At 64.2% G+C, this 57,671-nt stretch carries 42 protein-coding genes and 1 tRNA gene (2 of these 43 cut by a window edge); 19 read left to right on the top strand and 24 right to left on the bottom strand.

Annotated elements, in window-relative coordinates; all coding sequences use genetic code 11:
- Both QA635_RS06055 and QA635_RS06060 read left to right on the top strand, forming a co-directional pair.
- Positions 1 to 98: the end of a hypothetical protein gene (locus QA635_RS06055; RefSeq protein WP_283067795.1), read on the top strand. It extends 235 nt beyond the left edge of the window; only the last 98 of its 333 coding nucleotides appear in the window; the start codon falls outside the window, past its left edge; its stop codon occupies positions 96 to 98.
- Positions 99 to 347: 249 nt separating this feature from the next.
- Positions 348 to 983: a hypothetical protein gene (locus QA635_RS06060; RefSeq protein WP_057017853.1), complete on the top strand. Its 636-nt coding sequence runs from the start codon at positions 348 to 350 to the stop codon at positions 981 to 983.
- A gap of 220 nt (positions 984 to 1,203) precedes the next feature.
- Here the strand turns inward: QA635_RS06060 and QA635_RS06065 are convergent, their stop codons facing one another.
- Positions 1,204 to 2,292, bottom strand: a complete 1,089-nt coding sequence (locus tag QA635_RS06065) for a TRAP transporter substrate-binding protein (protein WP_283067799.1) — start codon at positions 2,290 to 2,292, stop codon at positions 1,204 to 1,206.
- A 308-nt stretch (positions 2,293 to 2,600) separates the two neighbouring features.
- Here QA635_RS06065 and QA635_RS06070 point away from each other — a divergent pair, with 308 nt between their 5' ends.
- Positions 2,601 to 3,686: an NAD-dependent epimerase/dehydratase family protein gene (locus tag QA635_RS06070; protein WP_283067801.1), complete on the top strand. Its 1,086-nt coding sequence runs from the start codon at positions 2,601 to 2,603 to the stop codon at positions 3,684 to 3,686.
- Positions 3,687 to 3,905: 219 nt separating this feature from the next.
- Here QA635_RS06070 and QA635_RS06075 read toward each other — a convergent pair whose 3' ends face one another.
- The 5 genes from QA635_RS06075 to QA635_RS06095 all read right to left on the bottom strand — a co-directional run bounded on the left by QA635_RS06075 (position 3,906) and on the right by QA635_RS06095 (position 9,447).
- Positions 3,906 to 5,213: an NAD(P)H-dependent oxidoreductase gene (locus QA635_RS06075; RefSeq protein ID WP_283067803.1), complete on the bottom strand. Its 1,308-nt coding sequence runs from the start codon at positions 5,211 to 5,213 to the stop codon at positions 3,906 to 3,908.
- 188 nt (positions 5,214 to 5,401) lie between these two features.
- Entirely contained in the window at positions 5,402 to 6,202 is an 801-nt protein-coding gene (locus QA635_RS06080) for a phytanoyl-CoA dioxygenase family protein (protein WP_050425629.1), read from the bottom strand.
- Between the two features lie 136 nt (positions 6,203 to 6,338).
- The gene (locus QA635_RS06085) at positions 6,339 to 7,013 is read right to left on the bottom strand and encodes a GntR family transcriptional regulator (protein WP_283067807.1); all 675 of its coding nucleotides are present in this window, start codon (positions 7,011 to 7,013) and stop codon (positions 6,339 to 6,341) included.
- Between the two features lie 252 nt (positions 7,014 to 7,265).
- Positions 7,266 to 8,516 (bottom strand): M20/M25/M40 family metallo-hydrolase, encoded by a 1,251-nt coding sequence (locus QA635_RS06090; RefSeq protein ID WP_283067809.1) that lies wholly within the window; start codon positions 8,514 to 8,516, stop codon positions 7,266 to 7,268.
- Between the two features lie 64 nt (positions 8,517 to 8,580).
- The gene (locus QA635_RS06095) at positions 8,581 to 9,447 is read right to left on the bottom strand and encodes a sigma-70 family RNA polymerase sigma factor (RefSeq protein WP_283067811.1); all 867 of its coding nucleotides are present in this window, start codon (positions 9,445 to 9,447) and stop codon (positions 8,581 to 8,583) included.
- Positions 9,448 to 9,557: 110 nt separating this feature from the next.
- Between QA635_RS06095 and QA635_RS06100 the strand changes: the two genes are divergently transcribed.
- A complete protein-coding gene (locus QA635_RS06100; protein ID WP_028341912.1) occupies positions 9,558 to 10,013 on the top strand; it encodes a carboxymuconolactone decarboxylase family protein in 456 nt (151 codons plus the stop codon).
- A gap of 190 nt (positions 10,014 to 10,203) precedes the next feature.
- Here the strand turns inward: QA635_RS06100 and QA635_RS06105 are convergent, their stop codons facing one another.
- The gene (locus QA635_RS06105) at positions 10,204 to 11,013 is read right to left on the bottom strand and encodes an alpha/beta fold hydrolase (protein ID WP_283067813.1); all 810 of its coding nucleotides are present in this window, start codon (positions 11,011 to 11,013) and stop codon (positions 10,204 to 10,206) included.
- Between the two features lie 144 nt (positions 11,014 to 11,157).
- Between QA635_RS06105 and QA635_RS06110 the strand changes: the two genes are divergently transcribed.
- Positions 11,158 to 11,700 (top strand): methylated-DNA--[protein]-cysteine S-methyltransferase, encoded by a 543-nt coding sequence (locus tag QA635_RS06110; protein WP_253606717.1) that lies wholly within the window; start codon positions 11,158 to 11,160, stop codon positions 11,698 to 11,700.
- 413 nt (positions 11,701 to 12,113) lie between these two features.
- Here the strand turns inward: QA635_RS06110 and QA635_RS06115 are convergent, their stop codons facing one another.
- From QA635_RS06115 to QA635_RS06130, 4 genes are all read right to left on the bottom strand, one after another.
- A complete protein-coding gene (locus tag QA635_RS06115; protein ID WP_283067816.1) occupies positions 12,114 to 12,983 on the bottom strand; it encodes an MBL fold metallo-hydrolase in 870 nt (289 codons plus the stop codon).
- 301 nt (positions 12,984 to 13,284) lie between these two features.
- Complete coding sequence (locus QA635_RS06120) at positions 13,285 to 13,899, bottom strand: glutathione S-transferase family protein (RefSeq protein ID WP_283067818.1); 615 nt, start codon at positions 13,897 to 13,899, stop codon at positions 13,285 to 13,287.
- Positions 13,900 to 14,151: 252 nt separating this feature from the next.
- Positions 14,152 to 14,994 carry a fumarylacetoacetate hydrolase family protein gene (locus QA635_RS06125; RefSeq protein WP_026191869.1) on the bottom strand — a complete coding sequence of 281 codons (843 nt, stop codon included), beginning with the start codon at positions 14,992 to 14,994 and terminating at the stop codon, positions 14,152 to 14,154.
- Between the two features lie 140 nt (positions 14,995 to 15,134).
- Positions 15,135 to 15,983 carry an MBL fold metallo-hydrolase gene (locus QA635_RS06130; protein WP_283067821.1) on the bottom strand — a complete coding sequence of 283 codons (849 nt, stop codon included), beginning with the start codon at positions 15,981 to 15,983 and terminating at the stop codon, positions 15,135 to 15,137.
- A gap of 119 nt (positions 15,984 to 16,102) precedes the next feature.
- Between QA635_RS06130 and QA635_RS06135 the strand changes: the two genes are divergently transcribed.
- On the top strand, positions 16,103 to 16,516 hold the full coding sequence (locus tag QA635_RS06135) for a DUF3775 domain-containing protein (protein WP_225645345.1): 414 nt from the start codon (positions 16,103 to 16,105) through the stop codon (positions 16,514 to 16,516).
- A gap of 237 nt (positions 16,517 to 16,753) precedes the next feature.
- On the opposite strand, the gene QA635_RS06140 is transcribed toward QA635_RS06135, so the two are convergent.
- The 3 genes from QA635_RS06140 to QA635_RS06150 all read right to left on the bottom strand — a co-directional run bounded on the left by QA635_RS06140 (position 16,754) and on the right by QA635_RS06150 (position 19,341).
- Positions 16,754 to 17,743 carry an NADPH:quinone reductase gene (locus QA635_RS06140; protein ID WP_283067824.1) on the bottom strand — a complete coding sequence of 330 codons (990 nt, stop codon included), beginning with the start codon at positions 17,741 to 17,743 and terminating at the stop codon, positions 16,754 to 16,756.
- Between the two features lie 166 nt (positions 17,744 to 17,909).
- Positions 17,910 to 18,692 (bottom strand): SDR family oxidoreductase, encoded by a 783-nt coding sequence (locus tag QA635_RS06145; RefSeq protein WP_050385630.1) that lies wholly within the window; start codon positions 18,690 to 18,692, stop codon positions 17,910 to 17,912.
- 133 nt (positions 18,693 to 18,825) lie between these two features.
- Positions 18,826 to 19,341: a CvpA family protein gene (locus QA635_RS06150; protein ID WP_283067829.1), complete on the bottom strand. Its 516-nt coding sequence runs from the start codon at positions 19,339 to 19,341 to the stop codon at positions 18,826 to 18,828.
- 110 nt (positions 19,342 to 19,451) lie between these two features.
- Here QA635_RS06150 and QA635_RS06155 point away from each other — a divergent pair, with 110 nt between their 5' ends.
- Complete coding sequence (locus QA635_RS06155) at positions 19,452 to 20,213, top strand: SDR family NAD(P)-dependent oxidoreductase (RefSeq protein WP_283067831.1); 762 nt, start codon at positions 19,452 to 19,454, stop codon at positions 20,211 to 20,213.
- A 363-nt stretch (positions 20,214 to 20,576) separates the two neighbouring features.
- Here QA635_RS06155 and QA635_RS06160 read toward each other — a convergent pair whose 3' ends face one another.
- Positions 20,577 to 22,187 carry a GMC family oxidoreductase gene (locus QA635_RS06160; RefSeq protein ID WP_283067833.1) on the bottom strand — a complete coding sequence of 537 codons (1,611 nt, stop codon included), beginning with the start codon at positions 22,185 to 22,187 and terminating at the stop codon, positions 20,577 to 20,579.
- 113 nt (positions 22,188 to 22,300) lie between these two features.
- Complete coding sequence (locus tag QA635_RS06165) at positions 22,301 to 23,734, bottom strand: coniferyl aldehyde dehydrogenase (RefSeq protein WP_283067835.1); 1,434 nt, start codon at positions 23,732 to 23,734, stop codon at positions 22,301 to 22,303.
- A gap of 318 nt (positions 23,735 to 24,052) precedes the next feature.
- Between QA635_RS06165 and QA635_RS06170 the strand changes: the two genes are divergently transcribed.
- A tRNA-Met gene (locus QA635_RS06170) sits at positions 24,053 to 24,129 on the top strand.
- A gap of 132 nt (positions 24,130 to 24,261) precedes the next feature.
- Here QA635_RS06170 and QA635_RS06175 read toward each other — a convergent pair.
- Positions 24,262 to 27,912 carry a hypothetical protein gene (locus QA635_RS06175; protein ID WP_283067837.1) on the bottom strand — a complete coding sequence of 1,217 codons (3,651 nt, stop codon included), beginning with the start codon at positions 27,910 to 27,912 and terminating at the stop codon, positions 24,262 to 24,264.
- A gap of 406 nt (positions 27,913 to 28,318) precedes the next feature.
- Here QA635_RS06175 and QA635_RS06180 point away from each other — a divergent pair, with 406 nt between their 5' ends.
- Both QA635_RS06180 and QA635_RS06185 read left to right on the top strand, forming a co-directional pair.
- Positions 28,319 to 30,460: a type I secretion system permease/ATPase gene (locus QA635_RS06180; protein WP_283067839.1), complete on the top strand. Its 2,142-nt coding sequence runs from the start codon at positions 28,319 to 28,321 to the stop codon at positions 30,458 to 30,460.
- A complete protein-coding gene (locus QA635_RS06185) occupies positions 30,444 to 31,856 on the top strand; it encodes an HlyD family type I secretion periplasmic adaptor subunit (protein WP_057017786.1) in 1,413 nt (470 codons plus the stop codon). Before QA635_RS06180 ends, QA635_RS06185 begins: the two co-directional genes overlap by 17 nt.
- 19 nt (positions 31,857 to 31,875) lie before the next feature.
- Here the strand turns inward: QA635_RS06185 and QA635_RS06190 are convergent, their stop codons facing one another.
- On the bottom strand, positions 31,876 to 32,679 hold the full coding sequence (locus tag QA635_RS06190; RefSeq protein WP_283067841.1) for an FkbM family methyltransferase: 804 nt from the start codon (positions 32,677 to 32,679) through the stop codon (positions 31,876 to 31,878).
- A 145-nt stretch (positions 32,680 to 32,824) separates the two neighbouring features.
- Here QA635_RS06190 and QA635_RS06195 point away from each other — a divergent pair, with 145 nt between their 5' ends.
- Both QA635_RS06195 and QA635_RS06200 read left to right on the top strand, forming a co-directional pair.
- Positions 32,825 to 34,135 carry an autotransporter strand-loop-strand O-heptosyltransferase gene (locus tag QA635_RS06195; protein ID WP_283067843.1) on the top strand — a complete coding sequence of 437 codons (1,311 nt, stop codon included), beginning with the start codon at positions 32,825 to 32,827 and terminating at the stop codon, positions 34,133 to 34,135.
- Positions 34,136 to 34,172: 37 nt separating this feature from the next.
- Positions 34,173 to 41,516 (top strand): beta strand repeat-containing protein, encoded by a 7,344-nt coding sequence (locus QA635_RS06200; protein ID WP_283067846.1) that lies wholly within the window; start codon positions 34,173 to 34,175, stop codon positions 41,514 to 41,516.
- 164 nt (positions 41,517 to 41,680) lie between these two features.
- Here the strand turns inward: QA635_RS06200 and QA635_RS06205 are convergent, their stop codons facing one another.
- Both QA635_RS06205 and QA635_RS06210 read right to left on the bottom strand, forming a co-directional pair.
- Positions 41,681 to 43,195: a helicase HerA domain-containing protein gene (locus tag QA635_RS06205; protein ID WP_283067848.1), complete on the bottom strand. Its 1,515-nt coding sequence runs from the start codon at positions 43,193 to 43,195 to the stop codon at positions 41,681 to 41,683.
- 272 nt (positions 43,196 to 43,467) lie between these two features.
- Complete coding sequence (locus QA635_RS06210) at positions 43,468 to 43,785, bottom strand: hypothetical protein (RefSeq protein ID WP_283067850.1); 318 nt, start codon at positions 43,783 to 43,785, stop codon at positions 43,468 to 43,470.
- Positions 43,786 to 43,963: 178 nt separating this feature from the next.
- Here QA635_RS06210 and QA635_RS06215 point away from each other — a divergent pair, with 178 nt between their 5' ends.
- The gene (locus tag QA635_RS06215) at positions 43,964 to 45,253 is read left to right on the top strand and encodes an MFS transporter (protein WP_283067852.1); all 1,290 of its coding nucleotides are present in this window, start codon (positions 43,964 to 43,966) and stop codon (positions 45,251 to 45,253) included.
- Between the two features lie 46 nt (positions 45,254 to 45,299).
- Here QA635_RS06215 and QA635_RS06220 read toward each other — a convergent pair whose 3' ends face one another.
- The 3 genes from QA635_RS06220 to QA635_RS06230 form a co-directional block, all read right to left on the bottom strand.
- On the bottom strand, positions 45,300 to 46,490 hold the full coding sequence (locus tag QA635_RS06220; RefSeq protein WP_283067854.1) for an OpgC domain-containing protein: 1,191 nt from the start codon (positions 46,488 to 46,490) through the stop codon (positions 45,300 to 45,302).
- Positions 46,491 to 46,771: 281 nt separating this feature from the next.
- On the bottom strand, positions 46,772 to 47,386 hold the full coding sequence (locus QA635_RS06225; protein WP_283067857.1) for a TetR/AcrR family transcriptional regulator: 615 nt from the start codon (positions 47,384 to 47,386) through the stop codon (positions 46,772 to 46,774).
- A gap of 153 nt (positions 47,387 to 47,539) precedes the next feature.
- A complete protein-coding gene (locus QA635_RS06230) occupies positions 47,540 to 48,712 on the bottom strand; it encodes an acyl-CoA dehydrogenase family protein (RefSeq protein ID WP_283067859.1) in 1,173 nt (390 codons plus the stop codon).
- Between the two features lie 89 nt (positions 48,713 to 48,801).
- On the opposite strand from QA635_RS06230, the gene QA635_RS06235 reads away from it, so the two are divergent.
- The 4 genes from QA635_RS06235 (at position 48,802) to QA635_RS06250 (ending at position 55,518) form a co-directional block, all read left to right on the top strand.
- Positions 48,802 to 50,460 carry a long-chain-fatty-acid--CoA ligase gene (locus tag QA635_RS06235; protein WP_283067861.1) on the top strand — a complete coding sequence of 553 codons (1,659 nt, stop codon included), beginning with the start codon at positions 48,802 to 48,804 and terminating at the stop codon, positions 50,458 to 50,460.
- A gap of 539 nt (positions 50,461 to 50,999) precedes the next feature.
- The gene (gene aspT / locus QA635_RS06240) at positions 51,000 to 52,688 is read left to right on the top strand and encodes an aspartate-alanine antiporter (protein WP_283067863.1); all 1,689 of its coding nucleotides are present in this window, start codon (positions 51,000 to 51,002) and stop codon (positions 52,686 to 52,688) included.
- A gap of 39 nt (positions 52,689 to 52,727) precedes the next feature.
- The gene (locus QA635_RS06245; RefSeq protein WP_283067865.1) at positions 52,728 to 54,323 is read left to right on the top strand and encodes a bifunctional aspartate transaminase/aspartate 4-decarboxylase; all 1,596 of its coding nucleotides are present in this window, start codon (positions 52,728 to 52,730) and stop codon (positions 54,321 to 54,323) included.
- Between the two features lie 97 nt (positions 54,324 to 54,420).
- On the top strand, positions 54,421 to 55,518 hold the full coding sequence (locus QA635_RS06250) for an asparaginase (RefSeq protein ID WP_283067867.1): 1,098 nt from the start codon (positions 54,421 to 54,423) through the stop codon (positions 55,516 to 55,518).
- Here QA635_RS06250 and QA635_RS06255 read toward each other — a convergent pair.
- Positions 55,497 to 56,030 carry a sigma factor-like helix-turn-helix DNA-binding protein gene (locus tag QA635_RS06255; protein ID WP_283067869.1) on the bottom strand — a complete coding sequence of 178 codons (534 nt, stop codon included), beginning with the start codon at positions 56,028 to 56,030 and terminating at the stop codon, positions 55,497 to 55,499. The genes QA635_RS06250 and QA635_RS06255 overlap by 22 nt on opposite strands.
- 185 nt (positions 56,031 to 56,215) lie before the next feature.
- Between QA635_RS06255 and QA635_RS06260 the strand changes: the two genes are divergently transcribed.
- Both QA635_RS06260 and QA635_RS06265 read left to right on the top strand, forming a co-directional pair.
- The gene (locus QA635_RS06260; RefSeq protein WP_283067871.1) at positions 56,216 to 57,196 is read left to right on the top strand and encodes an AraC family transcriptional regulator; all 981 of its coding nucleotides are present in this window, start codon (positions 56,216 to 56,218) and stop codon (positions 57,194 to 57,196) included.
- 60 nt (positions 57,197 to 57,256) lie between these two features.
- Positions 57,257 to 57,671 carry the 5' portion of an MBL fold metallo-hydrolase gene (locus QA635_RS06265; RefSeq protein ID WP_283067874.1) on the top strand. The gene runs 392 nt beyond the window's last position, so 415 of the gene's 807 nt are visible here — the first part of the coding sequence; the start codon lies at positions 57,257 to 57,259; the stop codon falls past the right edge of the window.

Genomic DNA, 57,671 nt, shown 5'->3' on the forward strand with positions numbered 1-57,671 from the left:
ACACATTGACGATCGAGTTTCCCAATGCCTATCGCGACCTGATCGCTGCAAACAAAGACAGGTTCTTCGAGTCATTCAAACTGAAGAAGAACTCCTGAGCGGCGGACCGTCAGCGCTCGCCGTGCACGGGTGCGCATAGACTTCGGCCACGCCGCTGATCGCGATCCCATTGTGCTGCTCGACTGCTGGCTGGGCATTGCGATCAATACTCCTTGAACGCTTTGTGATGATTCGGCCACGATTGACCTTCATCGTCTACGACCAAAGTTCATGGGCCGTTCATTTCGATTTCCGTACCTGTTCCACCCAAGAAGCTCGGCAAAACCTGCCCCAACAAGGAGACTTCCATGCGTGAGATCGTCCGTCCCGTAACTGCTGCGCTGAGCGTCGCGTGTCTTGCGATCGCCATGACCGCGGCGTCGAACAGCGGCGCATTCGCGCAGGCCAAGCAGCAGCAGATGGCGCCGCCGGCCAAGCAGCCCGCGCAAGCCGCGCCACCCGCGCAGGCTGCGGCTCCGGCACAGGACCAGGCCCCGCCGATCAAGCAGATCGCGCTGACCGACAAGCAGGTCGATGGCGCGCTCGCCGCGGCCAAGGAAATGGACCCGATCACCGCGAAGCTTTCCCAGGACGCCAAGCCGGATCCGAAGATCGTCGGCCAGCTCGAGGGCATCGCCAAGAAGAACGGCTTCGCCAGCTATGACGAGTACAACAACGTCGTCGACAACATCTCGCTGGTGCTAGGCGGCTTCGATCCGCAGACCAAGAAGTATATCGGTCCCGAGGCCGTGCTGAAGGCGCAGATCGCCCAGGTCCAGGCCGACAAGAAGATGTCGGCCAAGGACAAGAAGGACGCGCTCGCCGACCTCAACGATGCCCTGAAGTCGCCGCCGCCCGCGGTCGAGAACAAGGGCAACATCGATCTCGTGACCAAGAGCTACGACAAGCTGATGGAAGAGTTCGGCGGCAGCGACGACAATTAATGCGTCGCATCGAATCAGTAAGTGAGCCCCGGAGAAATTCTCCGGGGCTTTTTTATTGTCTCGGAACGCGCCCGGCTCAGGGTGACCGAAATAATACGTGCTGCTCCAGCCCCGTCATTGCGAGCGAAGCGAAGCAATCCATCTCACCGCAAGCGGAGAAATGGATTGCTTCGTCGCTATCGCTCCTCGCAATGACGGCAGTGCAAAGCCATCGTCCGGTTCAGGTGCGCGTGCGCATCCGCATCATGAAGCTGTCGAACGAGAGCTCGGCGACCTGCATCCAGGCCAGCGATTCGTTGCGATAAGCGGCCAGGCTCGAATACATCTTGCCGAAATGCGGGTTGCTCTTGGCGAGATCGGCATAGATCTCGTTGGCCGCGCCGTAGCAGGCTTCCAGCACCTCCTGCGGGAACGGGCGCAACTGCGCGCCGGCCACGATCAGGCGCTTCAGCGCCGGCGGGTTGACCGCGTCATATTTGCCGGTCACCCAGGTGAAGGTGTCTTCGGAGGCGGCCTGGATCGCGGCCTGATAGTGCTTCGGCAGCGCGTTCCACTTGTCCTTGTTCATCACATTGTGGCCCTGACCGGTGCCTTCCCACCAGCCGGGGTAGTAGTAGAACTTCGCGACCTTGACGAAGCCGAGCTTCTCGTCGTCATACGGCCCGACCCATTCGGCGGCGTCGATGGTGCCTTTTTCCAGCGCCGGATAGATATCGCCGCCGGCGATCTGCTGCGGCACGCCGCCGACCTTGGCGATGATGGTGCCGGCGAAGCCGCCGACCCGGAATTTCAAGCCCTGGAAATCCGCCATCGACTTGATCTCCTTCCGGAACCAGCCGCCCATCTGGGCGCCGGTCGAGCCGGTCGGAATGCCGATGCAGTTGAATTCTGCGAGCAAATTGTTGAGCAGGTCGGTGCCGCCGCCCCATTGCAGCCAGGAAATGTGCTGGCGCGTGTTGAGGCCGAACGGCAGCGACGTGCCGAAGGTGAAGGCGGGATTCTTGCCCCAGTAATAATACAGCGCGGTATTGCCCATCTCGACCGTGCCGTTGGAGACGGCGTCCAGCACCTGCAAGCCGGGCACGATCTCGCCGGCGGCGAACGGCTGGATCTGGAAGCGGTTGTCGGTGATCTCGGCGACGCGCTTGCAGAAGAATTCACACCCGCCATAGAGCGTATCGAGCGCCTTCGGCCAGCTCGCCGCGAGCCGCCACCTGACCTCCGGCATCGATTGCGCGACCGCGGGCGCGGCGACCGCCGTCGCAGCCAGCCCGACGCCGCCTGCCTTCAAGAATTCACGACGTTTCATGCGTATCCCTCCTGTGTGCCGATACCTCGACGAGGGGAACGATCTTGATGCCGTCTTTCTTCGCCGATCGATCGACGTTCTGTGATGAATGTGTCCGGTGGCCCTCGACGGGCTCTTGTTGTGGAAATCCGAGTTTCCGGTTCCGCCGGTCAGGATGATCGTTTGCCGGAGGAAATCAAGCGCCTGCCTTCGTTGCAGGTGCGAAGGACAATCGGCGCTGTCGGTCTCATCCGATACCCGCCGCGATGGCTGCCGGCCTTGGCGCGATCTGCTACGCAGGGCGGGTGGGTTGACGGGAGTTCAAGGACATGGCCAACAAGAAAATCGTGGTTGCCGGCGCAACCGGCCTCGTGGGCAACGCAGCCTTGCGACACTTCGGCGCATCCGGCGATTGCGAGCGCATTGCGCTGTCGCGCCGCAAGCCACGCGATCTCTACGGCGCACGGCATGTGCGAATCGATCTCACCAGCGCGGAGGATTGCCGTCGCGCCGCGGCCGAGCTCGGCGGCGCAACGCACCTGATCTACGCCGCGCTCTATGAGGCGCCCAGCCTGGTCGACGGCTGGCGCGATGCCGGGCAGATCGAAACCAACGACCGGATGCTGCGCAATTTGATGGGTGTGCTCGAACCCGTCGCGCCCGATCTCAAGCATGTCGCGCTGCTGCAGGGCACCAAGGCCTATGGCGTGCATGTCCGGCCGCTCACGGTGCCGGCGCGCGAGGGCCGTTCCGAGATGTACGAGCAGCCGAATTTCTATTGGGCGCAGGAGAATTTCCTGCGCGAGCTGCAGCGGGGCAAGAGCTGGCACTGGAGCATCCTGCGCCCGGTCCTGATCATCGGCGAAGCCATGGGCGGCGCGATGGACCTGATCCCGCCGCTCGGCGTCTATGCGGCGGTGCTGCGCGCGCAGGGCAGGCCGCTGGATTATCCCGGCGGCGCGCCGCGCGTCGCGCAGGCGGTCGATGTCGATCTGCTGGCACGCGCGATCGCCTGGTCGGGCGACGCCGAGGCCGCGCGCAATGAAGCGTTCAACGTCACCAATGGCGACGTCTTCACCTGGGAAAATATCTGGCCGGCGGTATCGGATGCGCTCGAGATGACGCCGGGCCGGCACGTGCCGCTGTCGCTGGCGCAGGAGTATCCGAAATGGATCGCGCAGTGGGACGAATTGCGCAGGACGCACGACCTGATCGCGCCCGGGCTGGAGGAGTTCGTCGGCCTGTCCTTCCAATATGCCGACTACAGCATGCGCTACGGGCAGACTGAATCGGGTCCGCCGTCGATCGTCTCGACGGTGAAGATCAACCAGGCCGGTTTCACCGAGATGATGGATACGGAAGCCATGTTCCGGAAGTGGTTCAGGCTGGCGAAGGCGAGCCGGCTGCTGCCGTAAGTCGTTCTGCCCGCGCTCTCTCTCTACTCCCTCTCCCCGTTCTTACGGGGAGAGGGTTGGGGTGAGGGGCTTCTATCCGGCAGGCAGAACAGAACTTGTTGAGCACCGTGCCTCGCCCCTCACCCGGATCGCATCTTCGATGCGATCCGACCTCTCCCGCAAAGCGCGGGGAGAGGTGAAGAGCACAGCTCGCGCTGTGAGTTGGCCGACGAGTTAGCGCTACCGCGAGAACGCTACTTCCATCGCCTTGCGCGTCTTGATCGTATCGTTGCTCTCGTCGACCTCGACATCGCTCCAGCGCACGACAGCGCCATGGGCGACGTCGCTCTTCAGCTTCACCCGATGGGCAAGCCCGATCGGCAATGCGCCGGCGGCGAGGCTGGCGGCGGCCGGCATCAGCTTGCCCCACACGGTGTAGCCGCCTTCGCCGTCGAGCATCTCGCCGGCGCGCAGATTGCGCTTGGCCACCGCTGCGACGTCGCCGCGGAAGCCGCGCGGCTGCCCGGTCGGCTCGTTGCGCAGGGCCGCCGACAGCACGGAAATGTTCAGCTCGAGCCCGATCAGATGATACGGCTTGTACATCGCCGCATAGCGGCCGGAGGCGTCGGTCTTGAGGCCGTACTGCTTGAAGCAATCGGCGGCATAATCGTTGGGCGCCTCCAGCACGACATAGACGCCCCAGCGCAGATCGCGAAACACCGGACGGCCGTCGCGCTCCAGCGACGACACCACTTCGACGATGCCGGATTTCTCCAGCACGCCGCCCTTGTCGCGCGGCCGCATCACATGCGGCAGATCGTCGACGCCGCAGGGCGGAAACAGCAATCCTTCCGACGGCACGTCGAGGGTGCAGGCATTGGCGATCGCCGCCATCTCGATCGCGGATTTGGTGCCGTCGAGGAAGGAGTTGAACATCTGCGGATTCATGCCGGCGGATTGCGCCTCGCCGGCGGTGAGCCCGTAATGCTGCCACACGCCCTCCGGCGTGACGTCGTGATAGGCCGGCAGGTACTTTGTGCCCTTGCCCGCGGCGACGACGCGGAAGCCCGTGGCGCGGGCCCAGTCGACCATCTCGGCCGTCAGCGCCGGCTGGTCGCCATAGGCCAGCGAATAGACCACGCCGGCCTTGCGTGCCTCCTCGGCGAGCAGCGGCCCCGCCAGCACATCGGCCTCGACATTGACCATCACGACATGCTTGCCGGCGGCAATCGCCGCGCGGGCATGGCGGATGCCGACGGCGGGATTGCCGGTCGCTTCCACCACGACATCGAATGCGCCGCCGGCGATCGCACGTGCACCGTCGTCGGTGAAGGTGGTGGCGCTGATCCGCGCGTCTTCCCAGCCGACGGTGCGGCACGCCTCGCGGGCCCGGTCACGGTCGAGATCGACGATCACGGGCACTTCAAGCCCCGGCGTGTGCGGCACCTGCGACAGGAACATCGAGCCGAATTTTCCGGCGCCGATCAGGACGACGCGGACCGGCTTGCCGGCGGCGGCGCGGGTTTTGAGGAGGTGATGCAGGTTCATGATGTGGATCCGATGTTGGTGCGCCGAGGCGAGGACCGTTACCAAAATCGCCATGGCCGGGCATAGCCGTCCGAAGGACGGCGTCGCTTCCGCTCGCCTACGCCCGGCCATCCACGTCTTGGCGAGAGCACTTTTGCTTGTCCGTGGATGCCCGGGTCAAGCCCGGGCATGACGAGTGTGTTCGATCGTTACTCCGCCGCCTGCCGCGGTGCACGAGCGAGCCGCAGCAGCGCGTCGTCGGCGACGGTCTGGATCGGCGTGAAGTCGCGGTGGGCGATGTAGTCGGGCCGCGTCGGGGTGCGGATGTAGTTCGAGACCGCGTTCAGCGTCAGGTAGACGATCTTGCGCGGATAGGGCGTGATGTTGCCGCTCGATCCGTGCACCAGATTGCCGTGGAACATGAGCATGCCGCCGGGCTTGCCGGTCGGCGCGACGATGCCGCCCTGCTTCACCAGGCGGGTCACGGTTTCCTCGTCCAGTGTCCACAGCGGATAGGACGTGGTTTCGAGATCGTGCGAGGCTTTCAGATCGCCCGCGGTCTGGCTCTGCGGCACCAGCATCAGCGGGCCGTTGATCGGCATCACCTCGTCGAGGAAGATCGCGATGTTCATCGCGCGCGGCTCCGGCATGCCGTCATCGCGCTTCCAGGTGCCGTAGTCCTGGTGCCACTGCCAGACGTCGCCGGTGAAGGCCGCCTTCGCGTTGATCTTGAACTGATGCATGTAGACCTTCTCGCCGAACAGCTGCTCGATGGGGTCGATCATGCGCGGATGCGCGCCGAGGGTGCCGAACGCCTCATTGTAGAGATGTGCGGCGAAGGCCGTGCGCGGCGCGCCGCTCTTCTCGCGCCACACCTCGGGGCGGTTGGCGTCATAGATCGAGACCGCCTCGCGCGCGAGGAAATCGACCTCTTCCTGGCTGAACAGCTCGGGCAGGAACAGCCAGCCTTCGCGATGGAAAAATTCGACCTGCTCTTGGGTCAGTTTCATGGTGCTTTCCTCCTGTTGTTGTTGTCATTCCGGGGCGATGCGTGAGCTTCGAACCCGGAATCTCGAGGTTCCCCGATGCGCAATTGCGCATCTGTGGTTCGGTGCTCCGCACCGCCCCGGAACGACGGCGTGAACGTCACGCCGCCACGTCGATTGCCCTCAGTTTCTCCTCGGTCATCCGTCCTGCCGTCTGCGCATGCGCCAGCGCCGCGGCTTCTGCCGCTGCGGCATTGCCGGAAAAAACATGCGCGGCGATGGTCTCGTGTTCGGTCCAGGCGCTGCCGCGGTAATCGAGCTCGGCGAGCACGGTCGCCATCGAGCGGCGCATATGCGGCCATTGCGGCGCGATCATCTCCTCGATCGCGGAATTGCCGGCGAGGCGATAGATCGCGCTGTGGAAATCGACGTCGAGTGCGATCAGGCGCGCCAGCGGCGTGCCGTCGTCGATCGCGCGTCCGGCTTCGAGCGCGGCTTCGAGTTGTGCGCGTGCCGCGGCATCTTCCTTGACACGCGCAGCGGCAAGCCGTGCCGCCAGCGCATCGATGGCGCCGCGGACTTCATAGAGTTCGCGGATGCGCTGCGGATCGAGCTGCGTCACCTCGAAGCCGCGTCTGCCGCTCTCCGCGACAAGCCCCTGGCGGTGCAACAGATGCAGGGCGTGCGAAATCGGCTGGCGCGAGACGCCGAGCCGATCGGCAAGTTCGTTCTGGGTGATGCGCTGGCCAGGCAGCAGCGTGCGGTCGATGATCGCTTCGAGCAATCGCCCGTAAACCTGGTCGATGAGGTTTGGAAGCGGGTCCAACGGGATCATACCGACTGTCCAGATTTGGAATACGGAATTCCGTGTTCGAAAATGAGGCTACTGCGGGTTGCGGGAGCGGTCAAGGCTCCGGTTTGCGACCACGCTAAGCGATTGAGAATGGGCCGGTTCTTGACCGGGCCGCGCTGCGACAGCCGTCCCAACGTCCGTCACGGCCGGCCGTCCGCGTCTTTTTTGATGTGGGACCAGAGGCGTGGATGCCCGGGACGGGACAAGCCCGGGCATGACGAGTTTGCGGAAACGCTACTTCGCCTTGCCCAGCTCCATCAGCGTCCGCGTCATCAGATAGAGCCGCGGCACGATCGAGTTGGTGTCGATGTATTCGTCGCGCGCGTGATAGCCCCAGCCGGCGAGGCCGAAGCTCTCGACCACGACGGCCTTGCCGCTGCGTGCGGCGTAGCCGGCGTCGGTCGCGCCGCCGGTCATTTCCGCGATGTCGAGCGTGCGCCCGAGCTCGGTGTAGATCGCCTGTCCTTGCCTTGCGAGCGCGCGGCCGCGATCGTCAGCCACGAAGGGCGGACGGCCCGCGACGACCTTCACGGTCACCTCGGTGTCCGCGATCAGCCTGTTCTTCACCTTCTCGTCGAGCGCCGCCTGCAGCTTTTGCACGCCGTCGGGAATGGTGAGGCGGATGTCGGCGCCGGCGGTGGCGTGATCGGGGATCTGGTTGCGCACGGTGCCGGCCTTCGCGGTGGTCCAGTTCAGCTGCGTGCCCGGAATCGATTTCGCGACGTCCTGTGTCTGCAGCAATTGATGCGCGAGCTCGATCAGCGCGTTGCGGCCGAGCTGCGGCGCCGCGCCGGCATGCGAGGCCTTGCCCTTGACATCGATCGTGCCGGTGGCGGTGCCGCTGGCGCCGAGCAGCAAGCTCTCATTTTTCGCGACCGGCGGCGCAACCGTCGGCTCGCAGGACAGCACCACGTCGTGCTGGTCGGCGAGCTCTGCGATGATCTCGCCGGAGCCGATCGAGCCGACCTCCTCATCCGGATTGAACGACACCGTGAGCTTGGCGTAGTCGCGCCAGCCCGCATCGTTGAGGATCTTGAGCGCATGCAGGACGACGGCGATGCCGCCCTTGTCGTCGGCAATGCCGGGTCCATAGATCCTGGTGCCGTCGACCTTGTAGGGCTGGGTGTCGAGGATGCCGTGCTCATAGACCGTGTCCATATGCGCGATCAGCATCAGCTTCTTCGTGCCGGTGCCCTCAAAGCTGCCGATCACCATGTCGGCGCCGGCGCCCTTCGTGGTCTTGCGCCGCTCGGTCTTGGCGCCGAGCGCCTTCAGCTGTGCCTCGGTGTAGTCGGCCATCTTCTTCAGGCCTTCGACATCGCTGGAGCCCGATTCGATCAGCACCATGTCGTGCAGGCTCTCGATCACCGCCGGCTGGGCCTGCTCGGCGGCCGCACGCAGTTTTTCGTCTGCGGCGGCAAAGGCGGAGGAGGAGGCGAGGGCGAGCAGGCCGGCCGACGCGAGCAATTTGATGGATAGTTTCATGATCGTCCTCCCTGCGCAGATGCAGAGAGACACTAGCATTGCGACTTGGCTGCCTCCAGCTGTGTCAGCTGCGCTCGAGCACCTCGACATCGAAGGTCTCGATCTCCGAGGCGTCGGCGGTCGCGTCGATCGTTGCGATCCGGTCGCCTGAGATCGTGACCCGCAGCACGATGCGCAGCGCGCCGCCGAAGATGACGGCAACGCCGATCTCGCCGTCGACCAGCGCGGGCTTCGCCGCCTGTGCGCGTCCCTTGAAGCTTTCGGCCACCGCTGCGGCGCCGCGGATCACCGGCAGCGAGCCGAGCCGCTGTGCGGCCTGATCGGCGCGCACCACGACGTCGGGCGCCAGCACGGCCAGCAGCCCCTCGAAATCGCCGTTGCGGGATGCGGCAAGAAAGGCCTCGACGATGCCGCGCTGCCGGATGAGATCGGCATCCGGTGCGGGTGGCGCACCCTGCACGCGACGCCTGGCACGGCTGGCGAGCTGCCGCGCGGCGGCCGGCGTGCGCCCGACGATCGGCGCGATCTCCTCGAACGGCACCGCGAACATGTCGTGCAGCACGAAGGCCAGCCGCTCGGCCGGCGCCAGCGTTTCCAGCACCACGAGCAGCGCGGCGCCGACGGAATCGGCCATCTCGGTCTCGCGCTCGACCGGATTGTCCGCGATCGGTTCCGGCACATGTGGGCCGATCGGCTCCTCGCGGCGCGATTTGCGCGAGCGCAGCATGTCGAGACAGATGCGCGCGATCACCGTGGTCAGCCATCCCCCGAGATTGTCGACCGCAGCAGCGTCGGTGCGGCCGAGCCGCAGCCAGGTTTCCTGCACGGCATCGTCGACTTCGGCGGTCGAGCCCAGCATGCGATAGGCCACCGCCCGCAGGCGCGGCCTGTTGGCCTCGAACTGCTCGGTGAGAGAATCTTTCTCGTCCATCGGTCACATTCCCTTTGTCCGCTCCGTCATGGCCATGACGAACGAAACTGCGCCGATGTGACAACAAATCGACGCGGCGGCGTCAAAGGACAAATCAGGAGAGCGACATGATGAAAGCCCGCATGAACCACCCGGTGATGGTTGTTCCCGAGGCCATGAAGGCGCTGCAGGCGCTGAGCGAGAGCACCAAGCCAGCTCTGCCGGAAAAGCTGCTGGAACTGGTGCATCTGCGCGCCAGCCAGATCAATGGCTGCAGCGTCTGCGTCGATATGCACCCAAAGCTCGCCCGGCGTGCCGGCGAGACCGACGAGCGGCTGTTCGCGGTCGGTGCCTGGCGCGACGCGCCGTATTTCACCGAAGCCGAGCGCGCCGCGCTGGCGCTGACCGAGGCGGTGACCCGGCTCAGCGACCGCGAGGATCCGGTGACGGACGCGGTGTGGGACGAGGCGGCGAAGCACTTTGACGAGCAGCAGCTCGCGTCGCTGGTGCTGGGCATCGCGGCGATCAACGTCTGGAACCGGCTGAACGTCGCGGTGCGCCAGCCGGTTGGTGCGTGGAAGGTGTGAGATGCTGATGTCCCTCTCCCCGCTCTTGCGGGGTCGAGACGAGCGAAGCTCGCTCTTGGAGGGTTGGGGTGAGGGGCTTCTCTCCGCGGATGACGTGGGTGGATGGACCCGTACCCCTCACCCGGATCGCATCTCGCGATGCGATCCGACCTCTCCCCGCAGGCGGGCCGAGGTGAAGAAGGAGCATCGTCTATGTGGAGAGAAACTCCAGCACGATCTCGCAGTAGCGCTGCGGGGCCTGCTCGAACATCGGATGCGTGGTGCCCGGGATCATCTCGATGCGCGAACCCTTCACATTGGCGGCGAGCGCGTGCAGCACCTTCGGCAGCACGCCCTTGGTGTTGGCGCCGCCGATGAACAGTGTCGGTGTCTTGATCGCTTCCGCGTCCGCCTTCGAGAACGGCGGGCGCTGGTCGCGGGTCTGGCCGATCAGCGTGGTCGCATTGTCGCGCAGCAGCTGCTTGGAGGTTGCCGGAATCCGTTTCCACGCGCCGGGGCCTTCGAGCGCGTCCATGAAGATCTGCAAGCCGCCGTCGATATCGCCTTTGGCGATCTCCGCCGCGCATGCCGCGAAGCGTGCTGCCAGCGGCGAGGGGCCCGGCTTGAAATCGGGGTCGAGGGTCTCGTCGAGCTCGCCGCCCGGTTCGGCGAGGATCAGCTTGCGCAACAGGTCCGGCCGCCGCTGCGCGGCGCGGAAGCAGATATGGCCGCCGCGGGAATGCCCCATCAGGTCGACCGGTCTGGTGTCGAATTTTTCGATAAAGGCGATCACGTCGTCGACGTGCTGCGCGATCGAATAGGTGTCGCCGATGCCGTCCCAATGCGCCGGGAAGAAATGCCGCAGGCTGACCGCGATCACGCGGTGCCGCCGCGTCAGCGGGCCGAGCACCGCCGACCAGATCCGGAAGTCGCACAGCGAGCCGTGCACGCAGACCAGCGGCGGGCCCTCTCCGACATCGAGATAGGGCATGTCGAAACCGTTGACGTGGAGGCTGTGCATTTTGGGCTCGCGGAGGGGAGGCAGATGTTGTTGATTTGGCCGAAGTTCCCACGGAATTCGGGTGGATAGCAACATTCTCCAAGCCTAGATTCCGGATCAACAGCAGGCTCACGCGAGAGCTGAAGGGAACATCTGGAGCGAGCCATGACCGGCCAGCATTTTGCAATCTTCGAGACCATGATCGGCGCCTGTGGCGTCGTCTGGGGCGAGCACGGCGTTACCGGCGTGCAGCTGCCGATGGGCACCGAGGAGAAGACCCGCAAGCGGATTGCCCAGCGCAACGGCGAGGTCACCGAGGCGGCGCCTCCGGCCGAGGTGCAGCACGCGATCGACGGCATGATCGAGCTGCTCGCCGGCAAGCCGAACGACCTTGCCGACATCGTGCTCGATCTCGACGGCGTGCCGGAATTCAACCGCGGCGTCTACGACATCGCGCGGAAGATCCCGCCGGGCAAGACCGTGACCTATGGCGACATCGCCAAGCAGCTCGGCGGGGTCGAACTGTCCCGCGATGTCGGCCAGGCGCTCGGCCGCAACCCGTGCCCGATCGTGGTGCCTTGCCACCGCGTGCTTGCGGCGGGCAACAAGCCGGGCGGCTTCTCGGCCAATGGCGGCGTCGTCACCAAGCTGAAGATGCTGCAGATCGAAGGCGCGATCGTGAACCACACGCCGAGTTTGTTTGATTGAGGTGCGCGCGCTCTTATCCTCCCCTGGAGGGGGAGGATCAGTTCGCATGAAATGCGAACCGAGGTGGGGTGAAGGTCTCTCGTAACGGGCGCTGCCCGCGTTGAGAGATCACCCCACCCCGTCTCATATTGCGCTGCGCTTCATGTGAGCCGACCTCCCCCTCCAGGGCAGGGCTATCGCATATGCCCCTTGGCGACCGCGCAAGTGCTTGGCCTCGTGGTTCGAGACGCGCCGCAAGCGGCGCTCCTCACCATGAGGGTCTACTATTGTGCCGCAAAACAAGACCTCATCCTGAGGAGCCCGCCGAAGGCGGGCGTCTCGAAGGATGGCTACGAGGGCACCGCCACGAAATGCGATAGCCCTGCCCTCCAGGGGAGGGTGGCAGAGTGCGACTATCGCGAGTTTGGCTCACGTCACACCGTCTCGCACACGAACCCGTTGCCCTTCCGCCTGATCTTGCCGATCGACGGCGAAGGGAAATGCGCGGGGCAGCACAGCGTGTCGGTGTCGCAATAACGCTCCAGGAAGCCGCGCCGCGTCTTCGCGGCTTGCGCCTGGTCGACATCGAACTTCGCCGACAGCTCCGGATAATGCGTCTGGATCGGCGAGTGCATCAGATCGCCCGAAAAGACCGCAGCGTCCTTGCCGCGGCCGAAGGCGAAGGCGACGTGGCCCGGCGTGTGGCCGGGCGTCGGCAGGATGCGGGCATGGTCGCCGATCGCAAAATCATGGCCGACGATCTCCGCCCGCTTGGCCTCGACGACCGGCAGCACGCTGTCCACGAAAGGCGGAACCTCCGCCTTCGCGTTGCTCTCGGTCCAGTAGTCGAACTCGGCCTTGTCGAACACGTAGCGCGCATTTGGAAAGGTCGGCACCCAGCGGCCGTTCTCCAGCCGCGTGTTCCAGCCGACATGATCGACATGCAGATGCGTGCACATCACATAGTCGATGTCACCGACGGAGAAGCCTGCCGATGCAAGGCCGCGCAGATAGGTCTCGTCGGTCTTCATGTTCCATTTCGGCCGCGCCGGCCGCGGCTTGTCGTTGCCGATGCAGCTGTCGATCAGGATGGTGTGGTGCGGTGTCTTCACGACATAGGACTGGAACGCCAGGATCAAGGTGTCGCTGTCGTCGAGCGCACCGGTGGCCTGCATCCAGCCGCGGTTCTCGGCGAGCATGTCCGGCGTCAGTCCGGGCAGCATGTCGTGCGCGGGCAGGAACGTGGTCTCCTGCTCGACGATGCGATGAATGGTGAGATCGCGGGCGGCAAACTTCAGGCTCATGGTGATTCCTCGGCGTTGGCGTTTTCGAGCGAAGTGGAGTCCGGTTCGCGTGAAGAAAACGCGCAGGAAAATTCTAGTGCGCGTCGCGCACGGCGGGAATGATGATGTTGGCAAGGATATCCATCGCCGCAAGGCCTTCCTTCGGCTGGCCGTACCGGGCTGCCGTCGTCATCATCACAAGGTCGAGATCGCGACAATGACGGCGAGATATCGAGCCCGGCCGGCGATGCACAAGACCTGCGCCGGGAGGTGAGAGGCGGGGAGGCATTCGCGCGTCACATGCTCCCCGCTGTTGCCTTGGTCACGCCGCCGGCGGCGCCGAGATATTCACCGACGGCCGCTCCAGCATTTTCTGGTAGAAGGCGTCGAGCTTGGGATAGGCCTTGCGCCAGCCGCAATCGGCGAAGCGGAAATCGGCATAGCCGAGCACGCACACGAGGCCGATCTGCGCGATATCGAATGACGAGCCGTTCAGCACGTCCGGCCGGTTCTCGAACCGCGCCATGCCGGCCCAGGCCCTGTTCCAGTGATCGTCGTGCCAGGCCTGCCACAGCGAGCCCTGCGGCCGCACCATTTTCTCGTAGCGGCACAGCAGCATGGAATCGAGCATGCCGTTGAGCAGCGAGTGATCGGTCTTCAGCTTCCAGCGCCGCGGGCCGTAGCCCGGGATCAGCCGGCCGCCGCCGAGCTCGTTGAGATATTCGACGATGACGTAGGAATCGAGGATGACGTCGCCATGGTCGAGGATCAGCACCGGCAGCTTCTTCAGCGGTGAGATCCTGGAATATTCGTCATTGGCCGTGCCCGGTGCGACGGTCGCCGGCACCAGCTCGATCTTGTCGATCAGGCCAAGCTCGATCGCCGCGATGCGCACCTTGCGGGCGAACGGGGAGGCGGGAGAGAAGGTGAGTTTCATGGAGATGACCTCTTTACGAACACACAGTCGTCATCCTGAGAGACCGTGAATGTACGACTCTCGATGACGCAACATACTCGATGTCGTCCCGGCCTAGTGCGCAATTGCGCACGGGAGCCGGGACCCATAACCACCGAAGGCCATTGTTGCGCGACGCTGGGGCCACAGCCTTCTAACAACTCAACCCTGTGGTTATGGGTCCCGGCTTTCGCCGGGACGACGAGGGGAGAGATTGCGCTGTATCCCCGTAAACTACGCCCCAACGATTTCCTGGCGCTGCTCGCCGAGGCCTTCGATGCCGAGCGTCACGACGTCGCCGACATTGAGATATTGCGGCGGCTTCATGCCGGTGCCGACGCCGGGCGGGGTGCCGGTCGTGACGATGTCGCCGGGCAGCAGCGTCATGAACTGCGAGACGTAGGAGATGCACTTCGCCATCGTGAAGATCATGGTCGAGGTCGTGCCGGTCTGGCGGCGCTGGCCGTTGACGTCGAGCCACATCGACAGCTTCTGCACGTCGGCGATTTCGTCCTTGGTGGCGAGCCACGGGCCGACCGGGCCGAACGTGTCGTGCGACTTGCCCTTGGTCCACTGGCCGAGGCGTTCGATCTGGAAATTGCGCTCGGAGACGTCGTTGCAGATGCAGTAGCCGGCGACGTGGTTCAGCGCGTCGGCTTCCGACACATACTTGGCGCGGGTGCCGATGATGGCGGCGATCTCGACTTCCCAGTCGAGCTTGGTCGAACCGCGCGGCTTCTCGACCGGATCGTTGGGACCGGACAGCGCGGTGTTGGCCTTCAGGAAGAAGATCGGCTCGGACGGGATCGGGTTGCCGGTTTCCTTGGCGTGGTCGGAATAGTTGAGGCCGATCGCGACGAATTTGGAGATGCCGGTGACGGGGGCGCCGAAGCGCGGCTTGCCGGCGACGGCGGGCAGGGAGGCGGGATCGAGGGCAGCAAGCTTCTTCAGCGATTCCGGCGTGTAGGCATCGCCGGTCAGGTCCTTCAGATGGGCCGAGAGGTCGCGGAGCTGGCCGGATTTGTCGATCAGACCGGGCTTTTCCGCACCCTTTTCGCCATAACGAACAAGCTTCATGTTGATCACTCCCTACGATTTCCTGAGGATTGTTACTGGTATACCTCGACACGCTTCATGGAACAGCGCGCCGGGAAATTCAACCGCCCTGAGCGCGCTGCATTGCTGCCAAGCCTTATTTCAAGGCCATTTCGGTCCAATCAGCCCAGCGCGATAAACCTGAACGCGTCGCCGTCGCGCTTGATGTGGCCGGCGTTGAAATGCCCGCCGATCACCAGCGTCGGGGTATCGGCAAAGCGCGAGAACAATTCGCGCCGCGTCGCGGCCGATTGCTTCTGGTCGGAGTCCGCGGTCGATGACCAGTCGAGGTGGTACATCTGGCAGGGATGATGCGCGACGTCGCCGGTTAGCAGCCCTTCCTCGCCGCCGGACCTGATGTGGATGCTCATATGGCCGGGGCTGTGTCCCGGCGTCGGGATCAGCGTGATCTCCTCGGTCAGCCGATGGTCGCTCGGCACCAGCTCGGCCTTGCCGGCATCCGCGATCGGCTTCACGGAATCGGCGAACACAGCGGCATGCGCGGGATCGTCGCTATGGTCGCGCCAGTGCTCGTATTCGGTCTTGCCGAAGACGTAGCGCGCATTGGCGAAGGTCGGCACCCATTTGCCGCCGACGAGTTTGGTGTTCCAGCCGACATGGTCGACATGCAGGTGGGTGCACAGCACGGTGTCGATGCTGTCAGGGGTAAATCCGGCCGCGGTCAGCTTCTCCAGGAACGGATCGCTGCGGTTGTTCCAGGTCGGCACGTTGCGGCCCTGCTTGTCGTTGCCGAGCCCGGTGTCGACGATGATGCGCTGCTCCGGCGTCTCCACCAGCAGCGAATGGATCGACATTTTCAGCCGGCCCTCCTCGTTGGCGAAATGCGGGATCAGCCAGGGCAGGCTCTGGATCTCCTCCCGGCCGGCCAGCGGCAGGATGAAGCGGGTGCTGCCGACGGTCTCGAGCTCGACGACTTTGGTGATCCTGACCTTGCCAACGGTCCAGTGCATGCGGCGTGTCCTCTATTTTTTTGTTGCTCTTGCCGGACCATGCGGGTTTCCGCACGCCGACGCAATGGATCAAGTCGGCGCCTCCTGCGTTACCGCCTCGTTGGACGAAGGAGTGTGCAATGCCGGAACTCGCAATCTCCCCTGAAAAGGTCGGCTTCTTGATCGAGAAGGCGCGCGAATTCGACGTCAAGGAGGGGCTCGTCGATCCCGACTCCGGCTCGAACGGCGCCGACGACGACATGATCGATGTGCTGGAGGATGACGGCAGGGATCCGGTGGCGCGCGAGATCACCGGCTTCATCAACGCGCTCAGCGAGGACGAGCAGGTCGACCTCGTCGCCCTGATGCGGCTCGGCCGCGGCGACGGCACGATCGAGGAATGGGCCGATCTGCGCCGCGAGGCGGCGCGCGGACGCACCGGCCATGTCGCCAACTATCTGTTGGGCGAGCCGATGCTCGGCGATCTCCTGGCCGAAGGACTCGACGAGTTTGGCCTGGGCCCGAGCGACGAACGCATCACGCCGATCCACTAAGCAGCCGCATGTTCACCTGACCTCGCCCCGCAAGCACAGGGCAATCGCATATGGAATGAACCGATTCTTCCGCGCCGTCATGGCCGGGCTTGTCCCGGCCATCCACGTCTTTTCTTCGCGTGGAAACGAAGGCGTGGATGCCCGGGACAAGCCCGGGCATGACGAGTTTGTGGGAACTCCGATCGCCACAAACGGCCATATGCGATTGCCCTACCGCGTGCGGGGAGAGGGAGAAGATTATCGCGCGCAGTCGACGATCACGGTGCCGATCTTGTCGCCCTTTTCGACGGCGAGATGGGCGTCGGCGGTCTCGGCGAGCGCGAATTGCCCGGCGATATTGTGCACGCGGGTACCCGATGTCAGCCATTGGGTGATGTCGGCCTGCGCGGCCGCGAGCAGCGGCGGCGGCAGCGCAAACAGCACCAGCGAGCGCACGGTGATGCATTTCTCCATTAATTCGCGCACCGGCAGCGTCGGGGTGCGGTTGCCGTTGGTGGCGTAGACCACGATCGTCGAGTTCATCGCCATGATCTTCAGCGTGGTCGCGAGATTGCCGCCGAAATCGACGTCGATCACGCGGTCGACACCGCGGTTCTCGGTGAAGGCCATCACCTTCGAGACGACGTCCTCGGTCCGGTAGTTGACGACGGTGTCCGCGCCGGCAAGCCGCGCCTCGACGTCCTTGACTTGCGAGCTCACCGTCGCGATCACGCGCGCGCCGCCCCACTTTGCCAATTGCACGGCGTAGTGGCCGACCGCGCCGGCGCCGCCGGTGACCAGCACCGTTTGTCCGGAGATCGGACCGTCGGCAAACAGCGCGCACCACGCGGTCATGCAGGGGATGCCGAGCGTAGCACCTGCCGCGAACGACACGTCCTGCGGCAGCGGCGTCACCAGGTAATCGGCGAGCGTGATGTATTCGGCCGCGGTGCCGAAGGCGCGGCCGTTGCGCTGGCCGTTGAACAGCCAGACGCGATCGCCGACCGCAAAGCGGGTGACGCCTTTGCCGACCTGGTCGATGATTCCGGCGCCGTCGCTGTTCGGGATCACGCGCGGAAATTCCATCGCTCGATAGTTGCCGCTGCGGCGGCCGACATCGGCCGGGTTGACGCCGGAGGCCTCGAGGCGAACCCGGACTTCACCGGGACCAGCCTCGAGCGTCGGCATCTCGCCGACGGTAAGCACCGTCGGCGCCGCGCCGGTCCGTTCGTACCAAACAGCTCTCATCTAGCGCCCCTTTCCGAAGTTCGTGAGCTCGTCCAGCGACCTCTTGCGCGAACTTCGGAAAGCAAGAGGGCGCTAGAAGACTCATGAAGCTCTAGTGCCGCTTGACCGATTTGAAGCTCCCAATCGGTCTCGCCGCATACAGTGCAGGAGCTTCAAATCGGCGGCACTAGAGCGTACCTGGGAAAGCACCGCCGTCGAGCAGCAGGTTCTGCCCGGTGATGAAGCCGGCCTTGGCGCCGCACAGGAATGCGCAGGCATAGCCGAATTCGTCGGGATCGCCGAAGCGGCCGGCGGGGTTCAGCTTGGCGCGCTCGGCCAGCACCTGCTCGGCCGAGATGCCGCGCTTCTCGGCCTCGGGCTTCGCGGTGCCGCGCAGGCGGTCGGTCTCGAACGGGCCCGGCAGCAGGCCGTTGATGGTGACGTTGTTGATCACGGTCTTGCGCGACAGGCCGGCGACGAAGCCGGTGAGGCCGGCGCGGGCGCCGTTGGACAGGCCGAGGATCTCGATCGGTGCCTTCACCGCGGCCGAGGTGATGTTGACGATGCGGCCGAACTTGCGCGCCATCATGCCGTCGACGGTCGCCTTGATCAGCTCGATCGGCGTCAGCATGTTGGCGTCGATGGCCTTGATCCAGTCGTCGCGGGTCCAGTTGCGGAAATCGCCCGGCGGCGGGCCGCCGGCATTGTTGATCAGGATGTCGGGATCGGGGCAGGCCTTGAGCACGGCTTCGCGTCCCGCCGCCGTCGTGATGTCGCCGACGATCTCGGTGACGGTGACGCCGGGGTGCGCCTTGCGGATTTCGTCGGCGGTCTGCTTCAGCGCCTCGGCGCCGCGCGCCGTCAGGGTGACGTGCACCCCCTCATTGGCGAGCGCGATCGCGCAGGCGCGGCCCAGTCCCTTGCTCGATGCGCATACGATGGCGCGGCGGCCTTTGATTCCAAGATCCACGGTTCACTCCCTGTGATATCGGTCGGTTTGTAAAGGTTTGATGGCACCAGTCTAGCCAAGCTCGGCGGCGCCGATAAGGGACGTGCAATGCATAAGTGCATGCCGGGCAGGAACAGTGCGGTGGGCCGGCGGGCTAGATGCGTTGCTCGCGCCGCAGCCGCTCGATCGTCATGGTGGCTTCGGGCGGCAGCGACCGGAATCCGGCCTGTCCGGCCGCGGAGAACAACGACCGCAATTGCGATCCGTTGAGGAATTGCGGCTGTCTGGCGAGCGGCACCAGCTGATCGAACACCAGCACCAGCGTGGTCACGACGAGACCGACCCTGATGGCGCCGAGCAGCGCGCCGCCAAGGCGGTCGCCGATCCCGATCTCCGCGCCGATGGTGTCGTCGAGCATTGTCCGCGCCATCTTTCCGAGGATGACGCCAATCAGGAGGAAGAGGCCGAACAGCAGCACGCCATTGGGCGGAAACGGCGACGACGGCAGCGTCGCGATGTGGGGCCCGATCATCGCCAGCGCGGCGACCGCGAGCGGCATGGCGACGAGATAGGCCAGGATGGTGACCGCGCTGCGCAACAGGCCGGTCGTGAAGCCGGTCACCACCGCGAACACCGATCCGAGGATGACGGCCAAGTCGAAGAGGTTCATGGATGAGGAATTCCTGCCCCAATCTCCTACTGTCCCCCGGTTGATCAAACCTGCTTACATCAAGGACAATTGTCGCTATCACTCGTCCGCTTCAATCCGGGAACCTGTCGATGTCCGACCTATTCGATGTCAGTAAAGAAATCATCCTCATCACCGGCGCCTCGCAGGGGCTCGGGCGGCAATTCGCCCGCGTGCTGGCGGCACATGGCGCCGCGGTGGTGCTGGCCGCGCGCCAGACCGCGAAGCTGAAAAGCCTCGAGGAGGAGATCAAGGCCAAGGGCGGCCGCGCTGCCGCGGTGCAGATGGACGTCGCGGATATTTCCGGCATCGCGAAAGCGCTCGACGCCGCCGAAGCTGCGCTCGGTCCGGTCACGGTCCTGATCAACAATGCCGGCATCGCGATCGAGAAACTGTCGACCGAGCAGACCGAGGCGGATTGGGACGCGGTGATTGGCGCTAATCTGAAGGGCGCGTATTTCCTCGCGACAGAACTTGCGCGGCGCATGATGGCGCGCAAGCAGCCGGGCAATATCATCAACGTCGCGTCCGTGCTCGGACAGGGCGTGCTCAAGGCGGTGTCGCCCTATGCGATCTCCAAGGCCGGCATGATCCAGGGCACCAAGGCGATGGCGCTGGAACTCGCCGGCAACAACATCCGCGTCAACGCGCTGGCGCCGGGCTATATCGATACCGAGATGAACCACGATTTCTGGTCGACGCCGGCAGGCGAGCGGCTCGCCAAACGGATTCCACAGCGCCGGGTCGGCGCCGAGTCCGATCTCGACGGCGCGATCATGCTGCTGGCCTCCAACGCCTCGCGCTACATGACCGGGACGGTGGTGACCGTGGATGGCGGGTTTCTGTTGAATTGAGGGACCGTCATTGCCGGGCTTGACCCGGCAATCCATCTCGTTTCACATCAGTGCGTAGCCCGGATGAAGCGCAGCGAAATCCGGGAAGCATGCGTGAAGGTCCCGGATTACGCTTCGCTTCATCCGGGCTACGATTGCAGCGACATCAAGCCACAAGCACGGCCTGGGGCCGTCGGCGCGGTTTCTGGATAATAGAATAATGCCGCTGATTTGCCCGACGAGTCAAGTCGCCGTGTCGAAGCCGGCAGCCCCCGGCTACTTTGCATGGGGTTGTTTTCGATATTTTGCCAGTGCGGCCCTGCGACGGCAGTCTCATAGGTGGGCAAAGGCGCTCTTGCGCCGTGGCCACCCCTACGCATTTGGTTACCCCGCCCGCATCTCCGCCCTGATCATGTCGGCGGCCTTCTCGCCGATCATGATGGTCGGTGCATTGGTGTTGCCGCCGATCAGGGTCGGCATGATGGAGGCGTCGACTACGCGCAGGCCTTCGAGTCCGTGCACGCGCAGCTTTGGGTCGACCACCGCAAGCGGATCGGTGGTATTACCCATCTTGCAGGTGCCGACCGGGTGATAGACGGTGTCGACGCGCTCGCGCAGGATGCTGCGGATGTCGTCGTCGGTGCGGACGTTGGATGTGAAGACATCCTTCTGCTGCAGGGCGCGCAGCGCCGGCGCCTCCATCAGCCGTCGTGTGGTCTTGTAGCCCGCGACCATCGATTCGAGATCGGCCTCCTCGCCGAGGAAGTTGGGATCGATCAGCGGCGCCTGCATCGGGTCGCTGCCCGCCAGCGCGACGCTGCCGCGGCTCTTCGGCCGGAGCAGGCAGACATGGCAGGAGAAGCCGGTGCCGCCGTGGCGCTTGCGGCCGTGGTCGTCGACCATCGCCATGCCGAAATGCAGCTGGATGTCGGGGATGTCGAGATCGGGCCGCGTCTTCAGGAAGCCGCCGCATTCGGCGAAGTTCGAGGTGAGGGGGCCGCGGCGCTCGCGCCGATATTGCATGATGGCGCGGACGAGCCGCGGCATGCCCTTCAGCGAGATGCCGGCGAAGTTCGGATTGTCGGACATGTAGCCGAAGATGAAATCGGGATGGTCCTGCAGGTTTTGGCCGACGCCGGGCAGATGATGCACGCTGGCGAGGCCGTGCTTGCCGAGCGCTGCGGCATCGCCGACGCCCGACAGCATCAACAGCTGCGGCGACTGGAACGCGCCGGCGGCAAGCAGGACTTCGCGCCGCGCGCGGAGCTGCTTCAGCTCCTTGCCGTGCCGGTATTCGACGCCGACCGCGCGCTTGCCCTCGAACAGGATGCGCGTCGCGTGCGCATTGGTCTCGACGCGAAGGTTGGGACGCCTGCCGATATGCGGATGCACATAGGCGCGTGCCGCGCTCCAGCGCTCGCCGTTGCGTTGCGTTACCTGGTAGATGCCGAGGCCCTCATGGTCGTCGGCATTGAAATCCTCGCGGATGCGGAATTGCGCCTCCTGCGCCGCCTGCAGAAAGGTCTGCTGGATCGGATTGCCGGAGCGCAGCTTGTTGACGGCGAGCGGGCCGCCCTTGCCGTGATACTCGTCGTCGAAATCGGAATTGTCTTCCGAGCGCTTGAAATAGGGCAGCACGTCGGCGAACGCCCAGCCGGCATTGCCGAGCGCGGCCCAGTGGTCGTAGTCGGCGCGATGGCCGCGAATGTAGACCATCGCGTTGATCGCCGAGGAACCGCCGAGCCCCTTGCCGCGCGGCTGGTAGCCGATGCGGCCGTTGAGGCCTTTCTGCGGCACCGTGTTGAAGGCCCAGTTGTTGACGGTGCCCGCGACCATCAGCACCAGCGCGCCGGGCGTGGTGACGACCCAATTGTCGTTGGTGCCGCCGGCATCGAGCAGCGCCACCGACGTCGCCGGATCCTCCGACAGCCGCCCAGCCACCGCGCAGCCGCCGGAGCCTGCGCCTATCACGACGAAATCGAATGTGTCAGTCACGAATGTTCCCCCCGATCTTCGTTTTGCGTCATTGCGAGCGAAGGGAAGCAATCCATCTATCCGTATGCGGCGCCATGGATTGCTTCGCTGCGCTCGCAATGACGGTGTGAATCCTACGATAACATCCGCATCAGCTTCTCCAGCCGCGCGACCTTCGCGCCATAGGGCGGATAGAGATCGGCAAGCCGGTTGAAGCGCGAGCGGTAGAACACCGGCTTGAATTTGGTCAGCGTCTTGAATCCCCACTCGCCGTGATAGGCGCCCGTGCCGGAGGCGCCGACGCCGCCCATCGGTTGATGGGCCTGCGCGAAGTGGAACAGGCAGTCATTGACGGTGACGCCGCCGGACACCGTGCGCGCCAGCACCGCATCGCGGGCGGCGCTGTCGGTGCCGAACCAGTACAGCGCCAGCGGGCGATCGCGGCTGTTGACGAAGGCGATCGCCTCCGCCGCATCGCGCACGCCGATGACCGGCAACAGCGGCCCGAAGATCTCCTCCTGCATCACCGTCATGTCCGGCGTCGCGTCGACGATCACGGTCGGCGGAAATTTGCGCCTCGCCTTCCACTCGCGGTCGTTCGGCGCTGCCGGCTGCATGATGGTCGCGCCTTTCGCGGCGGCGTCGCCGACCAGCCCCTCGAGCCGTGCATAGTGCCGATCCGAGACGATCGACGTGTAATCGGCGTTATCGGGATCGGTACCGAACATGTGCTGCATGTGACCCTGCAGCCGCATCGCGAAGGGTTGCACCGAGGCCTGCGGCACCAGCGCGTAATCGGGCGCGATGCAGGTCTGGCCGGCATTGAGCAGCTTGCCATAGGCGATGCGCTGCGCGGCTTCGTCGATGTCGGCGGAGCCGTCGACGATCACGGGCGACTTGCCGCCGAGCTCGAGCGTCACCGGCGTCAAATTGCGGCCACAGGCTTCGGCCACCAGCCGGCCGACCCGGGTCGAGCCGGTGAAGATCAGATGATCGAACGGCAGCGCGGCAAACGCCCTTGCGATTTCGTCGTCGATCTCGGTGACCGCGAGCTCGGTGACGTCGAATTTCTTGGCGATCGTCTCCGCCAGCAGCTCGGAGAAGCGCGGCACCAGCTCGCTCGGCTTGATGATGGCGCGGTTGCCGGCCGCGATCGCGGCGACCGCGGGCGCCAGGGTCAGCTGCAGCGGATAATTCCACGGCGCGATGATGCCGACCACGCCGAGCGGCTGCGGCATCAGCCGGTTCTTGGCCGGCGCGAACTGCAGCGTGGTCGGGACCTTCCGCGGCGTCATCCAGCCCTTGAGGTGCCTGGCCGCGTGCCTGATCTCGCCGAGCGCCAGCATGGTCTCGGTGATCGCGGTCTCGACGGTGGAGCGGTGGCCGAAATCGGCCGAGATCGCCGCCTCGAATCGCGCCTCGTTCTCGGTCAGCGCGGCGCGCAGGCGGCGCAGTCGGTCGAGCCGTGCCTGCAATGTCGGCGCCGGCTCGCTGCGCGACAGCTCGAACTGGCGATGAAAGGCCTCCTCAAGCCCATGCAGCCCCGGGCTCTTCAATGGCCGGTCCATGGCATTTCCCCCTCGGATGACGTTTTCTTGACGTATTTGTTGCGCGCCAAGCTCCGCTTTTGCGCGCGGTCTGGCAAGGCCCGGTTCCCGGCGGTAAATCCTGCCGGGACCAGCCGGCGATTTCGACGTCACAAAATCCTCAAAAACCCGCATCCGGGGCTTTCCAAACCGGGCTCACGTTGATACATACCCCCCGCACCCGATGGCTTCGGCCCGGGTCGCCTTCTCAGGAAGCCCCCGGACGGATCGATCGGCGCCGTTGAAAAGCGTTGGCCGGCCGGCTTAGGCACCCTTTCTGCAAGGCACGCAACGGTTTAACGCGGGGTGGAGCAGCCCGGTAGCTCGTCAGGCTCATAACCTGAAGGTCATAGGTTCAAATCCTATCCCCGCAACCAAGTCCGGACCAACCGGTTCCGATAAAATGGCCCGCATTTCGCGGGCCATTTTTGCTTTGGGAGGACAATCGGGCCTCGTGTCGTCGAACGATTGGGCGCAGATCACGGCGTTTCCGCAACGCGGGCCGCTCCCTAGACGATGAAATGGAATTCGTGCCACGCACTCCAGCTGATGCCATCGGTGGCGCGAACCCAGAGGTCGTCAGGCACGGTGCCGCCCTGGAACGACGTGCTCGCAATTTGGGCCGCGCTGACGTTGATGGCGGTGCCGGTGGGCTGCGCAGTCCCGCCAATGCTCCAGTGGCCGCTGCTTGCCGACGGCGTCGAATCCCAGAGTTGATATTGTGCGATACTGTCGCCGTCGGCATCCGTGACTGAAAACAGGGTCAAGGCGGCCACGCTCTGATTGGCCGTCGCATGGAAGTCGGACGCGGTCACTAACGGAGCGCTGTCAACCGGCGCGGTGACGTGAAATTCCTTCCACGCCCCCCAGGCAAAGCCGTCGTAGGCCCTCACCCAGAGATCGTCCGAACCCGATCCGCTTTGAAAGCTTGTGCTCGAAAGTTGAGCGGCCGTGACATTGATGGCGGCATTGGTGCCTTGGGCGACTCCCCCGACCACCCAGTGCCCGCTGCTCGCATCCACCGTCGAATCCCACACCTGATAGTTTGTGATTGTGTCGGCATCCGCGTCGGTGATCGAGAACAGCGTCGAGGCCAAGACGTCCTGGCTGTGGCTCGCCGAATAGTCGGCGGCCGTGACGATCGGAAGGTTGTCGATCGGGGCATTGACGTGAAACTCCTTCCAGTTGCTCCATGTCATGCCATCAAAGGCTCGCACCCAGAGGTCGTCAGAACCCGATCCGCTCTGGAACGATGTATTGGCCAGTTGCGCCGCGCTCACATCGATGTTCTGGCCGGTGGGCTGCGTGACGCCGGCCACGACAAAATGCCCGCTGGCAGGATCGGCGGTCGAGTCCCAGAATTGATAGCTGATCATCGCATCGCTGTCGGCGTCGCTGACCATGAACAGGCTTGCCGCTGCGATATCCTGGCCATGGGTGGCGGTCAGATCCGACACGATCGCCACAGGAGCATGGTCGATCGGCGCGTTGACGTGGAACTCTTTCCAGTTGCTCCATGTCATGCCATCAAAGGCTCGCACCCAGAGGTCGTCAGAACCCGATCCGCTCTGGAACGATGTACTGGCCAGTTGCGCCGCGCTCACATCGATGTTCTGGCCGGTGGGCTGCGTGACGCCGGCCACGACAAAATGCCCGCTGGCAGGATCGGCGGTCGAGTCCCAGAATTGATAGCTGGTCATCGCATCGCTGTCGGCGTCGCTGACCATGAACAGGCTTGCGGCTGCGATATCCTGGCCATGGGTGGCGGTCACGTCCGACACGATCACCACAGGAGCATGGTCGATCGGCGCGTTGACGTGGAACTCCTTCCAGTTGCTCCATGTCATGCCATCAAAGGCTCGGACCCATAGGTCGTCGGAACCCGAGCCGCTCTGGAACGATGTATTGGCCAGTTGTGCCGCGCTCACATCGATGCTCTGGCCGGTGGGCTGCGTGACGCCGGCCACGACAAAATGCCCGCTGGCAGGATCGGCGGTCGAGTCCCAGAATTGATAGCTGGTCATCGCATCGCTGTCGGCGTCGCTGACCATGAACAGGCTTGCCGCTGCGATATCCTGGCCATGGGTGGCGGTCACGTCCGACACGATCGCCACAGGAGCATGGTCGATCGGCGCGTTGACGTGGAACTCCTTCCAGTTGCTCCATGTCATGCCATCAAAGGCTCGGACCCATAGGTCGTCGGAACCCGAGCCGCTCTGGAACGATGTATTGGCCAGTTGTGCCGCGCTCACATCGATGCTCTGGCCGGTGGGCTGCGCGACGCCGGCCACGACAAAATGCCCGCTGGCAGGATCGGCGGTCGAGTCCCAGAACTGGTAGTTGGTCATTGCATCGCTGTCGGCGTCGTTGACCGTGAACAGGCTTGCCGCCGCGACAGTCTGGCCATGCGTGGCGGTCAGATCCGACGCGCTCGCCACAGGAGCATGGTCGACCGGCGCGTTGACGTGAAACTCTTTCCAGGCCCCCCATGCGGTGCCGTCATTGGCTCGCACCCAGAGATCATCCGAGCCGGAGCCGGTCTGGAACGAGGTGTTGGTCAATTGCGCGGGCGTCACATCAATGGCTATGCTGGACGCTTGCGCCACCCCGCCGATCACCCAATGGCCGCTGGCGGGATCGGTCGTTGAATCCCAAACCTGATAGCCGACGATCGTGTCTCCATCGGAGTCGGTCGCACTGAAGAGACCCGATGCGGCGATGTTCTGGTTGTGGGTGGCCGAAACGTCGGTTGCGTTGGCCACCGGCGGATGGTTCGCAAATGGGGTTGCCGTGAAACGAACCCATGCGCCCCAGAGATATCCGTCATATGCCCGGACCCAGAGCGTGTCTGAGGCTGTGCCGAACATATAACTCACTTGCGAGATGTTGGCGGCCGAGACGTCGATTTCGGCATTGGTGGCTTGCGTGACACCATTGATGGCCCAATGCCCGTGGCCCTCGGTGTCCCACAACGCATATTGGGTGACCGCATCGCCATCCGCGTCGGTGGCCGAGAACAGTCCCGATCCAGCCAGCGAGAGCTGCCCGTGCGTGCCGGTCACGTTGGTGGCCGTGACCGTTGGGGCGCGATCGGCCGGAGAAATCACAAAGGATTTCCAGTCGCTCCACAAATAGCCGTCGAAGGCTCTGATCCACAGCGTGTCCGAGCCGGGTCCGGCCTGGTAGCTCGTTTGAGCCAGCTGCGAAGCGCTGATGTCGATCTCTGTGTTGGTGCCCTGGACTATTCCGTTCACCGTCCAGTGACCGTAGCCGTTGCTGTCCCACAGGGCATATTGGGTGATGCTATCGCCCGCAGCCATGTTCACCGAGAACAGTGACGAGGCGGAAAAAACCTGATTTCGAGCCGCGGCCTGATCGGCCGCCGTCACGACCGGTGTCGTCCGGATGCTGTATCCGAGATCCTTCAGAATTCCGATGTCGAGGTTAGAGATCGCGTACTGGTAATTGCCGTAGAAAACGACCCCGTTCATCAGGTCCAGCGTGAGAGGATCCTGAACGGTCGAGGGACTGGCATAGAGGTCGGATTGCTGATTGCCGAAGTGGTAGTAGTTCTGGGTGGTGCTGTTCGTGGTCAAAGGCACCGGGCCGCCGTAAGCGGCCTCGGCATTGGCACCGACAAAGTAAGCGCCGTATGCGGTCTTTTGAATCAGGGTGTCGAACGTCGATTCGTAGGCGCCGGCCAGCTGGCCGCTCTGGTTGTACCAGCCCACCATGCCGAAGCCATGCATAAGCTCGTGGAGAAAAACGTCGATCGGATTGATCACGTTTCCAGGGACCTGACTGGAGTAGGTCAGGCCGTAGTCCAGGTCGATGTACTGGAAGTAGCCGGGGTCGATGTTGATGGTGATGTCGCTCGTCGTGCCGGGGACATGCTGTCCGGTGGTCAGCTCGTACTGGCTGGATGGCTCGTACACGGCGAGCCCGCCGCTTGAGCCGATGTAGTAGCTGGAGGTAGGCCCGCCATCGGCACGGCCAACGGCGGTCGGCAGGATGTTGAGCGACACAACCAGAGTGCCGATGCCCAGGATATATTGCTGCCAAATGTTGAGGGCCTGCTCAAGATCGTAAACGAGAGACGCGTCAGCGGATCCGCCGACGTTCGACGGATCGTTCAATGTTACTGAATAATTCCAGGGCATCTCGGTCGGACTTTCAATCTATGGTAGCGCGGGCGTAATAAGTGACATTCAACTGACTGCCGCGGTGTAGTCAACAGACGTCAAGGGGGCCGGCGCCGACGCGGCATCCGTGCCGCGATCCGTAAGACTACGGACCTCGGCCCGAGTTCGAACGGCTCCGCTAAGGGTTCCTCGATCGGCATGATCGAGCTCGCGAATCCGGCGCGGCCGTTCATAACGCCAATTGCATCTCGCCGGAGAGCCATAGTACTCTGGCTGTCATATTCATCTGCTGCTCTTTGGTTCGCTGCGAACAGTCAGTTTGCACTGACGGCGAGGTTGTAAGGGCGGGGGCAGGGCGCGCTTACGGCAAGCCCGGCTCATTCGACTGCAGTCAATTTCAGCTACTCAACAGATTAATCGTGAAATGATTGAAACGCGGGGCGGCAGCACAGCAGACAGCGGGATAGTTGCACTCGTGATGTTGCTGCGTTTTCACGGTATCCCGGCCGATGTCGATCAGATTCGTCATCAATTCGGGAATAGCTCGTTCGGAACGCCGGAGATGCTGCGCTACGCGCGCTCGACCGGCGTCAAGGCCCGCGAGGTGAGCAGCAACTGGTTGAGGCTGGAGAAGGTCCCGCTTCCTGCCATTGCCCTGTTGCGCGACGGCGGCCATCTGATCCTTGCCAAGGTGGGCGCAGACAAGATCCTCGTTCAGTCACCCCTGTCGGAGCGCCCGGAGTTGATCACGAGGGCCGACCTGGAGGCGGTGTGGGCCGGCCGGTTGATCCTGGTGAGCCGCCGGGCGGGACTGGTCAACCTTGCCCGTCGCTTTGATTTGTCATGGTTTCTGGGAGCCATTCACAAATATCGCTACCATTTCCTGGAGGTGTTGATCGCCTCCTTTTTCTTGCAGCTGTTTGCGCTCGTGTCGCCGCTGTTCTTCCAGGTGGTGATCGACAAGGTCCTCGTTAATCACACGCTCAGTACGCTCGACGTGCTCGCGGTGGGTTTGATAGGCATTGCGGTTTTTGAGACGGCCCTCGGCATATTGCGGACATACCTGTTCTCTCACGTGACGAACAGGATCGACGTCGAACTGGGAGCCCGCCTGTTCCGGCACCTCATTGGCCTTCCGATTGCCTACTTTCAGGCGCGCCGGGTCGGCGACTCGGTTGCGCGGGTCCGCGAGCTCGAGAACATTCGCAACTTCCTGACCGGATCTGCCCTTACGGTGGTGATCGATCTGTTCTTCACCGCAGTTTTCATCGCGGTGATGTTCGTCTACTCGCCGATCCTGACCTGGATCGTCCTTGGATCCTTCCCGCTCTATGTCGGTATCTCGGCCGGCGCGACGCCGCTGTTCCGTCAGCGCCTGGACACCAAATTCGAGCGCGGCGCCGAAAACCAGGCCTTTCTTGTCGAGAGCGTAACGGGTGTCGAGACGATCAAGGCCATGGCGCTCGAACCGCAGATGCAGCGCCGCTGGGAGGAGCAGCTTGCCGAGTACGTTGCCGCGAGCTTCCGCGTGCTCAGTCTGGCGAATGTTGCGAGCCAATCGGTTCAGTTCGTGAGCAAGCTCGTCACCGCGGTGATCCTTTACGCCGGTGCCAAGCTGGTGATCGACGGCAGCCTTACGGTGGGCGAGTTGATCGCCTTCAACATGTTCTCCTCGCGCGTCAGCGCTCCGGTCCTGAGACTGGCGCAGCTCTGGCAGGACTTCCATCAGGCCAGGCTCTCGGTCGCGCGGCTGGGCGATATCCTGAACACCCCGGCGGAGCAGACGTTCAATCCCGGTCGCGCGGTGCCGCCTCCCATCAAGGGCCAGGTCACACTCGAGCACGTGTCCTTCCGATATCGTGTGGATGGGCCGGAAGTGCTGCACGACATCAACATCAACATTCCCGCCGGCCAAGTCGTCGGCATCGTCGGTCCGTCCGGCTCAGGCAAGAGCACCTTCACGAAGCTGGTCCAGCGCCTTTATGTCCCGGAAAAGGGCAGGGTCCTTGTCGATGGAGTCGATCTTGCGATGGTCGATCCGGCGTGGCTGCGTCGCCAGGTCGGCGTCGTCCTGCAAGAGAACGTGCTGTTCAATCGCAGCGTACGGGAAAACATCGCGCTCGCCGACCCGGCCGCTCCGATGCAGCAGGTGATCGCGGCGGCCCAGCTTGCGGGAGCTCATGAGTTCATCCTGGAGCTGCCGGAAGGCTACGACACTGTCGTAGGCGAGCGCGGCAACAGCCTGTCGGGGGGGCAGCGGCAGCGTATCGCGATCGCGCGGGCCCTTATCACCGACCCGCGCATCCTGATCTTCGACGAAGCGACCAGCTCGCTGGACTATGAAAGCGAAAGGGTCATTCAGGACAACATGAACCGGATCGTGAAGGGGCGAACGGTCTTTGTCATTGCGCATCGTCTGTCCGCGGTCAGGCGCACCGATCGAATCATCACCATCGATCGCGGGCGGCTTGTCGAACAGGGATCCCACGAGGAGTTGCTCAGCACAGGCGGAAGATACGCGTCACTGTACCGGTTGCAGGCGGGGATCCATGAAGTCGGCTCGTGAAGCGCTTCCGGCCGGGGGTAAATCGAGGGACGAACTGGCTTTCCTGCCGGCCGCCCTCGAAATCGTCGAGACGCCGCCATCTCCCACGGCCAGACTTACCGGCGTCCTGATTGCCGCGTTGTTCTGTTGCGCGGTCGCGTGGGCCGGTCTCGGCAAGATCGACATCGTTGCCTCTGCATCGGGAAAGATCGTGCCGGGCGATCGTGTCAAGCTGGTTCAGCCGCTCGAAATCGGCGTGGTCCGGGCCATTCACGTTCGCGACGGCCAGACCGTCAAGGCGGGCGAGGTTCTGATCGAGCTGGATCCGACGAGCAATCAGGCGGAGCTCCAGCACCTGAAAAACGATCTTCTCTCGGCATTGCTGGACATTTCGCGCACGCGCTCCGCACTCGACGGAAACACCGGCGCGCTTGACGGGGCGCCGGACGACACGCCGCCCGCCTTGATTAAAATGCACCTGGAGTTCTTGCGGAGCCAGGATTCGGAGCAGCGCGCCAAGCTGGCGGAACTGGATCGGCAACGGGTCCAGAAGGTCGCGGAGACCAGGACAATCGAGGCCGGCATCGCGAAGATCGATGCTTTGCTTCCGGTGCTGCAAGAGCGGGTCGGGGTTCGCAAGTACTTGGCCGACAGGGAGTACGGCTCGAAGCTGCAATATTTGTCGGAGCTCCAGGAACTCGTCGGGCTGCAGCAGGACATCCTGGTGCAGCGGAGCAAGCTCGAAGAGGCCAATGCAGCCGTGGCAGCCCTCGATGAGACGCGCGCCAAGCTCGTCTCGGAATACCGCCACCGCTTGTACGATGATCTGGCCAAGGCGACGCAGAAGGCCGGCAGCCTCAAGGACGAGGTGGCCAAGGCCGAGCACCGGACGAAGCTTCAGAAGCTTGCGGCGCCCATCGATGGCGTGGTGCAGCAACTGGCCGTGCACACGGTCGGCGGGGTCGTAACTCCCGCCCAGACGCTCGCGGTGGTGGTGCCGAGCGATAATCAGATCGAAATCGAAGCGATGGTTTCAAATCGCGACATCGGCTTTGTGCACCCGGGTCAGGACGCCGAGATCAAGGTCGATACTTTCAACTTCACGCGTTACGGCCTGCTGCACGGCAGGATCGTCAGCGTCTCGCGCGATTCTGTCTCCCGGGACAGGTCGCGGGACTCGGCCCGCGAGACGAATGGCGGAGGGACCGAAGAAAGCAGTGAGCCGAAGGGCCAGGCGCCGGCGTATATCGCGCATGTCTCAATTGACCGGACCAAGATGATCATCGACGACAAGGAGATCAGTCTTTCGCCGGGGATGGCCGTCACCGTCCAAATCCGGACGGGCGCCCGCAGCGTCATGAGCTATTTGCTGTCGCCGATCATGCGCTACCGGCAGGATGCACTCCGAGAGCGGTGAAAGCCGACAGGTCGCCCCGTCATGACGGGCTCCGGGTTTCCACGTGGCTCAAGCTTGGATCGGATTCGTGTATCGCAAGGCAGTTTTGCCCGGCGTCGTACGTCCGGTATCCATGGCCGTTCAGCCTGCGAACGAGCTCAGCCTTGTCGGTCTTGATGAATTCGGCGTGGATGACGGGGTGATGCTGCTGGATCGTTGCGCCGGCCCCTTCCAGCACCTTCAATTCCATCCCTTCGACGTCGATCTTGATCAGATCGCAGCGGCTCAGCTTCAGCGAATCCAGGGTGACCATCGCCGTTTCGGTGCTGTTGGCCTCGGAATAATCGACCTTCTGGCCGATCTGCTCGGTAGCCGGGCGTCGCGTCACCTCCAGGCTCCCGAAGCTCGCGGGCTCCTGGTGGCTTAAGGTTGGCACCCGGGTTTTTCCGGTTTCCGACGAAATAACTGCGTGTATGGCCTTCGCATTAAAGCAGTTGTTGATCGCGATGTTGCCGGCAAGCGCATAATAGACCCGCTCCTGCGCTTCGATTGCAAGGACCGAGCCCCAACCGTCCATATGCTTGGACCATTCGATGGTGTGAACGCCGATGTTTGCGCCGCAGTCGATCGCGACGACGCCATCGCCCCGATAGGTTCTTCGCAGTGCAAGAAGGCCCTTCGTCAGCTCGATTTCGGTGGCATCGAACACGCCGTGCTCGAGGATTTGGATCCCGACTCCAAAGGTGTGCTCGCCCGCCGTGTGGTAGTCCAGCCGGTTTACTATCAGCGGGCCGTGCGCTGACGCCGCGATGACGAATGGGACCTTGCTGGGGTTGCGGCTCATCGATTGTATTTCTTTGTGTCTGCGCCGGCGGAAGCGGCCGGGAGGGGTACTCGCCAAGGTTTCGTCCGTTGACGCGGTTGTCAATCTCGCTTACGTTCCGTCTACTTTTTTAGCGTTATTTATATTTCAGGGGCAGGGGATATTCGTGAATGCCATTGCCGTCGCGCCGGCGATCGGGCTGAAGCGCTCGATTGACCATGTGACTGACCAACCCAAAGTAATCGTTGATCGTTCGACCAGCGCCGTACCGGTCAAGTCGGACGCTGTTTCGTCAGATGCCGACGCGCCGAAGCCTGCCTATCCCGCGGCCGCCGAACTGCCGACTCAAGTGGGTCCCAAGGGACTGCGCTTCGACTTCAACGATGGCGCCCGGGTATTCTGTCCCGAGGCCGAAACTCCCTGGCGCGTGCGGATCTGGGACGTCGAGTGCGGCAATCTTCTTTTCGAGACGCAGTTCGCGGGCGGCCGGGTCAACAGCTCAAAGCGGTATTATGTTCGTTTCCGGATCGAGGTTCTGCAAGGCGATGAGGTCGTGTTCTCGCACGAGTACAATGCGAGGGACCGTCACGTCCTGATCCAGCTTCCGATCGGCACCCTGGGCGACACGATCGGCTGGTTTCCCTATGTGGCGAAGTTCGGGGAAGCGCATGGGTGCAGGCTGACCTGTGCGATGGCGGAAAAGTTGATTCCGCTGTTCCGGGATGCGTATCCCGAGATCAACTTCGTCACCCACGAGGAAATTCAGACCGACCGCTACTACGCCACGTACAGCGTCGGATTGTTCTTCGACGACAAGAACTTCGTGTTTCAGCCGTGCGACTTCCGCCATGTCGGGCTGCACCGGACCGCGGGCTACATCCTCGGCGTCGATCCCGTCGAGACGGCGCCCCGCATCTCGTTTGCGGATGATCGCAGACCGTTTCCCGAGCCTTACGTCTGCATCGCGGTGCAGAGCACCACGCAATGCAAATACTGGAATAACCCCGCCGGCTGGCGGGAGCTGACCGGCTTTCTCACGCAAGCCGGCTACCGCGTGATCTGCATCGATCAGAAGCCGACGCACGGCCACGAGCTGGTATGGAATCACATTCCCAACGGCGCGGAGGACTGGACCGGTGATCGGCCGATCCAGGAGCGGGCGAACCTGCTCAAGCACGCGGCGTTTTTTGTCGGCCTTTCCAGCGGGCTTTCGTGGCTGGCCTGGGCGGTCGGCACTCCGGTCGTGATGATCTCGGGATTCACGCATCCGACAAATGAATTTGCTACGCCCTACCGGGTCATCAACTATCACGCGTGCAACAGCTGCTGGAACGATCCGGCAGTTCGATTCGACCACAAGGATTTCTTTTGGTGCCCCCGCCACAAGGGGACGCCGCGTCAGTTCGAGTGCACAAGGCTGATCACCGTGGATCACGTCAAATCGGTGATCAGAACGATTCCTGGATTTAAGCTTTAGCCGTTTTCAAGCACTGATTTTTTTGGGGGGCGCTGCCATGAGCACAACATTTGTAAGCTCGGGTGTTACCAGCTCAGGACTGATCGAAACGGGGTCCAATATTCTCGAGGTCCTCAACGGAGGCTCGGCAGTTTCGACGGGGCTATCTGGCGGCGGCCAGCTCCTGGTCGACTCCGGCGGCTACGCGGCCCGGACCGTCATTTCGAGCGGCGGCAGCGCCGTCATCAGCTCGGGCGGCGTGGCCGATCATATTGGCGTCTCGGCCGGCGGCACATTCAACGTGTTCGGCACCGTCACCAGCAATACCGGCGTGTTCACCGGCGGCGTCGAGAACGTCCAGTCCGGCGGGTTCATCTCCGGCGCGAGCGGATCGGGGACCGGAATTTCGGGTGGCACGGTCAACCTGCTGGCTGGCGGCTCGGCTGCTTTCGTCGGCGTGTCGAGCGGCGGCACGTTCAATGTCGCCGGCCGCGTGCTGAGCAACGTTGCCATCTATACTGGCGGCATCGAGAACGTGCTGTCGGGTGGCTCGATCTCCGGAGCGGTCGGATCCGGGACCGGCGTTTCCGGCGGTACGTTGAACCTTTCGGCCGGCGGGTCGGCATCCTACGTGGGCGTCTACGCCGGCGGCACCTTCAACGTCGCCGGCACGGTGCTGAGCACCGTCGGGGTGTATAGCGGCGGCGTCGAGAACGTGCTGTCAGGCGGCGTGGTCCTCGGCGTGTCCGGAGGCTTCGGCACCGCGATCTCCGGCGGCACGGTGAACGTGCAGACGGGCGGGTCGGCGACCGCAATGTTCGTCTATGCCGGCGGTGCGCTGAACGACAGCGGCGTCATCACCAACCAGTTCGTGCTCAGTGGCGGCGTCGAAACCGTCTCGTCCGGCGGTCTTGCGTCGGGGGCACAGGTCTCGGCGGGCGGTCTGCTTGACATCCTCGCCGGGGGCTCGGCGACGGGCATCGGCGATGCCGGGAGGGTCGTCGTCGAAGCCGGCGGCATTGCCGACCACATCATCGTTTCGTCCGGCGGCGTGCTCAGCGTCGGCGGCACCATTACCAGCAATACCGGCGTATTGGCCGGCGGCGTCGAGACTGTCTTGTCCGGCGGGCTCATCTCTGGTGCGGCCGGGTCCGGAACGGGAATTTCGGGCGGCACCATCAACCTGCAGGCCGGCGGATCGGCCTTCTACGTCGGCGTTTCGAGCGGCGGCACGTTCAACGTGTCCGGTTATGTGGGCGCAGGGTCCGTATACAACGGAGGCGTGGAAACCGTTTATTCGGGTGGGCTGATCTCGGGTGGCGCTGGAATCGGAACAGGGGTCTCGGCCGGCGGCACACTGACCGTACTCGCGGGCGGCTCGGCCGCATGGGTGGGCGTTTCGAGTGGCGGCGTGTTCAACGTGTCCGGCACCTTCCTCAACAATGGCGGCGTCTATGCCGGCGGCGTGGAGAACGTCTATTCGGGCGGTTTGATCTCGGGTGCGAGCGGATCCGGAACGGGAGTTTCGGGCGGCACGCTCAACCTGTTCGCGGGCGGCTCGGCCGCCTTCGTCGGCGTATCGAGCGGCGGCACGTTCAACGTGGCGGGCACGGTGCTGAGCAACGTCTCCGTCAACAGCGGCGGTGTCGAAAACATTCTTTCGGGTGGTGTTGTCACCGGCGTCACAAGCTCGGGCACCGGCATATCCGGCGGCACCGTCAACGTATTTGGCGGCGGCGCGCTGGATCATGCGACGGTTTCCAGCGGCGGCGTTCTGAACGTCTCTGCTGGTGGCACGGCGCACCACCTGACGGTGTCCAGCGGCGGCACCATGAATGTCAGAGGCACGACCACCAGCAACGTGCTGGTCACGGACGGTGGTGTCGAGAACGTGTTTTCCGGCGGGCTGATCTCCGGAACTTCCGGCTCCGGCACAGTCATTTCCTCCGGCGGCATCGTCAACCTGCAGGCCGGTGGTGCTGCGGCTTATCTGACCGTTTCGAGCGGCGGCACGTTCAATGTGTCGGGCACCGTGCTCAGCAATGTGACCGTTTCTGCCGGCGGCGTTGAGAACGTCTTCTCGGGTGGCGTTGTCGGCGGCGCGTCAGGCTCCGGGACGGCCATTTCCGGCGGCATACTCAACGTCCTTGCGGGCGGTTCGCTCGCTCACGTGACGGCTTATAGCGGCGGCGCTCTGAACGTCTCCGCCGGCGGTACCGCGCACAACATCACGGTGTCGAGTGGCGGCATCATGAACGTTGCAGGCACCATCACCAGCAACACGTTGATCATGGACAGCGGCGTGGAGAACGTGCTGTCCGGCGGACTGATCTCCGGGGCGTCGAGTGCGGCCACCGTCATTTCCGCGGGCGGCACGCTGAACGTTCTGGCCGGTGGTTCGGCTGCTCACGTCGGCGTGTCGAGCGGCGGCGTCTTCAACGTTACCGGCAAGGTGCTGAGCAACACAGCTATCTTTGACGGCGGCGTCGAGAACGTCTTGTCCGGTGGGTCGATCTCGGGAGCGAGCGGATCCGGGACCGGGGTTTCGGGCGGCACCTTGAACTTGTCGGCTGGCGCCACGGCTTCCTTTGTCGGCGTGTATAACGGCGGCATCTTCAATGTTGCGGGCACCGTGCTGAGAAATAACGGCGTCAATGCCGGCGGTGTCGAGAACGTGCTGTCCGGTGGGCTGATCACCGGCGCCATCAGCTCCGGGACCGGCGTCAACTCGGGCGGCGTATTGAACGTCCAGGCCGGCGGCTCGGCGGCGTTTGTCGCCGTTTCGAGCGGCGGCACGCTCAACGTGTCGGGCACTGTGCTCAGCACGATCGGTGTCTATGCCGGCGGCGTTGAGAACGTATTCTCGGGTGGCGTCGTCACCGGCGCATCGGGCTCCGGCACGGGTATAGCCGGCGGCACGGTCAACGTATTCTCGGGCGGTGCGCTGGCCTACGCGGGGGTGTCCAGCGGCGGCGTCTTGAATGTTTCCGCCGGCGCTACGGTGCACGACGTCGGGGTGTCGAGCGGCGGCACGTTCAACGTTGCCGGCGCGGTGACCAGCCACGTCGCGGTATTTGCCGGCGGCACCGAGATCGTATCGTCGGGCGGCTCCACGGGACCGGTCATCATTTCCGGCGGCTTGCTCGAATTGCAGGCCGGGAGCGTCGCGAGCGGCGGCATCACCTTCAGCGGCTCGGGCGGGCAGCTCAGGATCGATGGCACGTCGATATCCACCACCATCAGCGGGCTGGTGCTGGGCGACAGCATCGATCTGGCGGGCCTCAATTTCGTATCTGGCGGGTCGGCGACCTTGCTTCCGGGCAATATCCTGCATGTCACGGAGGGGGCTTCCACCTTCGACCTGCAGCTCGATCAGACGCCCGGCGTGCGGTTCGGCGTCAGCGCGGATTCCGGCACCGGCACGCTGATCACGGCGCGTGCCGATAGCGCGCCGGTCACGTCCGCGTCCAACATACAGGCAACCCTTGGCCAGAGTTTTGTAACGGCTTCCAGCCTCTTCAGCGTGTCGGACGCCGACGGCGATACGATCACCCAATACGCGTTCTGGGACACCGAGGGTAACGGACATTGGGCCATCAACGGTGCCACCCAGGCCACCAACGCCGAGATCGATGTGTCCGCGGCGAACCTCTCGCAGGTCAGCTACGTATTTGGTCCCACTGGATCGACGGATTCCCTCTACGTGCGGGCCAATGACGGTACGGTCTGGGGCGGCTGGACCAAATTTACGGCAACGGCATTTGCGGACACCGCACCGACCGTGAACGCAAGCAACGTCGTTGCGGCGCACGGTCAGACATCGGTTGCCGCATCGAGCCTGTTCACGGTGTCCGATCCGGATCCCGATACGATGACCCAGTTCGCCTTCTGGGACACCGGCGGAAGCGGCCACTGGGTGGTGAATGGTGTTGCCCAGGCCGCCGGCGTCGAGATCGACGTTCCGGCGTCGCAGCTGTCGCAGGTGAGTTACGTCTTCGGGCCGACAGGGTCGGCTCCTGACACGCTCTATATCAGGGCGAATGACGGAACGTTGTGGGGAGGCTGGAAGGCGTTCACGGCAACGCCGGGACCCGAGGTTGCCCCGGTCGTCACGGCATCGAACGTGACCGCGCTTCATGGGCAGACGTCGGCGCTCGCCTCGAATCTGTTCGCGGTCACCGACAACGACAGCGATGCCATCACCCAGTACGCCTTCTGGGACACTGGCGGAAACGGCCACTGGGTGGTGAATGGCGTGGCCCAGGCCGCCAACACCGAGATCGATGTAAGCGCGGCGAACCTGCCGCAGGTGAGCTACGTGTTCGGCCCCGGCGGTTCGACGCCCGATACGCTCTGGGTGCGGGCCAATGACGGCAGCATGTGGGGAGCCTGGAAGAGCTTCACGGCAACACCGGGTGATGACACCGCTCCGGTCGTCACCGCATCGAACGTGAAGGCGGCCCATGGGCAGACGTCGGCGCTCGCCTCGAGCCTGTTCACGGTTTCGGATGCCGAGAGCGATACGATCACCCAATACGCCTTCTGGGACACTGGCGGAAACGGCCACTGGGTGGTGAATGGCGTGGCCCAGGCCGCCAACACCGAGATCGATGTAAGCGCGGCGAACCTGCCGCAGGTGAGCTACGTGTTCGGCCCCGGCGGTTCGACGCCCGATACGCTCTGGGTGCGGGCCAATGACGGCAGCATGTGGGGAGCCTGGAAGAGCTTCACGGCAACACCGGGTGATGACACCGCTCCGGTCGTCACCGCATCGAACGTGAAGGCGGCCCATGGGCAGACGTCGGCGCTCGCCTCGAGCCTGTTCACGGTTTCGGATGCCGAGAGCGATACCATCACCCAATACGCCTTCTGGGACACCGGTGGGAACGGCCACTGGGTGGTGAATGGTGTCGCCCAATCCGCCGGCGTCGAGATCGACGTTGCGGCGGCGAACCTGTCGCAGGTGAGCTACGTCTTCGGTCCGGGCGGTTCGACGCCTGATACGCTCTGGGTGCGGGCCAATGACGGCAGCATGTGGGGAGCCTGGAAGAGCTTCACGGCAACACCGGGTGATGACACCGCTCCGGTCGTCACCGCATCGAACGTGAAGGCGGCCCATGGGCAGACGTCGGCGCTCGCCTCGAGCCTGTTCACGGTTTCGGATGCCGAGAGCGATACGATCACCCAATACGCCTTCTGGGACACTGGCGGAAACGGCCACTGGGTGGTGAATGGCGTGGCCCAGGCCGCCAACACCGAGATCGATGTAAGCGCGGCGAACCTGCCGCAGGTGAGCTACGTGTTCGGCCCCGGCGGTTCGACGCCCGATACGCTCTGGGTGCGGGCCAATGACGGCAGCATGTGGGGAGCCTGGAAGAGCTTCACGGCAACACCGGGTGATGACACCGCTCCGGTCGTCACCGCATCGAACGTGAAGGCGGCCCATGGGCAGACGTCGGCGCTCGCCTCGAGCCTGTTCACGGTTTCGGATGCCGAGAGCGATACGATCACCCAATACGCCTTCTGGGACACTGGCGGAAACGGCCACTGGGTGGTGAATGGCGTGGCCCAGGCCGCCAACACCGAGATCGATGTAAGCGCGGCGAACCTGTCGCAGGTGAGCTACGTGTTCGGCCCCGGCGGTTCGACGCCCGATACGCTCTGGGTGCGGGCCAATGACGGCAGCATGTGGGGAGCCTGGAAGAGCTTCACGGCAACACCGGGTGATGACACCGCTCCGGTCGTCACCGCATCGAACGTGAAGGCGGCCCATGGGCAGACGTCGGCGCTCGCCTCGAGCCTGTTCACGGTTTCGGATGCCGAGAGCGATACCATCACCCAATACGCCTTCTGGGACACCGGTGGGAACGGCCACTGGGTGGTGAATGGTGTCGCCCAATCCGCCGGCGTCGAGATCGACGTTGCGGCGGCGAACCTGTCGCAGGTGAGCTACGTCTTCGGTCCGGGCGGCTCGACGCCCGATACGCTCTACGTGCGGGCCAATGACGGCTCGAAGTGGAGCACCTGGACCGCGTTCACGGCGACGCCGGGACCCGATGTTGCGCCGATCGTCACGGCATCGAACGTGACCGCGCTCCATGGGCAGACGTCGGCTCTCGCCTCGAGCCTGTTCACGGTCTCGGACAACGAGAACGATACCATCACCCAATACGCCTTCTGGGATACCGGTGGAAACGGCCACTGGGTGGTGAATGGCGTGGCCCAGGCCGCCAACACCGAGATCGATGTCAGCGCGGCGAACCTGTCGCAGGTGAGCTACGTGTTCGGTCCCGGCGGTTCGACGCCCGATACGCTCTGGGTCAAGGCCAATGACGGCAGCATGTGGAGTGCGTGGAAGAGCTTCACGGCAACGCCGGGACCCGACATTGCTCCGGTCGTTACCGCATCGAACGTGACCGGAATTCACGGCCATTCGATCGCGGCCACGAGCCTGTTCGGGGTCTCGGACAGCGAAAGCGATACGATCACCCAGTACGCCTTCTGGGACACCGGAGGAAACGGCCATTGGGTTGTGAACGGTGTCGCCCAGGCCGCCAACTCCGAGATCGATGTGAGCGCGGCGAACCTGTCACAGGTGAGCTACGTCTTCGGCCCCGGTGGCTCGCCATCGGATACGCTCTGGGTTAAGGCCAATGACGGCAGCATGTGGAGCGCGTGGAAGAGCTTCACGGCCACCGCAACGAACCAGGCGCCAACAGTCGCGGTCTCGAACGTAACGACGGTCTCGGGGCAGGTCTTCGCGGCTTCGAGCCTGGTCAGCGCGACGGACGCGGATGGCGATACCATAACGAAATATGCGTTGTGGGATTCCAACACGAACGGGCGTTGGAACGTCAACGGAGTGAACCAGTCTGCGAATACGGAGATCGACGTCACTCCGGCACAACTTGCCCAGACGACCTATCAGGCCGGCTCCGGCACCGACCAGCTCTGGATCCGGGCCTATGATGGCAGTGCGTGGGGTGCCTGGCAGCCTTTCAACGTAACGGGAGAGAGCCCCAGCAGCGCCACCATCGCAGCGGGCGCCACCCTGGAATTGACGGGGGCTTCGAACGCGGCAGTAACGTTTCTGGGCAGCACGGGGACGCTGAAGCTCGACAATTCCGCGAGCTTCACCGGAACTGTCGCCGGGATGTCCGGTTCGGACACGATCGATTTCGCGAATATCAATTTCGCGAACGTTCAAACGCCGACCTTCACCGGAAACGCCTCGGGCGGAACGCTCACGGTGACGGACGGAACTGTCACCGCCAGCATTGCGCTGCTGGGCAACTACATGGCTTCCACGTTCACGGCCTCGAGCGACGGCCATGGCGGTACCTCGGTCGTCGATCCGCCAGCGATGCAAGTCAGTCAGCTTGCGCAGCCGCAGCATGCGTAAGGGTTGAGACGGGGCGGCCGTGGAGGGCCTGTTGCGGGCCCTCCGCAACCGAAATCGCTCAACCGGCAAAGATGAAAGGCCCGCCTCCTGGCGGGCCTTTTTCTTGTCTTGCAGCGCTTCCGCGACGCCGCGCGACACCTAACGCCTGGTTGCTCAGTACCTGATCACAGCGACGAGCCGTTACAGGCTGCTTCCGCCGCCTGGTCGTCCACATTCGGGTCGGCCGCGGCGGTGGCCCAGGCGAGCTCGACGAGGGTCACGATCCGCCGGCCGGCACCGTCGACCTGGCAGACGATCAGGCCTTGTTCCTCGATGTAGGTCAGAAGATGCCGGGCACGGCGCAGCGAATGCGTGCCGTAGGCGCGGGCGATCGCGGCATCGCTCGGGCACGGCCAGCCCTCCTTCGCGGCGCGGGCGATCATCATGAAGACGCCCTGCATGTCCTCGGGCAGCAACGCGGCGCGCAGCGAGACGTCCTGCCAGGCGTCGTCGTCCGCGACATCGGCGCCGAGCCCGGCGCGGGCGCGCGTCAGCATCCGGCGGAAATCGGTCAGCTCCGGCACCACGGCACCAAGGCCCTCGATCCGGCAGCGGACCACGAACTCCTGATAGAGCACGCCGATGGCGCGGAAGCCGGCGTCGGGCTCGGCGAGGATGGCGCGCAGGATACGGTCCAGCCGTTCCCGCCGCTCGGCCAATTGCTCGGCGCTCGGCGGCGGCTCCGCGGCTTCGGGATCTGGCTCCGCTGCCGGCTGCTTGGCGGCCATCAACTGGCTGAGCAGGTCCGGCGACGACGTCCGGCGCTGCGGCCGCGCCGCTTCCGGCGGCGGAGCGGCGAGGATGATCGCGCGTGCGTCCTCCAGTGCCGCTTCAGGCAGCGGCATCAACCGCGGCGCCGCGTTGCGCGGCTGGGTGTCGGTCGGACCGATCCGCAAGCCCAGCGGACGGCGGGACAGCGCAGGTCCGAGCGCCATGAATTGTCCGCGCTCGAGGTCGCGGAAGGCTTCCGCCTGCCGCCGTTCCATGCCGAGCAGGTCGGCGGCGCGCGCCATGTCGATATCGAGGAAGGTGCGGCCCATCAGGAAGTTCGACGCTTCGGCGGCGACATTCTTGGCGAGCTTCGCCAGCCGCTGGGTTGCGATGATCCCGGCAAGCCCGCGCTTGCGGCCGCGGCACATCAAATTGGTCATCGCGCCGAGCGAAAGCTTGCGCGCCTCGTCGGACACCTCGCCCGCGACCGCCGGCGCGAACAGCTGGGCCTCGTCCACCACCACCAGCATCGGATACCAATGGTCGCGGGCGACGTCGAACAGCCCGCCGAGGAAGGCCGCGGCGCGCCGCATCTGGTTCTCGGCGTCGAGCCCTTCGAGATTGAGCACCGTGGAGACGCGATGGATGCGCACGCGCTCGCCGGCGACCTGCAGGCTGCGTTCGGTGTGGTCCTCGGCGTCGATGACGAGGTGGCCGAATCGTTCGGCCAGGGTGACGAAATCACCTTCGGGATCGATGATGGTCTGCTGCACCCAGGGGGCGCTCTGTTCCAATAGCCGGCGCAGCAGATGGGATTTGCCGGAACCCGAATTGCCCTGCACCAGGAGGCGTGTCGCCAATAGCTCCTCGAGGTCGATGGCCGCCGAAGCGCCGGCCGTCGTTTGTCCCATCTCGATCGCTACGGTCATGTCCCGACTCAAATTGCCCTTGCGGAGAGGCGGCTTAACAAGCTGATCGCGCCGCGTCGAGCGAACCCCACCATCATCCCCAGGCACGGCCGGGAGGCGGACAATGCGGATGCTCGCCAAGCGAGATGAAGTTTGATCAAGCCACTACAACGTGTTTAGCTTGCGTCTCTGATGTAGATTTTTTCGAACCAGTTCCAGTTCAGCTGCGCGATCCGGCCCGGTTCGGACCCGCTCTTATTCAGTCAGCCCGTCGAACTCTCAGCCCGTCGAACTCAATGTCTGAGTTCAACTACGACGCATTCATTTCCTACATTCTTCCCGATCCAAACGGGATTGATCCCTGCTTGCAAGGCTCGCGTTGTCGAAGGCATCCGCCAAAAATCGAAGGTTTCACGGATTTTATCCCCGCACACGCGCGCATGCTGCGGAGCGATCCTGATGTCGGCAGCGCGACGTTCGATCGCGCAAATCTTCCTGGCGCCGGTATTGATCTTTGCCGTTATCGCGTTCGGGCTGGTCTCGGCGCTGCTCGGCGACGGGATCTGGGACCAGGCCTCCTGGCTCGCACTTGTCGTGCCGCTCGTCGTCATCGCTTTCTACATATTCCGGCGTTCCGCGTCCCTCGTAGAAGGAGCGAGCGTTCGCGGTGACGCCGATGTGATCGGCGTCGCTATTCTCATGCCGGATACCTCCGTCCCGTTTGCCGGTGGTGTTTCGACGAGCAAACCTCGGCATAGTCCGCCGCACAAAAGAAACGTGCGAGGAAACATGACTGAGAGCACCGTCGATACGCTTGCGCCGTCGGTCGCGGCGCCTGGCGCAGTGTCGCCGCGAAAAGTGTTTTGGGCGACCTGGTTCGGCTGGATGCTCGATGGCTTCGATTCGTCGATGTACGCCTACATCCTGGTCGGCGCGTTGAGCGAATTGCTGCCGGCCAGCGGCATCGAGCCGAGCAAGGCCAATATCGGCATTTATGGCGGGCTGTTGTTCTCGATCTTCATGCTGGGCTGGGCCTGCTCGATGGTCTGGGGCTGGGCTGCGGATCGTTACGGGCGGGTCCGCATCATGTGCTGGACGGTGCTGGTCTACTCGCTGTTCACGGCGCTATGCGGGCTTGCGACCGGTATCGTGATGTTCGCATTGTTTCGCTTTGTTGCCGGCTTCGGCATCGGCGGCGAATGGGCCGCGGGCACGCCGCTGCTGCAGGAATCCGTGCCGGAGAATACGCGGGTGCGGCTCGCCGGATGGCTGCACACGGCGACGCCGACCGGGCTGTTCCTCGCTGCCGCCGTGACGCTTGCGATCGGCGGCACGCTCGGCTGGCGCGGCATGTTCCTGCTCGGCATTCTGCCCGCGCTGCTGATCGCGTATCTGCGCAGCAACATTCCCGAACCCGAGCGCAGGGCTGCGCACGAGCAGCCGTCGGTCGCGGCCTTGTTTGCCGGCGACCAGGCGCGCACCACCTGGGCCGCGGCGCTGATGATGGCCTGCATCATCTTCGGCCTTTGGTCGTCGAACTTCTGGGCCCCGACCGTGATCTCGACCAAGCTGGTCGCCGCGGGCGCGACGCCGGCGCACGCGCAGGAGATGGGCGCGGTGGCCGGGCTGATCACCAATGTCGGCACGCTGATCGGCTGCCTCCTTGTACCGTGGCTCACCACCTGGCTCGGCAGCCGGCGCCGCACCGCGGTGCTGTTCTTCATCGGCGGGCTGATCTCCGTCGTGGTCTCCTATGAGGTCGCGATCGAATGGCTCGACAGCCTGACGCTGTTCATGGTGCTGCTGCCGGTGCTCGGCTTCTTCACCAATGGTGTGTTCGGCCTGTTCACGATCTGGCTGCCGGAGATGTTTCCTTCGGCGCTGCGCGGCTCGGGCTCCGGCTTCGCCTTCAGCATGGGCCGCGTGCTCGGCGCCGCCGGCCCGACCCTGATCGGCGCGCTCGCCGCCCGCACCGGCAGCTTCCCGCTGGCGATTTCGATGCTGTCGCTGATCTATGTGGTCGGCCTGCCGCTGATCGCCCTGGCGCCGGAGACGGCCGGCAAGCCGCTGGCGAGATAGCAGGCTACTTTGCACGTTGCGCGCGGCTTCGGCCGCGCGCCGTCACTTACTCCGCCGGCTTCGCGGTCGCTGGCGTCTGCGCGGCCACGGGCGTCTGCGCAGCTACGGGTACCTTCGCGGGCGCCTTGTCGACCTTCTTCGACCAGGAGCGGTAATAGGCGAGTGCGGTCATCAGCACGATGCCAACAATGCTGACCGCGATCTGCATCCAGATGCTGCCGGAGACCTCGACCAGCAGCACATGCGCGATGACCGCGAGGAAAACGCCGGTGCAGAACACTTCGAGCGACTGCTGGCCGCATTTGATGATCGGCTGGAAGATCGGCCATTCATATCCGGGCCATTCGCGCGGCAGGAAGCGGGTGACGAAGAAGGCGAGGACGATGAAGTGCAGGACGCGATAGGGCGCGAGGTTGGTCTTGTCGTTCGGATTGAAGGCGTCATAGAGCCAGCCCGGCATCGCCTGTCCGAGCTCCGGGAAGCGACCCGCCAAGGTCATGACCAACGCGAACAGCAGATAGGCGCCGCCGAGCCAAAGGAAGGCGCGCGAGCGGATGAACGTGATCGATTCGCTCGCGCCGCCAAGCGCGAACCAGCCGCCGAACACGAACAGGAACTGCCAGCAGAACGGATTGAAATACCATGAGCCGGACGGATAGGCCGGCAGGTTCCAGCCGAATTGCCGCGCCGCGAGATAGAGCAGGAACGAGGCCAGCAGCGTCAGATTGAGCTTGCGCAGCATCGCCCACAGCACCAGCGGATAGCACAGCATTAGCGCGATATAGAGCGGCAGCACATCCATGTTGACCGGTTTGAACGCCAGGATCAGGCCCTGATAGAGCGTCTCGGCCGGATTGTGCATGAAGCCCGCGACGTTGAATTCGTCCTGCAGGTTGGGGTCGTGGTAGCGCTGGGAGAGATAGCCGATCTCGGCGATATAGATCACGAACAGCAGGACGTGGGCGACATAGATCTGCCAGGCGCGCTTGATCAGGCGGGTGGCGCCGATCACGGTGCCGCGCTCGAGCATCATGCGCGCATAGACGAAGGATGCGGTGTAACCGGAGATGAACACGAATAGATCGGCCGCGTCGCTGAAGCCGAAATTCTTCTGCGTGATCCAGTTCACCGCGTTGTTCGGGATGTGATCGAGATATATCGCCCAGTTGGCGAAGCCGCGCAGCAGATCGAGGCGATAGTCGCGGCCGCGCGGCGGCAGAACAGCCTTGACGTCCATCGGTACGCTCCCATCACCAGTGCCCGCGCGCCCGGTCGCGGGTCGCCCACGACGTCATACTAGAGCAGGATTTCGACGGTTGTGTATTGGTTTTCCGGAAAGGTGGCAGTCAACGCTGCCGAACCACGATGAATTTGGATCAAATCGTTCAAGCCGCGAACCACGCGGTGCGTAGGATGGGTAGAGCGAAGCGAAACCCATCACTCCGTGCCGGCCTGACGAATGACGGGTTTCGCTTGCGCTCTACCCATCCTACGAGAGCCGGCCGTGCACCGGCGCGGCTAACGCTGCACGAACCCGTTGTGCAGCGTGCTGAACAACGCCTTGCCCTTCTTCACCAGATCGTATTTGCGGCCGTAAAGCAGCCAGACCGCGGTGAGGTGGCACATCCCGCCCATCATCAGCGACATCGCGGTGTAGGGATCGAGATTGCGGCGATAGGTGCCGGCGCGGCTCGCCTGCTTGATCAGCTGCACATAGCGCAGCGCGTATCTGTCGACCGCCTTCTTGATCCGCGGCTCGGCGGCGAGCACGCTCGGCCAGATCTCGAGGAAGAACACCCGGCCCCAGCTCGGGTTGTCCTTGATGTACTGGAAGTTGGTGAGGAAGATTATGCGGAGCTGCTCGACGGGATCGCCACCCTTGACCAGCAGCGGCTCGGTCTTCTGATAAAGCGCCTCGAAATTGCCTTCAGGCACATCGAGCACCAGCGCGCGCTTGTCCTCGAAATAATCATAGATGCTGGAGAGCGGTACTTTCGCCGCGGCGGCGACCTCGGTGAGCGAGGTTCCGTCGATGCCTTTTTGGCCGAACAGCTTGGTGGCCGCCGTGAGGATCTGCTCGCGCCGGTCGCGGCTGCGTTGCTGCTTGAGCTTGAGTGTCGTCCCCGAAGCCACGGTGGTCTCCAAGAGCGTTTTCGCGCGAAGTGGATACCGGTTCGCGCAAGGAAGACGCGTCAAAGCAGGAATCTCATCCCAGTAAAAACAGTAAGGCAGCGGGATCGGAACACAAGTGCTATTGCGACGGGATACAGCGGTAAAGCCTGTGGGTTAGAGCGGCGCGTTCCGCCGCTCATGTGTGCGGAACGCGTTGCGGGCAATGATCTGGCGCATGATCTCGGAGGTGCCGTCCAGAATGCGGACCACCCGTGTTTCCCGCCAGATGCGTTCGATCGGCAGGTCCCTGGAATAGCCGGCGCCACCGAACAGCTGCATGGTCGTATCGGCGACGCGCTGCACCATGTCGGCGCCGGTATATTTGGAGAGCGCTGCCGCGGCGGTGCGGGCGGCGGCATCGCCCTGGTCGTAACGCCAGGCTGCCTCATAGGCGACAAGCCGCGCGGCATGCAGCGAACTCGCCATGTCGGCGATCTGCCACTCGACGCCCTGATGGTCGCGCAGCTTGCGTCCGAACGTCTCGCGCTCCGAGACATGGTCGAGAGCGTAGTCCAGCAGCTGGCTCGCCGCGCCGACGCAATAGGCGCCCCAATGGGTGCGCCCGGCATCCAGGCACCGCATCGCGATGGCGAATCCTTCGCCCTCCTGTCCCAGCAGATTCTCGCGCGGAACACGGCAATCCTCGAAGATCACTTCGGCGTGCTCCGAGCCGCGTCCGGCAGCCATCTCGACCAGGCGGCCGATGGCAAGGCCCGGCGTCTTTGCGTCGACGACAAAGGCCGCGATGCCCTTGGCGCCGGCGGAGGGATCGAGCGTGGCGAACACCGTGAAGACGCCGGCCGCGGGCGCATTGGTGATGTAGGTCTTGCGGCCGTCGAGCACGTAATGATCGCCGTCCCGCCTCGCTCGGGTCTGGATCCGGGCGGCATCGGATCCGGCATTCGGTTCGGTCAGCGCGAACGCGCCGATCACCCGTCCGCTGGCGAGTTCCGGCAGCCATCGGTCGCGAACCGCCGGCTGCGCGTAGAGCTCGATTGCCTTCGAGCCGATGTGAACGTTGACCCCGCTCAGATAGTAGAAGGCGGTGTGGGCCTTCGCGAGCTCCTCGATCGCGATGCAGCTGCCCAGCATCGAGAGCCCGAGGCCGCCGAATTGCTTCGGCGTGTTGGTGCCGAACAATCCCATCCTGCGCAGGCCAGCCATGGCGCTGTCCGGCACCTTGCCGGTCGCCTCGATCGCAGCATCGTGCGGCTGCAGCTCGCTGCGCACGAATTCACGCACCAGGCCTTGCAGAACGCGGAGGTCGTCGGGAAGCTCAAAATGCATGGCGCACCAAAAGTCGAATAATCTTCGAAAAATGTTGCGCCGCCTTCCGGCAGATGTCAAGGTTTTGCGGAAGTTCCGGAGGACACGGCATGCTCGCAGGCTTGATGCAGCAGGTCCCGCTCACCCTCAATCTGGTGAGGGAACGGGTCGCGGATCTCTATCCGAACAAGACAGTGATGACGCGGTATTGCGACCGCATCCATGTCATCAGCTATGCGGAGCTGCTCGGCCGCGCGGGCCAGCTCGCCAACTTTCTCGCCGAGATCGGCGTCGAGCGCGGCATGCGCGTCGCCACGCTGGCCTGGAACTCGCACCGTCACCTCGAGCTTTATTTCGCCGTGCCCTGCATGGGCGCGGTGCTGCACACCATCAATGCGCGCCTGCACGCGCTGGATATCGCAAGACTGCTCGCCCATGCCGAGGATCGGGTGCTGTTCGTCGATCGTTCGATCTGGCGAACCGTCGGAACAGAGATCGAGCTGCCGTCCAGCGTGCATCATGTCGTGATCATGGAAGACGAATCCGATGACGCCCTCGATCCGTCGACGCCGGCAGGCCGGTCCGCAACCTGCTATGAGGACGCGATCGCGCGCCATGGCCGCGCGTTCGCCTGGCCGGCTCTCGACGAGAACGAAGCGTGCGGCCTGTGCTACACCTCCGGCACCACGGGCGATCCGAAGGGCGTGCTCTACAGCCATCGATCGGCCACGCTGCACACGATGGCCTGCCTGTTTGCCGACGGCATCGCGATGCGCGAGCGCGACGTCTGCTTGCCCGCCGTTCCGATGTTCCACGCCAACGCCTGGGGTTTTCCCTATGCGGCGCTGCTGGCCGGTGCATCGCTGGCGCTGCCGTGCCGGCAGACCGACGCGGCGAGCCTTGTCGAGCTGATCGAGGCGGCGCAGGTGACGATGGCAACTGCCGTGCCTACGGTCTGGATCGGCTTGCTTGACCATCTCAGCAAGAACCCGTCAGCGACTGCGCGTATCGCCTCGCTCAAGCGCCTGCCGGTCGGCGGCGCCGCGATCGGTCAATCCTTCATCGACGATTTCGCGCGGCTCGGCATCGACGTGATGCACTGCTGGGGCATGACGGAAATCTCGCCGCTTGGCCTGACCAACATCGCCCGATCCGATCTCGACGCCGACGAGACGCGCAGCACCCGCACCGCGCAGGGCCTGCCGATTCCCGGATGCCGGCTGCGCACGGTCGATGCGGACGGCGAGCGATGCGCGCAGGACGGCAAGAGATCCGGCGAATTGCAGATCTCCAGTCCCTGGGCTGCGGCGGCCTATTTCGCCGGCTCGACCGGGCAGGCGACGGCGGCCGATTCATTTGTTATCGACGAGGGCCGCGCATGGCTGAAGACCGGGGACATCGCGACCATCGACCCGCACGGTTATGTCAGGATCGTCGATCGCGCCAAGGACCTGATCAAGTCGGGAGGAGAGTGGATCTCGAGCCAGGCGCTCGAATTGCAGATCATGAACCATCCCGATGTTCGCGAGGCCGCCGCCATCGGCCGACCCGATCCGAAATGGCAGGAGCGGCCGTTGATCTGCGTCGTGCTGCAATCCGATTCCGCGGAACGGCGCGCACGCTTCGCCCGCGAGTATCGCGACTATCTCGCTGCGTTCTTCCCGAAATGGCAAATTCCCGATGACGTGATCTTCTCTACGGATTTGCCCAAGGGCAAGACCGGCAAGATCGACAAGATCGCGCTGCGCAAGGCGATGGCGGGCTCGTGAAGAGCGCGTTTGGCCTACCGTCAGCGCTCTGTCACATCCGCAACTTGCGCAGGCGAGTGTATCGTGGACGAGGCCGCCGAGTGCAGAGTCGATGACATGACGTGGCGGCGGTAACACCGTGTTGTGGAACTGCTGCGCTGCGAGGCGCAGGCAGTTATCTTTGCCTTCAAATGAAATCAAAATGAAATGGTCGCGCACTAGTCGCGATCTCAATAGTATGCAATCATCGAGATAGGGGCTGCGATGTGTACCTGAACCGCTGTGTCGGCGGAACAGGGCGTTCGAGACATGCAAGGCATTCAGTTGATGTCGCTGTATCGCGTACCGACAAGCCCCGTCAGCCGTTGTTCCCGTTCCATCCGTGTCGGCCGGACACTCCATCGATCCCTCGCAACCGCGGGCGATGCCTTATCGGCACCGCCGTCGTTCGCTCGATCTCGTCGCACGCGACGGGTCTGATTGTCGCGGACAAGCGAACCCTGCGTGAACATAACGAAGACCTCTGATCAGTTTGGATTTGGCTACCCCAGGAGGCGGCGATGGAGTGGATACAGGAGCATCTGAAGCAGGCGCCGGAGATCTTGCTGTTCCTGTCGCTGGCGATCGGCTACTGGATCGGCCAGATCCATTACGGCAAGTTCCAGCTCGGCGGCGTCGCCGGATCGTTGCTGGCTGCCGTCGCGCTCAGCCTGTTTGGCGTCTCCGTCGACAATGGCGAGAAGGCGCTGCTGTTTGCACTCTTCATCTATGCAGTCGGTTTTGAAAGCGGTCCGCAGTTTTTCAAATCGCTCGGCCGGCAGTCATTGCGCGAGATCCTGCTTGCTGTGTTCACGGCCGTCGCCGGGCTCGTCACCGTCATCGTGATGGCCAAGCTGTTCTCGCTCGACAAGGGAACCGCCGCGGGACTTGCCGCCGGCGGCCTGACCCAGTCGGCGATCATCGGAACGGCGGGCGATGCACTGTCCCGCCTTGGACTTGCCGCGTCGGAGGTGCAGAAACTGCAGGCCAACGTCGCGATCGGCTACGCGGTATCCTACATCTTCGGTTCGCTCGGCGCGATCATCATCTGCGTCAACCTGCTGCCGCGCTTCATGGGACGCGATATGCGCGACGATGCGCTGAAGGCCGAGGCGGAGCGGCTGAAGGGCGCGGTGATCTTCGGGCCGGGCGAGGCGCCCGCGCTGCCGGAAATCGTCGGGCGGCTTTACGAAGTCGGCGGCGGCGCCGGCAAGACCGTGGCGGCCATCGAAAATTCGGCGGGCAGCGCGACGATCACCGTCGAACGCATCAAGCGCAAGGACCAGTTGATTCCGGTCACGCCCGACGTCGCCTTGAAGCAAGGCGACGTCGTGCTCGTGGTCGGCCGCCGCGCCGGCGTCGTTGCCGTTGCCGGCGGGCTCGGCACCGAGCTCGAAAGCGTGCCGGGCATGGAAGTGGTGATGGATACGCAGGACGTGATCCTGCGCAATCCGGCCTATGCCGACAAATCCCTGGCCGAGATCAAGCGGTCCGCCACCGCGGCGCTTCGCCATGGCGTCTACCTGATCGGCATTGCGCGCGCCGGCGAGCCGCTTGCACTGAGCGACAGCACGGTGGTGAAGATCGGTGATGTGATCACCGCCTATGGCACCGAGCAGGATCTCAAGCGCATGGTCGCCGAGGCCGGATCGCAGCTCTCCGTCGACATCAAGACCGACTTCGTGTTCCACGGTGCCGGCCTGGTGTTCGGTCTTCTGATTGGCCTGATCGTGATCCGTGCCGGCTCGATTCCGCTGACGCTCGGCGCCGGCGGCGGTGCGCTGCTGTCCGGCTTGTTGTTCGGCTGGCTGCGCAGCCGGCATCAGACCATGGGCAACATGCCAGCGCCGGCCTCGCAGATTCTCAAGGATCTCGGTCTTGCCGGATTTGTCGCCGCGGTCGGCCTGCAATCCGGACTGCAGGCAATCCACACCATCGCCAGCAGCGGCCTTTCGCTGTTCCTGATCGGAGCCGTGGTGACGTTGGTTCCGCTGATCCTGGCCATGCTGTTTGGCCGCTACGTACTTCGTTACGACAACGCGGCGGTGTTCGCCGGCGCGCTGTCCGGCTCGCGCAGCGCCAATCCGGCCTTCGGCGGCGTGCTCGACAAGGCCGGCAACTCGATTCCCACCGCGCCGTTCGCCATCACCTATGCGCTGGCGAATGTGTTCCTGACCTTGCTTGGCCCCTTGATCGTCGCCTTCGCGTGAAGGTGCGGGCCGCGTTGTATCAGTAGAGGAGAACCGAAGATGGCCAAGATGGACTATTCGCAATATTCCAAGCTGAGCCCGTTCGAACTCAAGGACAATCTGATCGCGCTCGCGTCGAGCCACGCCGATCGCCTGATGCTCAATGCCGGCCGCGGCAATCCCAATTTCCTGGCGACGGTGCCGCGGCGTGCCTTCTTCCAGCTCGGCCTGTTCGCGGTGTCGGAGGCCGAATTGTCGTTCTCCTACATGTCGGAGGGCATCGGCGGCCTGGCACGCGCGGATGGACTGGCCGCGCGCTTCCACACCTTCGTGGCCGCCAATACCAACAAGCCGGGCGTGGTGTTTCTCGGCAAGGCGTTGTCTTACGTTCGCGATCAACTCGGCCTCAACGCCGACGAATTCCTGTTCGAGATGGTGGCGGGCATACTGGGCGCCAACTATCCGGAGCCCGACCGGATGCTGAAGGTCAGCGAGCGCATTGTCCGGGAGTATGTCATTCGCGAAATGGGCGCGCGCAGCATGACGAGTGAGGAGGTCGATCTCTTTGCCGTCGAGGGCGGCACCGCGGCGATGGCCTACATCTTCAACTCGATGCGGGAAAACAGGCTGATCGCGCCGGGCGACAAGATCGCGATCGGTTCTCCGATCTTCACGCCTTATCTGGAAATTCCGGAGCTCAACGACTACCAGCTCAAGCAGGTGCTGATCGAGGCCGACCCGAAGGCCGGCTGGCAATATCCCGCCTCCGAGATCAAGAAGCTCGAGGATCCCGCGATCAAGGCGTTCTTCCTGGTCAACCCGAGCAATCCGCCGTCGGTGAAGCTCGACGATGCCGGGCTGCAGGCGATCGCGGAGATCGTCAAAAAGCGGCCCGACCTGATCATCCTGACCGACGACGTCTACGGCACCTTTGCCGACGATTTCAAATCGCTGTTCGCGATCTGCCCGCAGAACACCATCCTGGTCTATTCGTTCTCGAAATATTTCGGTGCGACCGGCTGGCGCCTCGGCGTCATCGCCATGACCCGCGACAATGTCATCGACCGGACCATCGCGGCGCTGCCCGAGGCAGCCAAGAAGGAGCTCGATACGCGTTATGCGTCGCTGACCACCGAGCCGCGCAAGGTCAAGTTCATCGATCGCCTGGTCGCGGACAGCCGGGCCGTCGCGCTCAACCACACCGCGGGGCTCTCGACCCCGCAGCAGGTGCAGATGGTGCTGTTCTCGCTGTTCAATCTGATGGACACGCGGCAGGACTACAAGCATGCGGTCAAAGCGCTGATCCGCCGCCGGGATGCGGCGCTCTACGACAAGCTCGGCGTCGCGCAAAAGGATGACGCGGACAGCGTCGACTACTATACGCTGGTCAGCCTCGAGGATGTCGCGCGCGAACTCTATGGCGCGGAGTTCGCCGCCTGGGTGCTGAAGACCCAGAATCCGACCGAGATCCTGTTCCGCGTTGCCGACGAGACCGGCATCGTGCTGCTTCCCGGCAGCGGTTTCGGCGTCCAGCATCCGTCCGGCCGCGCCTCGCTCGCCAATCTGAACGAGTATCAATACGCGGCGATCGGGACCGCGCTGCGCAAGCTTGCCGCCGAATATTACGACGACTACAAAAAGGCCAGCAAAGCGTAGGATCTCCGGCACGGGAGCTGACGTGACTTGTACCGGGCTGCGTCTTGCTTCGCGCGCAGCCCGCCTCCGGTGCGACGCAAATGGGGAAGGACAGGGGATGATGCCGCTTTCGCTTCAATCGGGCTCTCTGACGCGCACGATCGTCGGCCTCGCCGCAGCCCTCATGATCGGGCTTGCCTCACCGGTATCAGCACAACAGGCCACCGGCACCGCGCTGGCCCGCGTGCTCGTGCTCGGTACCGGCGGCACCATCGCGGGGCAGGCCAGCGCACGCGCCGGCAACGCCTATGACTCAGGCAAGGTCAGTGCGGCCAACCTGGTCGCGGCGATCCCGGGCATCGACAAGCTCGCCCAGATGTCGGCCGAGCAGATATCGTCGATCGGCTCGCAGGACATGAACGACGTGGTGTGGTTCGACCTCGTCAAGCGCATCCGCGCGGCCGTCGACAACAAGGAGGTCGACGGCGTCGTCATCACCCATGGCACCGACACGATGGAGGAGACCGCGTTCTTCCTGCAAAACGTGCTCGACACCGACGTGCCGATCGTGCTGGTCGGATCGATGCGGCCCTCGACCGCGATCGGCGCCGATGGCCCGGCCAATCTCTACGAGGCGATGCGGGTCGCCTCTGCCCCGGAATCCCGCGGCCGCGGCGTGCTCGTGGTGCTCAACGACACCATCCATGCCGCGCGCTGGGTGCAGAAGACCAACACCACCAGCGTCGAGACTTTCCGCTCGCCCGATGCCGGGCCGGTCGGCTATGTCGACACCGGCTCGCTGCGCTTCCTGCAGCCGGCCGCTCCAGCCAGGGGTGCCAAGCTGAAATTGCCAGATGCGCCGCCCTTGCCGCGGGTCGACATCATCTATTCGCACGCCAACATGGACGCCGCTGAGGTCGAGGATGCGGTCAAGCGCGGCGCAAAGGGCATCGTGCTGGCCGGCGTCGGCGACGGCAATTCATCGAAGGGCGCGATCGATGCGCTGGCGGCCGCGGCGAAGCAGGGCGTCGTGGTGGTGCGTTCGACCCGGGTCGGCTCAGGCTTCGTCAACCGCAACGTCGAGGTCGAGGACGACAAGCTCGGCTTCGCGGTCTCGCTCGATCTCAACCCGCAGAAGGCGCGGGTATTGCTCGAGCTCCTGATCGCGAACGGCATCACCGAGCCGTTGGCGGTTCAACAGGCGTTCGCGCGGTAGACCACCGGTTTTGAGGCGCCTGCCGGCTTCGCCTGCGTGGCCTTGTTCGCCGCGCGCCGCGCCGCGAGCAGCAGGGCGCGGGCCTCCGCGATGCGCGACATCACGGTGGTAACGGGAATGCCGGTGACTTCGGCGATCTCCTTGTAGGAGAGATCGATCATTTCGCGCAGGGCGATGACTTCGCGGAGCGGCGCGGGCAGGTCGGCGACCAGTTGCCGGATTGTTGCGCTGTCGCGCTGTTCTGGCATTGCATTTTCGCCGGCGAGCCTCGGGCCGAGTCTCTCCTGGCAGACCGCTTTGAGGATCGCGAGCAGCCATGGCCTGACGGCCGGGCCGCGAAAGCTGTCGAACTCACGCAGTGCGCGCAGATAGCATTCCTGCACGGCCAGTTCGGCGTCCGCCTCGCTTCGCATCAGGACCTGGGCGAACGCGTAGGCATCGTCGAGACACGGCAGCGCCGCGTCGCGAAACTGCTGCGCCGTTTTATTCCCGGCTTTCGCACTTCGCATCATAGGGTTGCATCTCGTGAATAGCTTTACCGGCAATCGGCGCAGTGGTATCAGGCTCCGCGCCGGAGTCGTGGACCGTCGCGCCAAGCGTAGGGACAGGAACGACGTGCGCACACGACATGCGCGTGTCGGGCAGCAAGCGAGCGATCGTGTCAGCCTTGATCGATCGGGCGTTCGGAGCACGGATCATGTCCGAGACACAGGTGCCCAACCGGTTCTCGATCTTCCATCATGGGCTGGCGAAAGGGCCGGCCTATGAGGCCTGGCGCGAAGGGATTTGCCGCGGCTTCTGCCGGCTCGACGTCGGACCGACCGACGAAAACCGCATCGATTGCCACAACGAGTTCACGCTGCTGCATACGGTCGCTATCGCGACGCCGCGCGGCGGCTCGGCCCGCTTCGCCCGCACCCGCGCGCTTCTGAATGACGGCTGCGACGATCTTGTCCTGATCTTCGCGACGCGCGGCACGGTGCAGGTCACGCAGGCAGGCAAGGCGATCGAGCTTCAGCGCGGCCAGATGTGCCTCACCGAAATGAATATCGTCGGCACCGCCGATCTCACCCGGTCGGGCAGCTTTACGACGACGCGGTTTCCGCGGCGCCTGCTGCTCCAGATCGCGCCCTCGGCGGAGACGCAGCTGGCGCGGGTACTCGGGCGCGAGCCGGCCCTGGGCGCGATGATCGAGCGCTATTCCGCGCTCTGCACCGAGCTTGCCGGCGATCTCGACCTGCTGGGCCAGCAGGCGGCGGCGCATCATCTCGCCGACCTGGTGGGACTCGCTCTCGGTAGCAGCGCCGAGACAAAGCAGCTGGCGGCACGCGACGGCGTGGCGAAGGCGCGGCTCGATCTGATGAAGGCCGATGTTCTCAAAAATCTCGACAACGGCAAGCTCACGATCGAAGCCATAGCAAAGGCGAATGCGCTCAGCACGCGCCAGGCGCAGCGCCTGTTCGCGTCCGCGGGAACGACATTCTCGGAGTTCGTCCTCGAGCAGCGCCTGCTGCGGGCGCGCCGGCTCCTGCTGCACGAAGAGGGCGCCGGCCGCAAGGTCAGCGACATCGCCTATACGGTCGGCTTCAACGACCTCTCTTATTTCCATCGCGCGTTCCGCCGGAAGTTCGGCATAGCGCCGGCGGAGATGCAGATGGAACTGGGTCGCAAGCATTGAACACCTGCTGCCGCGGCGCTAGATCAGCAGACTAGCTTCATCGCAACGAGGGCGCTGCCCATGCCTCTGTGGACCTGCGAACAATGCGGCGCGCAATTTCCTGAAACCGCGGCGCCACCGCTGGCTTGCCCGATCTGCGAGGACGAGCGGCAATACGTGAACTGGAAAGGGCAGGCGTGGCTGACGCGCGAGGAGCTCGCAGAGCGGCACAGATTGGTCTGCCGCGACGATCTCGGCCTCGTCGGGATCGCGCTCGAGCCGTCCTTTGCGATCGGGCAGCGCGCGCTGCTGGTGCCGGACAGCGGCGGCTGCGTGATGTGGGACTGCGTGCCGCTGGCAACCGCCGAGGCGATCGCGCATGTCAGATCGCTCGGCGGGCTGAAGGCGATCGCGATCTCGCATCCGCATTATTATGGTGCGGTCGCCGACTGGAGCGTGGCGTTCGACAATGCCCCGGTCTATCTGCACGGCGACG

The sequence above is a fragment of the Bradyrhizobium brasilense genome, from assembly GCF_029714345.1.
GTDB lineage: Bacteria > Pseudomonadota > Alphaproteobacteria > Rhizobiales > Xanthobacteraceae > Bradyrhizobium > Bradyrhizobium australafricanum.

Excerpts from the sequence above, each read along its gene's own strand:
- QA635_RS06060 (WP_057017853.1), top strand. The coding sequence starts at position 348 with ATGCGTGAGATCGTCCGTCCCGTAACTGCTGCGCTGAGCGTCGCGTGT.
- QA635_RS06065 (WP_283067799.1), bottom strand. The coding sequence starts at position 2,292 with ATGAAACGTCGTGAATTCTTGAAGGCAGGCGGCGTCGGGCTGGCTGCG.
- QA635_RS06070 (WP_283067801.1), top strand. The coding sequence starts at position 2,601 with ATGGCCAACAAGAAAATCGTGGTTGCCGGCGCAACCGGCCTCGTGGGC.
- QA635_RS06075 (WP_283067803.1), bottom strand. The coding sequence starts at position 5,213 with ATGAACCTGCATCACCTCCTCAAAACCCGCGCCGCCGCCGGCAAGCCG.
- QA635_RS06080 (WP_050425629.1), bottom strand. The coding sequence starts at position 6,202 with ATGAAACTGACCCAAGAGCAGGTCGAATTTTTCCATCGCGAAGGCTGG.
- QA635_RS06085 (WP_283067807.1), bottom strand. The coding sequence starts at position 7,013 with ATGATCCCGTTGGACCCGCTTCCAAACCTCATCGACCAGGTTTACGGG.
- QA635_RS06090 (WP_283067809.1), bottom strand. The coding sequence starts at position 8,516 with ATGAAACTATCCATCAAATTGCTCGCGTCGGCCGGCCTGCTCGCCCTC.
- QA635_RS06095 (WP_283067811.1), bottom strand. The coding sequence starts at position 9,447 with ATGGACGAGAAAGATTCTCTCACCGAGCAGTTCGAGGCCAACAGGCCG.
- QA635_RS06100 (WP_028341912.1), top strand. The coding sequence starts at position 9,558 with ATGAAAGCCCGCATGAACCACCCGGTGATGGTTGTTCCCGAGGCCATG.
- QA635_RS06105 (WP_283067813.1), bottom strand. The coding sequence starts at position 11,013 with ATGCACAGCCTCCACGTCAACGGTTTCGACATGCCCTATCTCGATGTC.
- QA635_RS06110 (WP_253606717.1), top strand. The coding sequence starts at position 11,158 with ATGACCGGCCAGCATTTTGCAATCTTCGAGACCATGATCGGCGCCTGT.
- QA635_RS06115 (WP_283067816.1), bottom strand. The coding sequence starts at position 12,983 with ATGAGCCTGAAGTTTGCCGCCCGCGATCTCACCATTCATCGCATCGTC.
- QA635_RS06120 (WP_283067818.1), bottom strand. The coding sequence starts at position 13,899 with ATGAAACTCACCTTCTCTCCCGCCTCCCCGTTCGCCCGCAAGGTGCGC.
- QA635_RS06125 (WP_026191869.1), bottom strand. The coding sequence starts at position 14,994 with ATGAAGCTTGTTCGTTATGGCGAAAAGGGTGCGGAAAAGCCCGGTCTG.
- QA635_RS06130 (WP_283067821.1), bottom strand. The coding sequence starts at position 15,983 with ATGCACTGGACCGTTGGCAAGGTCAGGATCACCAAAGTCGTCGAGCTC.
- QA635_RS06135 (WP_225645345.1), top strand. The coding sequence starts at position 16,103 with ATGCCGGAACTCGCAATCTCCCCTGAAAAGGTCGGCTTCTTGATCGAG.
- QA635_RS06140 (WP_283067824.1), bottom strand. The coding sequence starts at position 17,743 with ATGAGAGCTGTTTGGTACGAACGGACCGGCGCGGCGCCGACGGTGCTT.
- QA635_RS06150 (WP_283067829.1), bottom strand. The coding sequence starts at position 19,341 with ATGAACCTCTTCGACTTGGCCGTCATCCTCGGATCGGTGTTCGCGGTG.
- QA635_RS06155 (WP_283067831.1), top strand. The coding sequence starts at position 19,452 with ATGTCCGACCTATTCGATGTCAGTAAAGAAATCATCCTCATCACCGGC.
- QA635_RS06165 (WP_283067835.1), bottom strand. The coding sequence starts at position 23,734 with ATGGACCGGCCATTGAAGAGCCCGGGGCTGCATGGGCTTGAGGAGGCC.
- QA635_RS06175 (WP_283067837.1), bottom strand. The coding sequence starts at position 27,912 with ATGCCCTGGAATTATTCAGTAACATTGAACGATCCGTCGAACGTCGGC.
- QA635_RS06180 (WP_283067839.1), top strand. The coding sequence starts at position 28,319 with ATGATTGAAACGCGGGGCGGCAGCACAGCAGACAGCGGGATAGTTGCA.
- QA635_RS06185 (WP_057017786.1), top strand. The coding sequence starts at position 30,444 with ATGAAGTCGGCTCGTGAAGCGCTTCCGGCCGGGGGTAAATCGAGGGAC.
- QA635_RS06190 (WP_283067841.1), bottom strand. The coding sequence starts at position 32,679 with ATGAGCCGCAACCCCAGCAAGGTCCCATTCGTCATCGCGGCGTCAGCG.
- QA635_RS06200 (WP_283067846.1), top strand. The coding sequence starts at position 34,173 with ATGAGCACAACATTTGTAAGCTCGGGTGTTACCAGCTCAGGACTGATC.
- QA635_RS06205 (WP_283067848.1), bottom strand. The coding sequence starts at position 43,195 with ATGACCGTAGCGATCGAGATGGGACAAACGACGGCCGGCGCTTCGGCG.
- QA635_RS06210 (WP_283067850.1), bottom strand. The coding sequence starts at position 43,785 with ATGACGACGAGCGGCACGACAAGTGCGAGCCAGGAGGCCTGGTCCCAG.
- QA635_RS06215 (WP_283067852.1), top strand. The coding sequence starts at position 43,964 with ATGACTGAGAGCACCGTCGATACGCTTGCGCCGTCGGTCGCGGCGCCT.
- QA635_RS06220 (WP_283067854.1), bottom strand. The coding sequence starts at position 46,490 with ATGGACGTCAAGGCTGTTCTGCCGCCGCGCGGCCGCGACTATCGCCTC.
- QA635_RS06230 (WP_283067859.1), bottom strand. The coding sequence starts at position 48,712 with ATGCATTTTGAGCTTCCCGACGACCTCCGCGTTCTGCAAGGCCTGGTG.
- QA635_RS06235 (WP_283067861.1), top strand. The coding sequence starts at position 48,802 with ATGCTCGCAGGCTTGATGCAGCAGGTCCCGCTCACCCTCAATCTGGTG.
- aspT (WP_283067863.1), top strand. The coding sequence starts at position 51,000 with ATGGAGTGGATACAGGAGCATCTGAAGCAGGCGCCGGAGATCTTGCTG.
- QA635_RS06245 (WP_283067865.1), top strand. The coding sequence starts at position 52,728 with ATGGCCAAGATGGACTATTCGCAATATTCCAAGCTGAGCCCGTTCGAA.
- QA635_RS06250 (WP_283067867.1), top strand. The coding sequence starts at position 54,421 with ATGATGCCGCTTTCGCTTCAATCGGGCTCTCTGACGCGCACGATCGTC.
- QA635_RS06255 (WP_283067869.1), bottom strand. The coding sequence starts at position 56,030 with ATGATGCGAAGTGCGAAAGCCGGGAATAAAACGGCGCAGCAGTTTCGC.
- QA635_RS06260 (WP_283067871.1), top strand. The coding sequence starts at position 56,216 with ATGTCCGAGACACAGGTGCCCAACCGGTTCTCGATCTTCCATCATGGG.